At 34.8% G+C, this 57,671-nt stretch carries 50 protein-coding genes (2 of these 50 running past the window's edge); 24 read left to right on the top strand and 26 right to left on the bottom strand.

From position 1 onward, the window contains the following. Together OO013_RS12910 and OO013_RS12915 are read left to right on the top strand one after the other, a co-directional pair. Positions 1 to 988, top strand: partial view of a sensor histidine kinase gene (locus OO013_RS12910; RefSeq protein WP_266057264.1) — the 3' portion only. It extends 575 nt beyond the left edge of the window; 988 of the gene's 1,563 nt are visible here — the last part of the coding sequence; its start codon lies beyond the left edge, outside the window; its stop codon occupies positions 986 to 988. An 11-nt stretch (positions 989 to 999) separates the two neighbouring features. Continuing rightward, on the top strand, positions 1,000 to 2,049 hold the full coding sequence (locus OO013_RS12915) for a response regulator (RefSeq protein ID WP_266057265.1): 1,050 nt from the start codon (positions 1,000 to 1,002) through the stop codon (positions 2,047 to 2,049). Positions 2,050 to 2,081: 32 nt separating this feature from the next. On the opposite strand, the gene OO013_RS12920 is transcribed toward OO013_RS12915, so the two are convergent. From OO013_RS12920 to OO013_RS12950, 7 genes are all read right to left on the bottom strand, one after another. Then, complete coding sequence (locus OO013_RS12920) at positions 2,082 to 3,632, bottom strand: glycine--tRNA ligase (RefSeq protein ID WP_266057266.1); 1,551 nt, start codon at positions 3,630 to 3,632, stop codon at positions 2,082 to 2,084. A 101-nt stretch (positions 3,633 to 3,733) separates the two neighbouring features. Next, the gene (locus OO013_RS12925) at positions 3,734 to 6,154 is read right to left on the bottom strand and encodes a TonB-dependent receptor (protein ID WP_266057267.1); all 2,421 of its coding nucleotides are present in this window, start codon (positions 6,152 to 6,154) and stop codon (positions 3,734 to 3,736) included. Continuing rightward, positions 6,141 to 7,505, bottom strand: a complete 1,365-nt coding sequence (locus OO013_RS12930) for an HTTM domain-containing protein (protein ID WP_266057268.1) — start codon at positions 7,503 to 7,505, stop codon at positions 6,141 to 6,143. The genes OO013_RS12925 and OO013_RS12930 overlap by 14 nt, the downstream gene beginning before the upstream one ends. A gap of 5 nt (positions 7,506 to 7,510) precedes the next feature. Continuing rightward, entirely contained in the window at positions 7,511 to 8,626 is a 1,116-nt protein-coding gene (locus OO013_RS12935; protein WP_266057269.1) for an imelysin family protein, read from the bottom strand. Positions 8,627 to 8,636: 10 nt separating this feature from the next. Further along, positions 8,637 to 9,776 carry a DUF4856 domain-containing protein gene (locus OO013_RS12940; protein WP_266057270.1) on the bottom strand — a complete coding sequence of 380 codons (1,140 nt, stop codon included), beginning with the start codon at positions 9,774 to 9,776 and terminating at the stop codon, positions 8,637 to 8,639. A gap of 82 nt (positions 9,777 to 9,858) precedes the next feature. Further along, positions 9,859 to 11,787 carry a cation:proton antiporter domain-containing protein gene (locus tag OO013_RS12945; protein WP_266057271.1) on the bottom strand — a complete coding sequence of 643 codons (1,929 nt, stop codon included), beginning with the start codon at positions 11,785 to 11,787 and terminating at the stop codon, positions 9,859 to 9,861. A gap of 76 nt (positions 11,788 to 11,863) precedes the next feature. Further along, positions 11,864 to 12,334: an Lrp/AsnC family transcriptional regulator gene (locus OO013_RS12950; protein WP_266057273.1), complete on the bottom strand. Its 471-nt coding sequence runs from the start codon at positions 12,332 to 12,334 to the stop codon at positions 11,864 to 11,866. 132 nt (positions 12,335 to 12,466) lie between these two features. On the opposite strand from OO013_RS12950, the gene OO013_RS12955 reads away from it, so the two are divergent. After that, on the top strand, positions 12,467 to 13,735 hold the full coding sequence (locus tag OO013_RS12955) for a cystathionine gamma-synthase family protein (protein WP_266057275.1): 1,269 nt from the start codon (positions 12,467 to 12,469) through the stop codon (positions 13,733 to 13,735). Positions 13,736 to 13,805: 70 nt separating this feature from the next. Here OO013_RS12955 and OO013_RS12960 read toward each other — a convergent pair whose 3' ends face one another. The 6 genes from OO013_RS12960 to OO013_RS12985 all read right to left on the bottom strand — a co-directional run bounded on the left by OO013_RS12960 (position 13,806) and on the right by OO013_RS12985 (position 19,840). Beyond that, the gene (locus OO013_RS12960; RefSeq protein WP_266057277.1) at positions 13,806 to 14,879 is read right to left on the bottom strand and encodes an alanine racemase; all 1,074 of its coding nucleotides are present in this window, start codon (positions 14,877 to 14,879) and stop codon (positions 13,806 to 13,808) included. A 1-nt stretch (position 14,880) separates the two neighbouring features. Further along, a complete protein-coding gene (gene alr, locus OO013_RS12965) occupies positions 14,881 to 16,032 on the bottom strand; it encodes an alanine racemase (RefSeq protein ID WP_266057278.1) in 1,152 nt (383 codons plus the stop codon). Then, positions 16,010 to 17,167: a M20 metallopeptidase family protein gene (locus OO013_RS12970; protein ID WP_266057279.1), complete on the bottom strand. Its 1,158-nt coding sequence runs from the start codon at positions 17,165 to 17,167 to the stop codon at positions 16,010 to 16,012. The genes alr and OO013_RS12970 overlap by 23 nt, the downstream gene beginning before the upstream one ends. Beyond that, positions 17,164 to 17,604, bottom strand: a complete 441-nt coding sequence (locus OO013_RS12975) for a GNAT family N-acetyltransferase (RefSeq protein ID WP_266057281.1) — start codon at positions 17,602 to 17,604, stop codon at positions 17,164 to 17,166. The genes OO013_RS12970 and OO013_RS12975 overlap by 4 nt, the downstream gene beginning before the upstream one ends. A 13-nt stretch (positions 17,605 to 17,617) precedes the next feature. Next, positions 17,618 to 19,219: a sodium:solute symporter family protein gene (locus tag OO013_RS12980; protein WP_266057282.1), complete on the bottom strand. Its 1,602-nt coding sequence runs from the start codon at positions 19,217 to 19,219 to the stop codon at positions 17,618 to 17,620. 135 nt (positions 19,220 to 19,354) lie between these two features. Then, entirely contained in the window at positions 19,355 to 19,840 is a 486-nt protein-coding gene (locus tag OO013_RS12985; protein WP_266057283.1) for a MarR family winged helix-turn-helix transcriptional regulator, read from the bottom strand. Between the two features lie 194 nt (positions 19,841 to 20,034). On the opposite strand from OO013_RS12985, the gene OO013_RS12990 reads away from it, so the two are divergent. Further along, complete coding sequence (locus OO013_RS12990) at positions 20,035 to 20,421, top strand: response regulator (protein WP_266057284.1); 387 nt, start codon at positions 20,035 to 20,037, stop codon at positions 20,419 to 20,421. 7 nt (positions 20,422 to 20,428) lie between these two features. Here the strand turns inward: OO013_RS12990 and OO013_RS12995 are convergent, their stop codons facing one another. Continuing rightward, the gene (locus OO013_RS12995; RefSeq protein ID WP_266057285.1) at positions 20,429 to 21,991 is read right to left on the bottom strand and encodes a hypothetical protein; all 1,563 of its coding nucleotides are present in this window, start codon (positions 21,989 to 21,991) and stop codon (positions 20,429 to 20,431) included. 330 nt (positions 21,992 to 22,321) lie between these two features. On the opposite strand from OO013_RS12995, the gene gldJ reads away from it, so the two are divergent. Next, positions 22,322 to 23,518: a gliding motility lipoprotein GldJ gene (gldJ, locus tag OO013_RS13000; RefSeq protein ID WP_266057286.1), complete on the top strand. Its 1,197-nt coding sequence runs from the start codon at positions 22,322 to 22,324 to the stop codon at positions 23,516 to 23,518. A gap of 50 nt (positions 23,519 to 23,568) precedes the next feature. Here gldJ and OO013_RS13005 read toward each other — a convergent pair whose 3' ends face one another. Then, positions 23,569 to 24,255 (bottom strand): ComF family protein, encoded by a 687-nt coding sequence (locus OO013_RS13005; protein WP_266057287.1) that lies wholly within the window; start codon positions 24,253 to 24,255, stop codon positions 23,569 to 23,571. A gap of 72 nt (positions 24,256 to 24,327) precedes the next feature. Between OO013_RS13005 and OO013_RS13010 the strand changes: the two genes are divergently transcribed. Both OO013_RS13010 and OO013_RS13015 read left to right on the top strand, forming a co-directional pair. Further along, positions 24,328 to 24,687: a carboxymuconolactone decarboxylase family protein gene (locus tag OO013_RS13010; protein WP_266057289.1), complete on the top strand. Its 360-nt coding sequence runs from the start codon at positions 24,328 to 24,330 to the stop codon at positions 24,685 to 24,687. Continuing rightward, entirely contained in the window at positions 24,680 to 25,042 is a 363-nt protein-coding gene (locus OO013_RS13015) for a hypothetical protein (protein ID WP_266057477.1), read from the top strand. The genes OO013_RS13010 and OO013_RS13015 overlap by 8 nt, the downstream gene beginning before the upstream one ends. 174 nt (positions 25,043 to 25,216) lie before the next feature. On the opposite strand, the gene OO013_RS13020 is transcribed toward OO013_RS13015, so the two are convergent. Beyond that, a complete protein-coding gene (locus OO013_RS13020; RefSeq protein ID WP_266057291.1) occupies positions 25,217 to 25,396 on the bottom strand; it encodes a hypothetical protein in 180 nt (59 codons plus the stop codon). A gap of 304 nt (positions 25,397 to 25,700) precedes the next feature. On the opposite strand from OO013_RS13020, the gene OO013_RS13025 reads away from it, so the two are divergent. The 7 genes from OO013_RS13025 to OO013_RS20290 all read left to right on the top strand — a co-directional run bounded on the left by OO013_RS13025 (position 25,701) and on the right by OO013_RS20290 (position 35,937). After that, positions 25,701 to 28,376: a coiled-coil domain-containing protein gene (locus tag OO013_RS13025; RefSeq protein ID WP_266057292.1), complete on the top strand. Its 2,676-nt coding sequence runs from the start codon at positions 25,701 to 25,703 to the stop codon at positions 28,374 to 28,376. 2 nt (positions 28,377 to 28,378) lie between these two features. After that, the gene (locus tag OO013_RS13030) at positions 28,379 to 28,780 is read left to right on the top strand and encodes an ATP-binding protein (RefSeq protein ID WP_266057293.1); all 402 of its coding nucleotides are present in this window, start codon (positions 28,379 to 28,381) and stop codon (positions 28,778 to 28,780) included. Beyond that, positions 28,780 to 29,229 carry an rRNA maturation RNase YbeY gene (gene ybeY, locus OO013_RS13035; protein ID WP_266057294.1) on the top strand — a complete coding sequence of 150 codons (450 nt, stop codon included), beginning with the start codon at positions 28,780 to 28,782 and terminating at the stop codon, positions 29,227 to 29,229. The genes OO013_RS13030 and ybeY overlap by 1 nt, the downstream gene beginning before the upstream one ends. Before the next feature lie 95 nt (positions 29,230 to 29,324). Further along, entirely contained in the window at positions 29,325 to 31,190 is a 1,866-nt protein-coding gene (gene mnmG, locus OO013_RS13040; protein ID WP_266057295.1) for a tRNA uridine-5-carboxymethylaminomethyl(34) synthesis enzyme MnmG, read from the top strand. Then, a complete protein-coding gene (locus OO013_RS13045) occupies positions 31,190 to 32,077 on the top strand; it encodes a class I SAM-dependent methyltransferase (protein WP_266057296.1) in 888 nt (295 codons plus the stop codon). Before mnmG ends, OO013_RS13045 begins: the two co-directional genes overlap by 1 nt. Continuing rightward, a complete protein-coding gene (locus OO013_RS13050; protein ID WP_266057297.1) occupies positions 32,067 to 33,776 on the top strand; it encodes an Ig-like domain-containing domain in 1,710 nt (569 codons plus the stop codon). Before OO013_RS13045 ends, OO013_RS13050 begins: the two co-directional genes overlap by 11 nt. A 316-nt stretch (positions 33,777 to 34,092) precedes the next feature. Continuing rightward, the gene (locus OO013_RS20290; RefSeq protein ID WP_266057299.1) at positions 34,093 to 35,937 is read left to right on the top strand and encodes a tetratricopeptide repeat protein; all 1,845 of its coding nucleotides are present in this window, start codon (positions 34,093 to 34,095) and stop codon (positions 35,935 to 35,937) included. 52 nt (positions 35,938 to 35,989) lie between these two features. Here the strand turns inward: OO013_RS20290 and rho are convergent, their stop codons facing one another. After that, complete coding sequence (gene rho / locus OO013_RS13060) at positions 35,990 to 37,666, bottom strand: transcription termination factor Rho (protein WP_266057479.1); 1,677 nt, start codon at positions 37,664 to 37,666, stop codon at positions 35,990 to 35,992. A gap of 241 nt (positions 37,667 to 37,907) precedes the next feature. Between rho and serS the strand changes: the two genes are divergently transcribed. Further along, positions 37,908 to 39,179 carry a serine--tRNA ligase gene (gene serS, locus OO013_RS13065; protein WP_266057300.1) on the top strand — a complete coding sequence of 424 codons (1,272 nt, stop codon included), beginning with the start codon at positions 37,908 to 37,910 and terminating at the stop codon, positions 39,177 to 39,179. A gap of 8 nt (positions 39,180 to 39,187) precedes the next feature. Here serS and OO013_RS13070 read toward each other — a convergent pair whose 3' ends face one another. The 3 genes from OO013_RS13070 to OO013_RS13080 form a co-directional block, all read right to left on the bottom strand. Beyond that, the gene (locus OO013_RS13070; RefSeq protein WP_266057301.1) at positions 39,188 to 39,697 is read right to left on the bottom strand and encodes a hypothetical protein; all 510 of its coding nucleotides are present in this window, start codon (positions 39,695 to 39,697) and stop codon (positions 39,188 to 39,190) included. A 131-nt stretch (positions 39,698 to 39,828) separates the two neighbouring features. Further along, complete coding sequence (locus OO013_RS13075) at positions 39,829 to 42,258, bottom strand: zinc-dependent metalloprotease (protein ID WP_266057302.1); 2,430 nt, start codon at positions 42,256 to 42,258, stop codon at positions 39,829 to 39,831. A 6-nt stretch (positions 42,259 to 42,264) separates the two neighbouring features. Further along, on the bottom strand, positions 42,265 to 43,239 hold the full coding sequence (locus tag OO013_RS13080) for a hypothetical protein (protein WP_266057303.1): 975 nt from the start codon (positions 43,237 to 43,239) through the stop codon (positions 42,265 to 42,267). Between the two features lie 58 nt (positions 43,240 to 43,297). Here OO013_RS13080 and OO013_RS13085 point away from each other — a divergent pair, with 58 nt between their 5' ends. The 4 genes from OO013_RS13085 to OO013_RS13100 all read left to right on the top strand — a co-directional run bounded on the left by OO013_RS13085 (position 43,298) and on the right by OO013_RS13100 (position 47,886). Continuing rightward, positions 43,298 to 44,131 (top strand): patatin-like phospholipase domain-containing protein, encoded by an 834-nt coding sequence (locus tag OO013_RS13085; protein ID WP_266057304.1) that lies wholly within the window; start codon positions 43,298 to 43,300, stop codon positions 44,129 to 44,131. Positions 44,132 to 44,173: 42 nt separating this feature from the next. Further along, entirely contained in the window at positions 44,174 to 45,097 is a 924-nt protein-coding gene (locus tag OO013_RS13090; RefSeq protein WP_266057305.1) for a patatin-like phospholipase family protein, read from the top strand. After that, on the top strand, positions 45,075 to 45,683 hold the full coding sequence (locus OO013_RS13095; RefSeq protein ID WP_266057306.1) for a class I SAM-dependent methyltransferase: 609 nt from the start codon (positions 45,075 to 45,077) through the stop codon (positions 45,681 to 45,683). Before OO013_RS13090 ends, OO013_RS13095 begins: the two co-directional genes overlap by 23 nt. 112 nt (positions 45,684 to 45,795) lie before the next feature. Then, positions 45,796 to 47,886: a GAF domain-containing protein gene (locus OO013_RS13100; protein WP_266057308.1), complete on the top strand. Its 2,091-nt coding sequence runs from the start codon at positions 45,796 to 45,798 to the stop codon at positions 47,884 to 47,886. 3 nt (positions 47,887 to 47,889) lie between these two features. On the opposite strand, the gene OO013_RS13105 is transcribed toward OO013_RS13100, so the two are convergent. From OO013_RS13105 to prfA, 3 genes are read right to left on the bottom strand one after another with little or no spacing between them, the layout of a single operon-like run. Next, complete coding sequence (locus OO013_RS13105; protein ID WP_266057309.1) at positions 47,890 to 48,309, bottom strand: secondary thiamine-phosphate synthase enzyme YjbQ; 420 nt, start codon at positions 48,307 to 48,309, stop codon at positions 47,890 to 47,892. A 3-nt stretch (positions 48,310 to 48,312) separates the two neighbouring features. After that, positions 48,313 to 49,689, bottom strand: coding sequence for a choice-of-anchor Q domain-containing protein (locus OO013_RS13110; protein ID WP_266057310.1), 1,377 nt, complete (start codon positions 49,687 to 49,689; stop codon positions 48,313 to 48,315). Further along, positions 49,679 to 50,752, bottom strand: coding sequence for a peptide chain release factor 1 (prfA, locus tag OO013_RS13115; protein ID WP_266057312.1), 1,074 nt, complete (start codon positions 50,750 to 50,752; stop codon positions 49,679 to 49,681). The genes OO013_RS13110 and prfA overlap by 11 nt, the downstream gene beginning before the upstream one ends. Positions 50,753 to 50,897: 145 nt before the next feature. Here prfA and OO013_RS13120 point away from each other — a divergent pair, with 145 nt between their 5' ends. From OO013_RS13120 to OO013_RS13130, 3 genes are read left to right on the top strand one after another with little or no spacing between them, the layout of a single operon-like run. Beyond that, positions 50,898 to 51,398 carry a YfiR family protein gene (locus OO013_RS13120; protein WP_266057314.1) on the top strand — a complete coding sequence of 167 codons (501 nt, stop codon included), beginning with the start codon at positions 50,898 to 50,900 and terminating at the stop codon, positions 51,396 to 51,398. A gap of 38 nt (positions 51,399 to 51,436) precedes the next feature. Continuing rightward, a complete protein-coding gene (locus tag OO013_RS13125; RefSeq protein WP_266057315.1) occupies positions 51,437 to 53,335 on the top strand; it encodes a GAF domain-containing protein in 1,899 nt (632 codons plus the stop codon). 9 nt (positions 53,336 to 53,344) lie between these two features. Further along, positions 53,345 to 53,845, top strand: coding sequence for a hypothetical protein (locus OO013_RS13130; RefSeq protein ID WP_266057317.1), 501 nt, complete (start codon positions 53,345 to 53,347; stop codon positions 53,843 to 53,845). A 302-nt stretch (positions 53,846 to 54,147) separates the two neighbouring features. On the opposite strand, the gene OO013_RS13135 is transcribed toward OO013_RS13130, so the two are convergent. Continuing rightward, positions 54,148 to 55,554: a sodium-dependent transporter gene (locus tag OO013_RS13135; protein WP_266057319.1), complete on the bottom strand. Its 1,407-nt coding sequence runs from the start codon at positions 55,552 to 55,554 to the stop codon at positions 54,148 to 54,150. 29 nt (positions 55,555 to 55,583) lie between these two features. After that, the gene (locus tag OO013_RS13140) at positions 55,584 to 56,342 is read right to left on the bottom strand and encodes an SDR family NAD(P)-dependent oxidoreductase (protein WP_266057320.1); all 759 of its coding nucleotides are present in this window, start codon (positions 56,340 to 56,342) and stop codon (positions 55,584 to 55,586) included. A 161-nt stretch (positions 56,343 to 56,503) separates the two neighbouring features. Here OO013_RS13140 and OO013_RS13145 point away from each other — a divergent pair, with 161 nt between their 5' ends. Further along, positions 56,504 to 57,049 carry a hypothetical protein gene (locus OO013_RS13145; protein WP_266057321.1) on the top strand — a complete coding sequence of 182 codons (546 nt, stop codon included), beginning with the start codon at positions 56,504 to 56,506 and terminating at the stop codon, positions 57,047 to 57,049. A gap of 22 nt (positions 57,050 to 57,071) precedes the next feature. After that, a complete protein-coding gene (locus OO013_RS13150; protein WP_266057322.1) occupies positions 57,072 to 57,281 on the top strand; it encodes a hypothetical protein in 210 nt (69 codons plus the stop codon). 1 nt (position 57,282) lies between these two features. Here the strand turns inward: OO013_RS13150 and OO013_RS13155 are convergent, their stop codons facing one another. Then, a protein-coding gene (locus tag OO013_RS13155; RefSeq protein ID WP_266057323.1) for a YkgJ family cysteine cluster protein crosses the window boundary here: on the bottom strand, positions 57,283 to 57,671 show its 3' portion. The gene runs 70 nt beyond the window's last position; only the last 389 of its 459 coding nucleotides appear in the window; its start codon lies off the right edge, out of view — the gene reads right to left on this strand; it ends in the stop codon at positions 57,283 to 57,285.

A 57,671-nucleotide genomic window follows, 5' to 3' on the forward strand; every position in this document is an offset into this window, starting at 1 on the left:
TGAAGGCCAGGAGCTTCAATCCCGCGGAATAAATAGCAAAGATCTTATAGGAAAAAAATATGTACATTATCAACCTGGTTCGGAGTTAGAAGAAAAGTTAAAAAATGCTTTGATTGGGCAAAACAGCACCCATGAAATTAGAAGTGGAGATGAGTATTATATCACTTACATTGTGCCACTCTCTTCCGGACATGAAGGATCAATAGAGCGAATACTGATAGTAGAGAAAAATATCACACAGCAAAAAAACGCTGAAGAAAATATTCGCACATCCCTTAAAAAGGAACGCGAACTTAATGAATTGAAAAGCCGATTTGTCTCAATGGCTTCTCACGAATTCAGAACTCCGTTAAGTACTATTTTGAGCTCTGCCTCACTACTGGATAAATATTTTGACCTCGGCAATAAAGAAAAAAAAGAAAAGCACATTACGAAAATTAAATCATCAGTCAATAATCTGATTAATTTGCTCAATGACTTTCTTTCTCTTGACAAAATCGAAGAGGGCATAATTACCCCCAGCTTTCATCAGTTTAACCTTAAAAAATTAATTGAGGATATCCTGGATGAACTACAAGAATCTTTGAAACCTGGTCAGGAAATAAATTTCAAATATAAGATCGGTGAACACGTTATTTTAGATAAACAGTTAGTTAAGAATATTTTTATAAATTTAATTTCTAATGCGGTAAAATACTCGCCCGTAGATAAACCTATTCTCGTTTCAGTTTACAAAGAGCAAGATTTAATTATTTTTGAAGTATCCGATCAAGGCATCGGTATTCCCAAGGAAGATATGAAGCATTTATTCCAACGTTTTTTCAGAGCACATAATGCCAGTAATATCGAAGGTACCGGCCTTGGATTAAATATTGTAAAAAAATATGTGGAAATGATGGGTGGTAATATAAGTTGCGTTAGTGAAGAAGGATTTGGCACTACATTTAAAATCTTTCTTGAAGAAAAAGTTGTTGAAAAACCTGAGTAATTAATATTTCTATGAAAACAATCCTGGTAATTGAAGATAATGAAGGAGTAAGGGAAAATATTTCAGAAATTCTCGAACTATCTAATTATTATGTTAAACAGGCTCCAAATGGAATCGAAGGTGTTAAGATTGCGAAAAGCAGTAAGGTAGACCTGATCTTATGTGATATTATGATGCCTGAACTCGATGGTTATGGTGTTCTGCATATGTTGAATAAAGATCCCAAAACATCTGCAATTCCGTTTATTTTCCTTACCGCTAAAACTGAAAAAGGCGATATTCGAAAAGGAATGAATCTTGGAGCAGACGACTATCTTACAAAGCCATTCGACGATACTGAATTACTTGAAGCAGTAGAAATCCGCTTAAAAAAGGCTGAAGCCATAGGTAAAATTCAGGATGGAGGTAAACCAGGGATTGAAAAACTTCTTGAAAAGGCTGAACTAAGCGGAATGCTGAAGGATTTAAGTAGCAATTTCAAAACCAGGCATTATCGTAAAGGTGATCGGATTTTCACAGAAGGAGATCTGTTAAATTATTTATTCTTAATTCAATCTGGAAAAATAAAAACCACAATGATCAATGACGATGGTAAAGAATACATTGTGGACATTCATAATGAAGGAGACCTCCTTGGTATCGAAAGTATTATTGATAACATAGAAAGCAAAACAAGTGCTGAAGTCCTTGACGAGGCAGACATCTACCTGATTCCAAGAGCAGACTTTAATGAAATTTTAGCGTCAAATCGTGAATTGGCAAATAAATTCATTAAAGTTCTTTCACACAACATTATTGAGAAGGAAGAGAAACTATTAAAACTGGCTTATGATACCGTGAGAAAGCGTGTTGCAGATGCGTTAATAGTTTTCAAGGAGAAGAATGAAGATGCTGAATTACTTAAAGTTTCGAGGGAGGATATTGCAAATGCAGTAGGAACAAGTACAGAATCAGTGATAAGGACCTTGTCTGAATTTAAGAAAGACGGATATATCGAAATCGACAAAAAAGGGGTGATTAAGTTCTTACATCCTGAAAAAATAAAGGAAATAAGATTTTAAAAATAAAGCCGGCTAAACAGCCGGCTTTCATTTTATATAAGTTTTTTCAAAAGGGAATTTATTGACACTCTTTCATTAATCTCTTCTTGAATCTTATCAATTGGTATCCTTACCTGCTCTAGCGAATCCCTTTCTCTTATTGTCACCATATTATCTTCAAGGCTTTCATAGTCTACAGTAATACAATATGGAGTGCCAATGGCATCTTGTCTTCGGTATCTTTTGCCGATGGCATCTTTTACATCAATCTGAATATTATGATCTAATTTCAACAAGTTAGCTATTTCTCTGGCTTTTTCTGGCAGTCCATCCTTATTAACTAATGGCAAAACAGCTACTTTATAAGGTGCAAGAGGAGCCGGTATTTTCATTACAGTTCTCGAACTTCCATCTTCAAGAGTTTCCTCAGTATATGCGTGAGCTAAAACACTCAATACCATTCGGTCAAGTCCAATAGAAGTTTCAATCACATATGGAACATAACTTTCATTGTCTTTTGGATCAAAAAACTGCAGTTTCTTTCCAGAAAACTCTTCATGAGCTTTAAGGTCAAAATCTGTTCTTGAATGAATTCCTTCAAGCTCTTTAAAGCCCATAGGAAAATCAAATTCTATATCACTTGCAGCATTAGCATAATGAGCCAGTTTAATATGATCATGGAATCGATAATTTTCTTCACCCATTCCTAAAGCCAGGTGCCATTTCATTCTAAACTCTTTCCACTGACCGTAATATTTCATCTCCTCACCAGGCTTAACAAAATATTGCATCTCCATCTGCTCAAATTCCCTCATTCTGAAGATGAACTGACGGGCAATGATCTCATTTCTAAATGCTTTACCAATCTGTGCAATTCCAAAAGGTAGTTTTAAGCGTCCCGTTTTTTGGACATTTAAAAAATTGACAAATATTCCCTGCGCAGTTTCCGGTCTTAAATAAATTTTATTTGCCCCTTCTGATAATGAGCCTATCTCAGTATTAAACATCAGGTTAAACTGTCGTACATCAGTCCAGTTTTTACTTCCTGAAATAGGGCAAGCAATTCCAAGATCTTCTATTAATTTCTTCAGGTCGGCAAGATCTCCTTCAAGCCCATTTTTTAATCTGGCTTTTATCGTTTCAATCTCACCAAGATACCGCTGAACCCTTGGGTTAGTTTCCATGAACATTTTGCGATCGAAATCATCGAACCTCTTTGCAGCTTTAGTGACCTCTTTTTCTATTTTCCCCTCAATTTTGGCAATTTGATCCTCAACCAAAACATCGGCTCTATACCGTTTTTTAGAGTCTTTGTTGTCAATCAGCGGATCATTAAAAGCATCAACGTGCCCAGAAGCCTTCCAGGTTGTAGGATGCATAAAAATTGCTGAATCTATCCCAACAATATTCTCATGCAACTGAACCATTGATTTCCACCAATAACTCTTAATGTTATTTTTCAATTCTGAACCGAGCTGGCCATAATCATATACTGCACTAAGTCCATCATATATTTCACTTGACTGAAAAATAAATCCGTATTCTTTTGCATGAGAAGCAACCTTCTTAAGGAGTTCTCCTTTTTGATTGTTTTGATTTGCCATAGTCGCAAAGATAGAAAGGCAGAGTATTTTCTACTACCTATGTTAATAAAAAGTGGTCTTAATTTAATTTTTGATAATAAACCTTATAGATTTTTAAATCCTTATAGGGTCAGGCCTGCTGTTATCGACATATTAAAACCATCTGCAGGGATAATACCAGGCCCTGGATAGGCAACGGCTCTCCTTGTGAAATAATAATTATTGGTCAAATTATTAATCCCTAGTGTGAAATCCCATTTTTTGACTTTATAAGTGGTAGTGAAGTCTAATGTGTAATATGCAGGAATTTCTCCAACAACAGCCTCAGGTGTCTGGGTTGCGTTGGACGCATCTGAGTATTGTTGTCCGACATAGTTAAACTGAATGGTCGATTTTAAATTTCTATAGGCAAGATTAAACCCTCCTCTGAATATCATTTCAGGAACAAATTCTACTTGTTTTCCATCATATGTGTTGTTCTCCTGGCTTTGGTATCTTGCTCTAAGTAAAGTTAAATTAGAGAATAGACTTAACCCGTCATTAACAGAGGGCTCAGATCCAAGACTTAATAGTTTATATTCAAAATATGATTCAATACCAACGTGAATAGCATCTGCAATATTTGTTCTTTCACGATAAACCCTGAAGTTTTCTGTGTCGACTCGTTGTACGGATCCAATTTTGTCATTGTATGATAAAAAGAATGCCGTTACCTCTCCGGAAAACCTTTTATCTTTTGCATACCTGATTCCAAGGTCAAGATTATAGCCTGTTTCATCCTGCATATCAGGATCTATGCGAACACTGGGATTGTCAATTCTAAGATCACTAAATCTTACAGGTCGATAATTTTGAGCATAATTTGCATATAACTCTAAATTATCTTTGAATTTATAACTAAGGCCAAGTCCGGCAAGCCAGAGGCTGCGTTCATAAATTTTTTCTTCCTCCCTGATGATAGGTTCTAAAATATTTGTCGTAACATCCTTATAGGTTCCTTCAGAAATAGTACGAATATGCTCAAAGCGAAGACCTGGGGTTACACTAAACTTATCAGTAATATTCAATACATTTTCAGCAAAAAAGGAATAATTCTTTCCGGGATGGACAAAGTCTGAACTTAAGGAATCAGGGTTAACGAAATTAAAATCAGGTTCACTTGATTTACTAGCCTCTCCCTGTTGCTGGTAGGTAGTTCCTTTATAATAACGACCTCCGATTAGCAAAACTGATTTACTACCAAAGGCATTGTAGTGTTGAAGTATGCGAGCTTCTCCGCCTATGTTTTTAAACTCTCCATCTATTAGACTTCGTGGTTCATCAGGGTTATCAGGCCTGTCTATTCGTTGCAAATTTCCTAAAGCTTTCCTGGATGAAATCAAGCCGAATGACCGTATGTTCAGTTTGGTTTGAGGCCCAATTCTTGTTTCCAACTTCACAGAAAACAAATTCCAATTAACTTTAAACCAATTACGTTCTCTGTTAGATTGTTTTGGGTCATTTAAAAACTGTCTGTCGGTTACACCTCCTGGCTGTTGTGACAAATAACTCATATTGGTATAATCAACCTTCAATTGAGTATCAGAAGAAAACTTATACCCGAGAGTTATATATGTATTGCTACTTTCAAAATCTGAGTTGCATCGCCAGCAATCACCTACAGTGTACCTGTTATATACATAATAATTTAGTTTTTTGTCAAAAACAGTACCACCTACGCTATTAAAACTATTATAATAACCCAGAGTATTATATGTTTGCTGTGTTTTAAACTCAATTTCCTTATCATCAGGCCCATCTTTCATTACGAAATTTACTAGACCTCCAAATTGAGGACCATATTGTAATCCAGCAGCTCCGCGCACGATTTCTATCCGCTCAACACCTTGCAAAGCCGGAGAGTAATAAGTTTCAGGATACCCAAGAGCATCTGCCGCAATATCATATCCATTCTGTCTTGTATTAAAATTTGCAGTTCGATCCGGACTTAAGCCTCTTCCTCCAACACCGATCTGAAGACCCGCACAATCACTTTCCCAAATATTTATTCCTGTAATGCTTCTGAAAACCTGTCTTGCATTATTTGATGCTTTATCTGCAACTACATTTTCAAGAACTATTACTTCATTCTTTTTAGCCTCATAAATTCCAAAGTTATCTACCGCTTCAAGGCGTGTTAATGCTCTATCATTTTCTCTCTTTGCTGAAACCACGACTTCATCGAGAGATTCATCCAAGTTCTTAAGCTTTATTTTAAGTCCTTTCAGGTTCTTATCAATTACTAATTCCTTTTTAAAAGTTTTGTATCCGGGTAAAAAGGTAGCAAGGGTATATTTGCCTCCGGGAATATTTTCTAATTCAAATTTTCCTTGAACATTTGTACTTGTGCTAAATGAAGTATTTTCGAGAAATACCTGAACCGAAATTGCCTCAGTATTATCCTCTGCAAGAACCACCGTTCCGGTTATACTATATTTTTCCTGACTTTTAACAGTCAGAAAGCATATAAAAAAGAAAAAGAAAATTAAGTTAACTTTTTTCATCAACACGTTCATTATCAAATGGTAAAACCCATTGTTTAGGTTTCCAGCTGTCTTTTAACTCACTTAAATCGACCGTTGGGTCAATAAATAGTTTGGATCTCCGACCATTTAATGTTACATAAACATCGGCGGTAACACGCAGGTCGTTTTTATTATACCTTTCTTTATAAATATTTTTCAAATAATCAGCATATTGTATAATAAAGTCAGGTTGCGTTGCCATCATCTTTTCCTGGAAAGGGGTGAGAAATTCACTATTATTAACAACAGTATATTTCCCGGTCTCTTTATTATGAATATAAAAAGTGGCATAGCCAGCTTTTTCCATTAACATAACTCTCCAGGAAAACCGATATCCTTGTTCTGTCCAGAAAAGCTTCCCATCATATAAAGAATATCTAAAAGGAAAGACAATCTGAAATAAAAAATATACTGATAAAGCGAGGACAGAGATCTTAGGTAGCCTGGAATTATAAGTTTGCGAATCAATATTATCAAAACGTCTACCCAGAAAAATGATCTTATCATGATATTTAGCAGGAAAGAATATCAATGTAAGCATGATCATTATATATGGAAACATTCCAATTTGGAATAAAGCAGCAGTCGTAACATGAAATACTATTACCGCAAAATATGCAAACAAGCGTGTCCTTTTATAACTCAATGCAAAAGGAACAAAAAGATCATAAATGGCACCAAACCAACTAAATAAATATGCTGCGGAAGTATATTTTAAAAACTCTCCTAAAACGGGCAAATTAGATTTTGCAGGTAACCATATTTTTAAAGGCATAGCGTTGACTAGCCAGTCATAATTTAATTTAGCCACTCCAGCCATAAAATATACGATCCCTAATTGTAACTGGATTACTACAATAGGCCATCTGGAAATTTGATCTGTTTTGATTCCTGGCCAGATAAAAGTATCCATAGATAGATAACGGTTAGCCGGAAACCATATCATTAAAAAAGCCATTAGGCTAATAAAATAATAATGGTTTAAATAATATGTTGCATCTAATAGCTCGAAATAAGTAAACAGTATAAAGAAAGCAACTGCTGAAAACCGATAAAAAAGACCTAATGTTATTCCTACTGCTGATAATAATAATAGTGAATATAAGCTATATAACATTAGGGGAGAAGATGGTTCCTCAATCCAATAGAAACCAAAAAATTTAAAATGGAAATCAGGTGAAATATAAAACTCTTCAACCCAACCATTCATGTAAAACCTAATAATACTAAAAACCATTACTGCTCCAAACAAAACCCGGAAGGTAATGAGTGGAGCAATACTGGAAGGCTGTTCAAGCCAGCTTCTAATATTTTTAAGATGTTTAATCATAAAGCTTAATCGCCATCATTATCTGCATAGGATATACTAATTCCCATCACACTAGGCATATCACTTTTCATGAAAATTATCTGCTTTTGAAGCAACAGGTATAATTGATCGCATGCATTATAGTTAGTTTCAACTTTTGTCTTAAGCGGATCACCCACAATATGGGACTGATCAATCGCGGCCTGAAAATTCGTTGACATTACCTCTGCAAGATCATTACTTTCTATTACATCTGTTGCTCCTAATTCCTTTAAATAGTTACTCAGGGATAACTGGCCTTCAACACCGTCCTTAGTTCTACCCTCGAAAAGATATTTATAGGCTGTAATATTTTCAGTTAATAATTCTGTGGAGTAACCGGCGTAATACGCTTCCGTTCTGTCTGGTAAAAGCGCACCCTCACTTCTCTTACCTAATGGAATACCCAGTTTTTTATCCCGGGTAGTTGATTCCCAGTACTTATTGATTTCATTAATTAAAATAGACAATGATGAACCAGCGTCGGTACCAGCTCTTGACTCTGAAGCATATTGATCAATATAACTCGCCCAATTCTGAGTAGTTAAGCTAGCTTTTGATAAAATCAGACTTGAGATTGCTTTTAAATATTGACCTCTGGCAGGTGAGTTGATAAAGGAGTTAATAATCTCTTCATCAGAGAGCCCATTTCCATATAAAAGATAACCCATCGCTTTAAACCCTCTGGCGTTTGCTTGTGCCAGTGATTCCAATTGAAAGTTTTCATTGAGAATGTTTTGCTCAATATTTGACTCTATAATGAGATATTCATTAACTATTGAAAGCAACCCTTGATTCAACGAAGGACCGAAGTTGTACATCGCGCACCATTGCCAGCTCATTCTGGCATTTTTTAGATCCGCTCTTAATGTGTTTAAACCTTCAACTGTAGGGTTTCCTGTAAATGTGGTGACTGATTGGTCAAGCAAAGAGGTGGTAGAAGAAAAATTTTCAAATGATGGGACAATTATTTCTTCCGCGGTATAAAGATTTAACCCTTGTCTGTCATAATTATCCACAATATTTTCATCATTGCTGCAGGAAAAAACTCCCGCAGCAATGATGATATAAAAAAGTATGTTTACTCTTCGCAATAAACTCATAATAAAGATATTATAATTCGTCTTGTAATGGTTTTAAATCAGGATAGCTTTCAGTTAGTATAGACTTTGCAGCAGTTAGACCATCTGTGGTAACTGTCCAAAAGTCTCCATCCTGACCAAGATGAGTATTTAAAATTTGGTTTATTTGTTCGATAGTAATATAAGATTGAGGAACATATTTAAGTGCTTCAATAAACATGTAAGCTTCAGAAAGTGCATGGAATTTTTCACCAGTTGGAGCTGTTTGGTTTTGAAGAACACTATTAATATAATGTAATGCGGTTGCTGCAATTACAAATTCCAAATTGTTTACAATAACCTCTCTTTGGCTATTTCGAATTCCATAATTCTTAGCTACAATAGCTGCTCTACCTGTTCTGAAAGCTTCAGAAAGACTAGTTGCAACCGGAACATGCTCATGAACATCCTGAGTATATTTTGCCCAGAATCGATCTTCTTCTACAGTTAAAGGATTCATTGGATAATCTACTGGAGCTCCCCAATACCCGAAAGCTTCATCCCAGTGATGTTCCATGGCAGTATAATTTTTACCATCTACCAGGTTTTCGTTATCTACATTAAGTTTTGTATTACTCAAATAACCAGTTTGAGTATTTAACATTTGGTAAATAAACACGGATCCCATCAGTCCTTTTTCAATAAACTGAACATGTTCCCAGCCTTTTTCATTTACAACAATAGGTTTAGTATTATCTGCATTTCTGTAGAGAATACCAGATTTCCCTTCTGATGCCAAGGTTTTATTAACAGCAACATCGGCACTTATTGTAGCAAGATCCTGCATAATAGCAAGCATTTCTTGCTCTTCACCAATTGCAGTTTTGTTAAATAATTGCTTACCCGAAGTATTCAAGCTTTCATCCTGAAACGGGTTTTCAGTGTTTGAATACATATTGCTTAACTGGCTATAGCTTACTTCTTCAAAATTATGAGCCTTTGAAGCATATGCTTTTATTTCGGCAAGCATGTTGAGTCTAGCCGTTTGTCCACTGTACGATACAGATGACTGGCCATTTCTTTCAAAAGTATAGGTTGAGGGAACCTCTATGTTATTTACTGGCTCCACTGTGTCGTCGGAGCATCCAAAAATCACTGCAGCGAATGCAAGTGGTAAAAATAATCTTCTCATTAGCTATTAGTATTTTTATTTAGACTTTTTCTAAAGACAAGGCAAAACTACACCTTGTTTAGAATTAATCCAAATAAGAACACTAATCTTTTTCAAATCTTAAACTTACTTCTTCAAGACTGTCTTTGTCACCAACTAAAGTTACCAGATCGCCTTTTCTAAGACGTGTATAGCCATGGGAAATTATCAGATGTCCGCGTCTCTTAATAGATAAAACAATTACATCTGCAGGAATAGAAATATCCCTTAAAGCCATTCCATGAAGTTCATCACTAACTAGTTCGAGTTCTATGGTATCTTGATGCTCCTGCATACCTAATATCAGACTAGTTGCTTCCGGAGAACGAACATAGTGATCAAGCAGAGATAGAATAGCTGTTCCAGGCTCAATGATTTTAGCTCCCAATTCATGAAATTTATTGAAAAAATATCGATCATTTAGCTTTACTACGATTCTATCAATTCCAAATTTTTCATAGACCTCCTCACAAATTTGAAGGTTTTCTTCATCCGTTCTCATTAGAACAACAGATTCTACCTTTTCCATTCCTAAGGCATCAAAATATATTTTATTAAATTTTGGTACGATGACCTGATCAAAACCCTCTGTGATCCCATCTAGTGTTTCATTTTCAAGAGTAACTATTTTAGCATTCCACTTATTTTCTTTAAGTACCTGAGATAGACTAATAGCCTGCCTGTCATTTCCAAAAATCAATACATCACGAGATCCTTCAAATCCTTTCAACGCACCTTTAGTGTGAGCTTCTCCTGCTTTTTGTATATAATATTTATATAAAGGAGGGCCCACAAACTGATTAATTACTATCAATGCAATCATTGTTGTGGAAAATATTTGTTGCCATTCGCCAAAAACAACAAATGACTCTGTAGTCAACGACAGTGCAACTCCCGCTTGAGTAATGTATGGCATCCAACTTCTAAATGTAACAGGCCAACTAAAACGACTAAGGCGTCCCACTGATATCGAGCCGGCAAACAACGCAATTATCCTTATTACAAAAAGGCCTAATGCAATTGGCCATACTTGTAATAAAACATCAACCGATACTGATGCTCCGGTAAGGGTAAAAAATATCAAATAGATATATGGACCCAAATCATGAATTATCTTTGAAAAGGCTAATCTCTGCCTACTATAGTTTGTTACCTGAAAACTAGCAACGATACAAATCAATAAAGGCTCCAGATAAACTTCAATATGAAAGAAGTAATCAAATACATGTTTAACAAAATCGGTAAATCTAAAAATCCCGAATCCAAAAAATAAAATTAAGGCACCGCTAGCTTTAAAATCAAGATTAAACTTTAATACTTTATCGATTAAGACACCTAAAAAATACCCGATTGTGATCGTTACAATAAGGTTTGCACATAATAGGAGAACAAACCACCCGCTAAATTCCTGACCAAGCAATAAAGATTGAACTATGGAAAAGCAAACAGCAAAAACCATTATTACCAGCACATCCTTAATAACGATTACCCCCATGGAAATTCTGGTTAATGGTCCATGGGCTCTTAATTCATTAACCACTGCGATTGCAGCTTCGGGACTCCGGGTAATAAAAATTGTAGCCGCTAAAAGACTAACTCCAAATTTTATCTCAGAAGAAACTTCCGATAATACTTCCAAGTTATTTACAAGCCAGAAAATCAGCCCGAAAGAAACTAAAAAGGTCACTAAAATTTGACCTAATGTTTGCCAGAAAATAGCCTTCCCGGAAGTTCGAAGTTCTTTAATTTTTAATTCATTACCTGCAGCAAAAGCAATAAAGGCCAGACACAGATCAAATAAATATTCAAGCCTGATAATAGAATGGGATGGAATAAGATTAAATATAAAAGGCCCTGCGACTAAACCAGAAATTAACAGGCCTGTTATTCTAGGCAGACCTAACCGACTTTGAATAAATTCCGCTATTTTCCAGGCAGCAACTGCCACAATCGCAAAACCACCAAGAGCTACCCAAAAATTTAAATCAAACATATTGCCGGCCTAAAAATTTTATAAAAATGAAATCCCAGCCTAATATAAAAAGGGATTTGAATAAATTAAAATCGAATTAATCAGGAATATGAATAGGAACTGAAGTATCTGTTTTAATATCATCTAAAATAAACCAGCTATGTACCTGCGCTATGTTTTCCATAACGGCGAGCTTATTAACAACAAACCGTTGATAAGCATCCATATCATCTACACAAACCTTTAACAAATAATCCATCACCCCTGCCATATGATAACATTCCATTACTTCTTTTAATGGTAATACTTCCTTTTCAAATTGCTCGATCATTGGTCTTTGATGAGATGTAAGCGTTACTGAAGCAAAAGCCAGTATTTCCTTCCCGATTTTTTTCCTGTCAACCAACGCTACATACTTCTTGATATATTTTTGCTTTTCAAGATACTTTATTCTTTCATACACAGGAGTAATACTTAAACCCATTGAGCCTGCCAGTTCTTTCATGGTAAGTTTACCATTTTGCTGAAGAGCATTTAGTATCCGAAGGTCTGTCAGATCTAATTTCATAAGTCGATCATAAATATTTTTCTGAAGAACAATCTATTTATCTCTCAATAAAGAAAATTTTTCTGTTAAATGTAAAAAAAAATAAACCTTTTCTAAAGGTAGTGCATTTCTCCATAATTATTTTCATCATGCATGAAGAACAACCCAAATAAGAAATATATGAAGCCAGAAAGCTTAATGATGAGTTACGGTTATAAACCGGAATTATCTGAAGGAGCCTTAAAGTGTCCGATTTTTTTAACGTCTACATTTGTTTTTAAAAATGCTGAAGAGGGAAAAGCATTCTTTGAGGTAGCTTACGGATTAAGGGAAAAGAAAGAAAATGAGGAATTGGGATTGATCTACTCCCGTTTAAATAACCCGGACTTAGAAATTCTGGAAAACCGACTTACATTGTGGGATAATGCGGATGATGCAGCTGTTTTTGAAAGTGGTATGTCTGCGATCAGTACCTCAATGCTGACATTTTTAAATCCCGGAGATACTTTATTATACTCAAACCCTTTATATGGTGGGTCTCATCACTTTATAAACCATGTATTAACAAGATTCGGAATTAATATCATTGATTTTAATTCGACAGATTCCAAAACAGATATTCTAAACAAATTAGAAGAAAAGGGATTGAGTGATTCGGTTAAAATGATCTATGTGGAAACACCAGGTAATCCTACTAATTCGTTGATTGATATTAATATGTGTTCTGAGTTATCTAAAGAATTAAGTAGTGAAGAATCAAAAACTTTACTGGTAGTAGATAACACCTATCTAGGGCCTGTATGGCAAAACCCGTTAAATCTTGGAGCAGATTTGATTGTCTATTCCGCAACAAAATACATAGGTGGCCATAGTGATGTTATAGCCGGAGCAGTTTTGGGTAATAGTAAATTGATGGCTGAGATAAAAGGTATGAGAACATTCCTGGGTAATATGGCCGGCCCCTGGACAGGATGGTTATTAATGAGGAGTCTTGAAACTCTCAAAATGAGAATGGAAACTCAGGCAGTTAATGCAGCTAAGGTTGCTGAATTTTTAAATGCTCATCCAAAAGTTGAAAAGGTTTATTATCTCGGAAACCTATCTGCTGAAGAAAACCCCAAGGAATTTGAGATCTATAAAAACCAATGTAAAGGGCCAGGGGCGATGATCAGTTTTGATATAAAGGGAGGTGAAAAAGAAGCGTTCAAATTCCTGAATAATTTAAAACTAATAACTTTAGCTGTTTCCTTAGGTAGTACAGAAAGTTTAGCTGAGCACCCGTTCAGTATGACTCACGCTGATGTGTCGACTGAAATAAAAGAATCAGTATCGATTACAGAAAGACTTGTTAGATTAAGCATTGGTGTAGAAAACCCGGATGATATTATTTCAGATATCAAACAAGCATTGAATAGTATATAATACCCCTTCATCAATAAACAACAAAAGGCTGTCAAATGACAGCCTTTTTTATTTTATATCATTTTGTAAATCACTCTACAACTTTCTTTTCAATATAATTTGAATTTAAAATACTTAGCGCTCCCATATATTTTAAATCAAAAGCAACGAGGTCGCCAACTTTCATATCCCTATCTGTCTCTCCCAGATCAATAATTAGCATATCTGAACTGGCTCCCGAAATTGAAAGATCTCCATCTTCGGGAATTAAGTAGTCAGGATCGATATCTAGCAACCCGATATCAATAATTGCCCTGTAGCTGCTCTGACCATAATCTTCTTCTTTGATCTTAAATGTTTCGCCACTAGGATTTTCATCTAAAACTCCAATTGGAACTTTAGGCTTTTCAGTAATTTCAATAATTTCAGTATATAATTTGAAGACATCGTGCTTCATGCCTTCAACCTGTTCCCCTGTGAAAAGATTATTTCCGAAATATAAGATTTCCCCTACTCTAAAGTGATTTATACCTACAGGAACCTGATGTTTAAATAACAGAGGAACTACTACAGAAGTACCTCCGGTAACCCATGGAATTTTTACATTAAATTTGGTTTCAATCAACTGCTTATAAAGGCTAAGTTGAACCAGCTTATCTGTTGAAGGCATTACACCATATAAACAGTTAAGATTTGAACCAATCCCGGTCACTTTAATATTTGGCAATTTGAAAACCGAGGCATAAAAATCCATGAGCTCTTCACCCATCACACCTTCTCTAAGATCGCCAAGTTCGATCATTATTATTACCTTATGCTGCCTGTTTTGTTTTACAGCTTCTTCACTGAGCCACTTAATTGTTTCATATTCAGTGTTAAAACTGGCATCTGCATATTTTACGATTTTGGATATGCTCCTTTTGGCAGGGGGTTTAATGTATACAGTTTCAACTTCGGGATTTAAAGACTTAACCTTTTTTAGATTAGAAATCCGACTATCACATATCTCGGAAATGCCAAGATTTATGATCTCCTGTAAATACTTTTCATTTCCACATAACAATTTCGAAACAATTGCCCAATCAATATTATTCTCTCTAAACAGATTATTAAGAAATTGATAGTTATGCTGTAATTTTGATTTATTGAGTGTTAGATAAGCCATTTTATTTTATAAATCTGGGTATGTCTAGTGGTAAACGGGTGAGTAATTCGTAATTGAGCTGATCACTCAACTCTCCAAAAGAGGATACTGTAACTTCAAGGTCACCCTGATCACCTATTATTACAACCTCATCTCCAATGGAAACATTTTCAACTCCGGTAACGTCAATTTGAAGACAATTCATATTAACAATACCAACAACTGGTAATCTTTCTCCCCTTATTAGTACACGTCCGGTGTTACTTAAAGTTCTGCTAAATCCATTTGCATAACCAATTGGAACAATAGCAATTTTCATATCATGTCCTGCCAAATAGGTAGTTCCGTAACCAATATATTCACCGGTTTTAACCTTCTGAATACTCATAATATAGCTTTTCCAGTTAATCAGTCTCCAAAGTGGACTTTCCTTGATCGCTTTATTTTTCAGGTATTCAATGAAAATTTCTCTACTCGGCCAAAAACCATATTGTAAAATCCCAACTCTGACCATGTCAAAATGCATTGAGGGATATCTAATCATTGCCGCTGAACAGCAAGTATGGTATATCTCTGGTTTAACACCAGTTTCTTCACAATGTTTTTTGACATTTAGAAATATTCTGCATTGATCTTCTATCCGAACATAGTTTCCAATGCTTTCTGCCCCTGCAAAATGGGTACACAACGCTTTGAATTTAAGTGTATCTTTATTTTTCTCAAAAAAACTTAATACATTATCTATCTCCTCTGGAGTAAACCCGGTTCGATTCATTCCGGTTTCAAGCTCAACATGACAGAGAGCTTTTTTTCCAAGTTTTTGAGCGACATTCTTTGCTTTTTGTAATCTGATTTGTTCAAAAACAAAAAACTCTATCTCATTCTTAATCACCCATTCAAAATCATTTTCATTTACATCTCCCATTATCAGGAGAGTACAGTTTTCGTCTTTAATTACATCATAAACACGCCTCGCTTCATAAGAGCTATATACAGAAAAATGATCAACTCCGGCATTAAGCGCGATTTTTACGAACTCTTCAATGCCATGGCCATAAGCATTGCCTTTAACAACACTTGAAAACACAGTATGCTTACTTATCTGGCTTTTAATAAATTCCAGATTGTGTTTATAGGCCTCGGTATTAAGTTCAATGCAAGACGAATGGTTCATTCAACTGATTTTTTTGATCAACTAAATCCATGAACATTTCTATGGATGGACGTATTATTTCATCAGGGAAATCATAATCAGGATTATGTAGTGCAGAGACATCTTCTCCTGCTCCAATTCCAAACATGGCGCCACTAAATTTATCTGTAAAAAGTCCGAAATCTTCTCCCCACTTGAATGGCAGATCTATTTCTTCATATTTTAAACCGCATTTATCAGAAGCGTTTTTAATCGCATTGACTGCATGTTCATCATTAACATTAGCGAAAAATGATTCCGTCCAATCAATTTCATAATTAATTTTGCCATCGCAAACTTCTCTGACTATTTCCTTTACACTTTTTTTGAGCCCCGCCATTCTGGCGTTGAGTTTAGTCCTCAAAGTATAATGCAATTCTCCATAACCAGCACTTACCCCATAACTAGTATTACCTACATGAGCATACACCGGAGTCATTAGTTGAAAATCATTATTACTTAAATCTGGATTTTCCAACTCTGCGAATTGGCTGATTAATTTACTGATAAAGCCCATCGGATTGATTCCATGCTCAGGTTCAGCAGCATGTGCAGTAACTCCTTTTAGTTTTATTATAATGCTATCTGCAGCACAAGAAAAACTGCCTTGCTTGCAAAGTATTTTTCCTCTTTCTACGCCTGGAATATTATGTAAAGCATACACTACATCCGGATTTACTTCTTCAAACAAAGGATCATCTATCACTGCTCTTGCTCCATGGCCATTTTCTTCGGCTGGTTGGAACAGCAAGTGGACTTTCCCTTTTTTTATTCCAGTCTGATCAAGAAGCCTGGCTGTACCTAAAATAATTGTAGTATGGCCATCGTGCCCGCAAAGATGGGCTACACCTTCATTTACCGAGCTATATTCAAGATCAGATTCTTCCTGAATAGGTAAAGCGTCGATATCGCCTCGCAACATTATTTCCGGTCCGGGTTCATCTCCTTCGAAAGTAACGATGACTCCTGTTTTACCTATTGAAGAAACTTTACCACGCTCAATTAACTCGAGCCTTTTTAAAATCCATTTTTGAGTTTGCTTTTCATTATCTGAAAGTTCAGGATGCTTATGTAAAGTCCTCCTGAACTTCACAAGATCGTCAATCTTTACTTTCATATGTTTTTAAATCTCATTTCAAGATACTTATTGGTAAAACCGATCTTTTCATATAAAAATTTAGCAGGATTATTTGGCTCCACGTGTAGCGCTATATCTCCTTTTGAGACTTCAATTGCTTTTTGCATTAATTTTTTACCAAGTCCGGCTCCTCGTTTATCTCCATGAACAGCGATATATACAAGGATATTTTCTGGAATATATCCGCCCATTCCAGTTTCATTCAGAACTACGGCTCCAACAATTTTATCACCATCTGCTCCCACAACAATATTCCCGCCACGGTCAAATACATAATTTATTGCTTTGAGTATATCAGACTTATCGTCTCCAAACTCATCAAGGTGTTCTGCTAAAAATGTAGCAATAGCATCATTAGTAAATATGCTATCTTCACCTGTCTTACTATTAATTACTGTTAATGTTGTTTCTGCCATTTTAAAAGCTGTTTTATTTTAATTTTGGATATATTAAAGATAATACAATAAACACGAATGCTGAAGCGGTAATTCCAAATACATTTGGATCCAGATTATATGGAAGTTTAAAGTACACATCCAGATAGTCAACGTGAATGATCTGCGATGAGTTTATTGAACTGATGATTTTACCAGGACTTAATGATTGAGTTGATATACCTGACAAATCAACCCGGCTTGATAATTCATTCAACCTGGCAGCAACTTCCGGACCTGTTAATGTCGTTGGTAGAGTGATTTTATTCGCCTGCAATAATGCTGTTACTAATCCACCGGTAATCATACCCCAAAAGGCTCCGGTCGGACTACTTTTTTTCCAGAAAAGTGCACCCATGATTGGAACAAATAATCCTGAAACCATAAATGCATAACTGTATAACATCAGGCTCAAAACATTCTCCATTACGCTTGCAATGAGAATTGCTAATACGCCTACCATTAAAGTTACAACCTGGGATAACCGTAAAACTGATTTTTCTGAATCAAATTTATTTGTAAATTTTTGAATAAAATCTGATACAATATTTCCTGAGGATGCCATTAGGCAACTATCAGCTGTTGAAAGAATTGCAGAAAAATAGGCTGACATCATTAAACCTAAAAGACCAACCGGTAATATCGTTCTCAATAACATTGGTAGTCCTTGTTCCGGATCTGTCTGAGCTATATTTTCAGCTCCAAGATAATCGAACATTCCCTGGTCAGCAGCAACACGGGCAAAAAGACCAAGAGCAACTCCCATAAACGCCATGACCGGCCATTCAAAAAGCCCTGCAATGTACCAGGCTTTTTTAGCTGTTTTTACATCTTTACAAGCATAAATACGCTGGTATAAAGTCATTCCAACAAACCAGATAGGAATAATTGTCACTACCCAGTACACAATATCCTGCCAGCTAATATTTGCTAAAGAAAGCATTTCAGGTTTAACTGTTGCCTGAATTCCTTCCAATCCACCGATTGCGTAATAAGAAAGGGGAATTCCGATAAAAATAAGTCCGGACAATAAAATTATCCACTGAATTGTATCGGTATAAATAACTGCTTTTATTCCTCCCATTACTGTATATACCACAGCTATTGATCCCATTATTATTAAAGCAGTAGACAAGTTTAGTTCCTGAAAAGTTCCTGAAGCCAATTTTGCACCTGCTAAAATCTGAGAACTTGTAAACCCCGCATAACCAATCGCAGAAATGATGGCTGCGGTAATGGCTACTTTCTTATCAAAAAAATACTCATAGACCTGCGGCATTGTGTGAAATTTACTGAAAGCGGTATTTCCCCGAACTACCGGAATTAGAAAAACAGCTGCTAGCCAGGCTCCTAGTAATCCGGTGAAAAGCATCCAGCTTCCGGATATTCCCATGGTAAAACCTAGTCCGCCAAGGCCGATTGAAAAACCGCCTCCTACATCAGTTGCAACGACACTTAATCCGATATGCCAACTCGACATTCCTCGTCCACCCACATAGTAATCGTCAAGTCCTTCATTTTTTCTTAAAAAGAAGAAACCCACACCTAACATTGCAATCATGTAAATGGCAAAAATGGCCAGGTCTATTATATTCATAAAGAGATTTGATTTCTACTGAACTTTCTTTTTGAGTTAGTGCTAATAAAAATGGTTATGATGACCTTTTATTAAAAATAGTTTCAGGTGAAACAAAATTAATATGAAATTTTCCGTTGTGCCACCAAAAATGTTTTATTCCTTAGAATTTGATATAATCTCACCGGTAGTCAATAAAGGAGAAGCATCAATTTTACCTGCATCCATCAAATTAACCAATGTATTAATAGAAGATTTGATTTGATTGATTTCTGAATCATCTAGCTTTTCAAGACTGGTCTCCAGCTTTTCCTGCATCAGGGGTGGAATTTTATCAAACGAATCCTGGCCGGCTTTAGTCAAAGCAATTAAGCTACTTCGTTTATCTTCGATACGAGGCAATCTTGCTACATAACCTTTTGACTCCAACCGCTTTATAATTCCTGTAACAGTACTGGCATTTAAATTTAAATGCGCTTTAATATCTTTTTGAGTAGCCATTCCTTTATCAGACTGCTTCAGAAATTTTAAAGTGAGTAATTGCGGTATACTAAGGCCATACATCTTTTGAATTCTTTTACTTTCAATGTTTATGGCTCTTATTATCCTTCTCAAATCAATAAGAATGTCAGTGTACTCCATTTTGTTCCTGCAGAAAATATTTACTCAAAGATAAATAAATATTTGAATGAATTTTAGCGATAAACCGGGTGTATCTTTTTCATTTGTACCATAAATTCAAATTAAGAAGCTTAAACTGTTGACAATAAGATAATTGTTACCTATTTTCGACACATTCCAATATTTTTTAACCATTTAGCCGCTAAATATAAAGAATGAGTCCAAGAGAAATCAGTAAAGTTTTTATTATCGACGATGAGCCCATTTGCAACAAGTTGTGTAAAAACATGCTTTCATATCACTACCCTCATTTTAGTGTAAATGAATATACTGATCCGGATGAGGCATTGAGAGATTTAGAAAAGGGAGAAGACCCGGACTTGATCATTCTTGACATCCAAATGAAAAACATGTCAGGCTGGCAATTTCTTGACCGGTATAATTCAAGCGAAAAAAAAGGGAAGGTGTTAATAGTGAGCAGTTCGCCGGATTTTAATGATTTTAAGAAAGCAAAAGATTATGAGAGAGTGTACAAGTATATAGTTAAACCACTTGACACACTCAAGGTTGCAAACTTACTGGAACCAGCTAAAATTTTATGATAGCGAATTAATCTTCATCAAAGCTGTCTGCCTGAAATCCATTAAATTTCTTTTTTAGTTTATTTTCTGTGATCTTATGATTTACAGTATATGATGGATCCAGCTCTAGTCTAACTAATCTTTTATCAGCTAAAACAAGCATTAATTTCTGGTAATCATTTTGAAACTCCTGTGTTCTACGAGCTTCTTTAAAAGCATACTTTCTGGCAAAAGCGTCAGCTTTGGTAATTACTTCAATCTTTAATTCTGCAGCTATATTTCTTTTTTCCATAAGATCCTGTGCAGAACGGCCAATAACTTCAGTTGCTTCTAATGTATTTATTGTTACTACAGTGGTACCGCCCACACCGGAAACCATTTTACTAGCATCTCCTTCCAGAAAAATAGGAGAAAGGCCTGTTGTCGCACCTAAAGTGGCATTTAAAATAGATCTATTCTTTTTGCCTTTTCTTGCCCTCTTGTAATTTTTTTCTAATTCCTTTTCCTTGTCTTCGAGCTGCTCACTCAAAATATATACCTCACTTAATACATTTATATATTGTTCGTAGAAAATCTTATCTTTTTTAGCCAGGTTTTCAGCATGCTTTACCAAGATGGTGACTTCCTTCTGATCTTTTTTCCCACTTTTATCCATCGCAAAAAATGTCAACTTCGCACTATCTACTTTTTCTTCTTCAGAAACAAAATCATAATCCGGAGTCCAGATCATTTCATATTGTGATTGGGTATTCTTTCTCAGAGCCGAATCATCAATTTCGGCCTTATCACTCACAAAATAAAAACCACTTATATCATCATCACCATTCGGATCTGATAAGAAAAACTTAATGTTTACCGTTGAGTTTTCATATACTTCTATAATGTCAGTTTGAGGAACCATGCTGATCTGAGGTGGAAGATCAATCTGAGTTGTTTCAATAATCAGCTTTCCTTCAGACCTTGCTTTATATGGTTGGTCTTCTACAAAAAATTGTAATTCATATGGTGTTCTGCGCAATTTATTAAATTGATAACGCGATGGTTTCCAGGTGACCTCTCCGGATTGAGAAACTTTTAGCCCTTGAGGGAGCCTGGCAGGATCGGCAAAAAACACAACAGGATCACCATCAGGATCTGAAAATGCCTGCTTATCTATTTGATATTTATTTTCTATCCCATATTGAACATAAAATTTATTAATTGTAGAGGTTCGCGGTTTCCTGTTTTTATGTTTTACGCGAAACCACAAAGTTTTTTCGGACAGAACCTCTTCACCTTTTCGAACAAAGACTATCGATTGAAAATCAGTCAGAGAATCTAATCTGTTCACAATAGAAAAATCGGGAGCTATATATAAGGTGTCATTTTGGATATGAGTAAATCTTTTAGCTGTTCCTCGTAAACCTATCTCAACAGAATCAGAAGAAACAGAAGTGTTTACGGGTAAAATAAGAGTATCTCCTTCGTCAATAGTATAGGTACTTTGAGGAAATGATAATAAATTTTCATTCTTATTTTGTGCAAATACTACAAGTGTTTGAAAAACAAACCATGCTAGTAAAAAGACTTTCTTTCCAAAAAAATTATTCATACTTTTAAAAATCCAAATACGCTTATTCTAAAATTAAGAAGGTTAAAGATAAATGTAATACCACTATTTATGTACGCAATCATAAATATTATCTTACATTTGACGGATAATATTGAAGGGTTTTTTCCTTTCATAGTTTTTTTTTACTAATTATGCGTAATAAACAGGCAATTAAACAGTTTTACTTATTGAAGATTAATCTCTTTCATTAAAACTGTAAAAATGTTGCATTTATCTAGCATTGATTACATAAGCGTTAACGGTAATCTTTGAATAGATATTTAAATATTAATATATTAGCATTCATTTTTTTCAAAATAGCATAGCACAATGAAAAAACTTTCAAGAACTGCAAAACGCTTATCACTTTTTTTATGTGTAGCAGCAGTGATGGGTTCCTGTAAAATGAAGACGCAGCCAAATGCGCAAAACCCGGGACCCGTCAGTACAACAACCGGCTTAGAATATAATGCTGATGAAGGCTTTCAGGTCAGCGAATACCGCGACCAGCCTGTGGGACCAAACCTTGTGTTTATCGAGGGAGGAAGAACTGTACTCGGATCTTTCGAGGAAGATATCATGAACAGTCGTGATAACGTCGAAAGAACTGTTACAGTAGCCAGTTTCTATATGGATGAGACTGAAGTGGCTAACATTCACTGGTTAGAATATCTTCATGCCATTAAAAGAGACTCAACTCCTGAGTTTTATCAATCAGCTCTTCCAGACACTACAGTTTGGAGAAAAGAATTAGCATTCAATGATAGTTATGTAGATCATTATCTACGATATCCTGGTTTCAGATATTATCCTGTTGTAGGAGTTAGCTGGATTCAGGCAACAGATTTCTGTAAATGGAGAACAGCAGTAGTTAATCAGAGATTAAGTGAAGAATCTGGAATTGAAGTAGATGCTAATTCAGGTGGTAGAATTCCTCTGGAAAGTGGTGTGGTTGTTCCGGATTACAGACTACCTACAGAAGCGGAGTGGGAATATGCAGCTTATGCATTAATCGGTACTCAATGGTTGGACGAAATTCAGACACACTCAAGAATTTATCCTTGGGATGGTCATGCATTGAGAAATCCATATGGAAAAGAAATGGGTTACTTCCTTGCTAACTTTAGAAGAGGTCGTGGTGACTACGCTGGTATTGCCGGTAAGTTAAACGATGGTGCAATGATCACAGCATATGTTTATGACAACCCACCAAATGATTACGGCCTTTATAACATGGCAGGTAATGTAAACGAATGGGTACAGGATGTTTACCGTCCTCTTTCATTCGAAGATGTTGATGACCTTAACCCATTCCGTAGAGGAGGTTTCCTTGACGAAGAAGATGGTTACGATACAGAAAATTTTAACTCTCTAATCAGTAACAGAACTAGAGTTTACAAGGGAGGTTCATGGAAAGATGTTGCTTACTGGATGTCTCCAGGTACAAGAAGATACTTAGAAGAAGATTCAGCGACATCAACAGTTGGATTCCGTTGTGCTATGATTAGAGCAGGATCTAATTACTAGTAAATAAAATTTTGAAAAAGAAAACCCTGGCTAAAAAGTCAGGGTTTTTTTTATTTGGTGATAGCTAAAGAGATTACCCCTATATGAAGTTCTTTTCTAAAATTTTGAGGAATGCATTCATATATAGCCTCCAGAGTCGCACCAGTAGTTACCACATCATCTACTAAAATAATCTTTCCCGGCACTTCTTTCTGATCATCAAAAATATATGTTTCCGAAGTGTTTATCCATCTGTCCCATCTGGATTTACTCGTTTGACTTTCCATATTGAAACTTCTGTATATCAGGTTATTATTTATCTTACAACCTAATGCTCTAGATAATCCCTTTGCAAATTCTTCACTTTGATTAAATCCTCGCATAGCCTTTTTCTTAGCATGAATCGGTACTGGAATCAGAGTGTAATCATCAAGTTCAGGATGTTTTTCCAATAATAACTCTCCGTATCTAATACCCATATCAACTATTAATTGCTTATTTCCTTTATATTTAATTTCATCCAGAAGGACGCTGGTCTGATTACCTTTTCGATAAATTAAATAAGCAAGAGCAAAATCAACAGGAAAACGAATACTCAACCGATATTTTAATTCATTTTGTAAGAAATTGTGAAAATCTGTAACCGGGAGTGAGGAAAGACAGTTAAAACATAATCCCTGATTTTCCTTTTTTAATAAAAGATTACCACAAGAATGGCAATATTCAGGGAAAAAGAGTGAAATAAAATCTGAAAGCATCGAATATTGTTTTGGTTGTGTTTTCAATTTCGGTTTCAAAATTTAGCTTTGCATTCTTATAAATAAAAATATATGAATAATTCAGTTACAGAATTTAACGAGTACCGCGCTAGAATGAACGATGAAATTCTTGGCGCAAATAATAAAATATTAAAAAGAATCTTTAACCTGGACACAAATGCATTTCAGGAAGGAGCCCTTGATAAAAGAACCAAAGAAATTGTAGGATTAGCCTGCAGCATGGTATTAAGATGTGATGACTGTGTTAAATATCATTTAACTAAATGCTATGAGTTAAAACTTAGTGATGACCAGGTTTACGAAGTATTCTCTGTAGCTAATTTAATAGGCGGAACAATTGTTATTCCTCACTTACGCAGAGCCGTTGAGTTTTGGAATGAATTAAAACAAAGCGAAAATAATGATCTATAAAAAAGATCTTGACCTCGAAAGGTCATGGCAATCTCTACTTAATAAGCTGGAAGAGTCAGTAGGCAAAAAGCCTGCTGATCTTAACAGCGTATTATTTTTAATCGGTGTTCAGGAATTAGGCTATGGTCCGAAAAGATACTCTAAGGAACAAAAACAAGATTTAATGCATATTGCAATTTGTAAAGTATTAAGTCTTTCCGGATATTATGAATTAGAAGGAATTGATGAAGATGGGTGGCCTCATTGGAAACCCATAAAAAAACTACCTCATTTTGACTTGCTCGATCAGGAAAAACTGTTAAAACTTAATATTATCGATTACTTTAATACTGAAATGAATTTTAATATTAAGTAAGAATTAAACGGAAGCTCCTTTTTATCCGTTTAAAATATATTGCTTAGTTTATGTATTGAATTAAAATAATAGTATAGATAGTATATCAAAAAATATCGCCAAGTATAAGAAACGATTTTATACGCGTAAGCTGGTAAAGAATAGCATTATTGGCTTAACTTCTTTTTTAGGAATCTACCTTGTCGTTTCAACCCTGGAATATTTTTCGTATTTCTCAGGGTCAATAAGATTTATTTTATTTTTAATTCTATCTGTCGCCTTTATTTCATTTTTAATAGCAGGGCTTGTCATTCCATTTATTCGGTTTTTAAGATCTGATAAATTACTCTCGGATGAAAATGCTGCGATCTTCATTGGAAAACATTTTCCCGAAATAAATGACAGGTTAATTAATACACTGCAATTAAAATCCATCTCTTCTACCGACCAATCATTAATTCAAGCAGAAATTTCTAAAAGAATCAAAGAGCTTGATAAGTTTAATTTTTCAGATGCAGTAAATTTTAGCAAATTAAATAAATACCTTAAGTACATTGTTCCTCCTTTGGGTCTAGTGCTTCTCCTGTTTTTTTTCTACCCCTCATTTATAACTCAAAGTACAGAGAGACTTATCAATTTTGATAAGCACTATGTAAAACCAGCACCTTTTAATTTTGATTTGCTTACAAGTTCGCTTACCTATAAAAGAGGAGATAAGGCAATTATTTCTGTAGAACTACTCGGAGAAAAAATTCCTGACAATTGTTTCTTGGTAACACCAACCAGAACATATTCATTAAATAAAACAGAAAATAATACTTACTCATTAACAATAGAGCAAATTCAAAGAGGTTTTGATTTTTACTTTGAGGCAGCAGGTTATCAATCTCAAACATATAATTTAATAGTTGTCGATAAACCTATGATAACCTCATTAGGAATCCAGGCGGATTATCCGACCTACACAGGATTAAAGGATGAGAGTTTCAGTAATACAAATAATATAATTGTTCCAGAGGGAACCAAACTTTTATTTAAATGGCAAACGCAATTTGCTGACCAGGCAGTCATAAATGATGACACCAATAGAATTAACAAAAGTTTAGGCAAAAATATTAGCAAAATAACTTATAATAAACGCGCTATTTTCGCTCAGAATTTATCGCTTTCACTCATAGGTAAGGATGGGCAAAAAGAAATAGCCTCAAATATTGAATTATCGGTCATAAAAGATAAGTATCCTGCCATCGAACATCAAACGCAACTTGATAGTGTACTTTATTCTTATGTTATTATTGGAGGGAAATTAACTGATGACTACGGCTTAACTAGGTTGAAGCTTTTTTTTAGAAATAATCCAGAAAAGAAATACAGTAGCATAAACATTCCCATACCAAAACAAAACAACGCAGGTTTTTATTACCAGTGGAATATTGATTCCTTATTAAACTCTTCTGACTACGGCGTAGAGTACTACTTAACTGTTTGGGATAATGATGCGGTTAACGGAAGTAAAGCTACCCGCACATCAAAACAAAAGCTAAACCTTCCAAGCTCAAAAGAAATTAAAGCAGAGCTAGCTCAAAGAAAAGCGGAGACTGAATCAGGTATTCAAAAGCAAATTGAACAAGCACAAGAATTAAACAAACAGCTTAATGATGTTAACCAAAAGCTTAAAACAAAGAAAGAGCTGGAGTATAACGATAAGCAGGAAATAAAAGAGATTCTGAAACAACAAGAAGAGCTTAGAAAAGAGCTTCAAAAGATGAAAGAATCGTATAACGAATTAAATGAACAACAGAAAAGATTTAAAAAATTAGATGAAAATCTAAAAAATAAAAGTGAAATGCTACAGAAGCTCATGAATGACCTTTTGGATGATGAAACCAAAAAGTTATATGAAGAGCTTCAAAAAATGCTAGAAGAACAGTCCAATTTAAATGAAATTCAGGAACAACTGGAAAATATACAATTCAACGAGAAAGAATTGGAGCAAAATCTTGATAGAGCATTAAAATTATTTAAACAGTTACAATTTGATCTTAAACTAAAAGAAAACATTGATCAGTTAGATCAATTACAGAATGAACAACAAGAGCTATCGGAACAGAATGAGGGAAAAGAGGAGCTCGACCAACAAGAAAAAATAAAAGAAGAGTTTGATGATCTAAAAAACTCGATGGAAGAGCTCGAGGAGATCAATAATGAATTATCAAACCCCAAAAACCTGGAAAATACTAAGCAGGAACAAGAAAGCATTGAAGAAAATCTCCAAAAAAGTTTAGAAGAAATCCAGAAGAATTCAAATCCTTCAAAAGTCAATGATCAACAGAAAAAGACTAATGAAGAGATGAAAAAGATGAGGCAATCACTTTCTGGTATGCAACAAAGCATGGAAATGGAATCAATGAATGAGAATCTTGATGATTTAAGATTTCTTCTCGAAAATTTAATTAAGATAAGTAAAGATCAGGAAGAACTTTTTCAGTCTCTATCAAAACTAGACAATAGTGATCCTCGTTATAAATCACTGTCTAACAAGCAACTAGAAATAAAAAATGATTCAAAAATTATTGAAGATAGTTTGCGAAGTCTGGCATCGAGAGTTTTTGTGATTGAAGCAACTGTAACCAGAGAATTAGCTTCAATGAATAAACAAATAGATAAAGCTGTATCTCTTTTAAAAGAAAAGAAAGTTAAAGAAGCAGTAGCAGACCAACAATTTGCAATGATGCATATGAATAATCTTGCGTTGCTATTAGATGATGTAATGCAGCAAATGCAGCAGGCTATGGCTAATGCTATGGGCATGCCAAATAGTAAAGATGGAAAGCAACAGGGAATGCCTGGTTTAAAACAGCTACAACAACAATTGAGTGAAAAAATAGAGCAATTAAAGAAAAGTGGTAAAACAGGAAGGCAACTTTCTGAAGAACTTGCTCGTTATGCAGCAGAACAGGAGCGGATAAGAAGAATGATGGAAGAAATGAAGGAAGAGCTGAATAATGAGGACGGTGGTTCAGGTATCGGAGGAGATATAATAAAGAAGATGGAGGAAAATGAAGAAGACCTGGTTAACAAGAACATCACTGAAAAAACTATCGAACGTCAAAAAGAAATCATGACCCGTATGCTTGAATTTGAAAAAGCAATGAAAGAAAGGGAAATGGATGATGAACGAAAAGGAGAGACAGCTAAGGAGGATTACCAGAAAATTCCACCTTCATTTAAAAAATATATAAGGGAGATGGAGAAAGAAATAGAATTATTAAAGACAGTTCCATTAAATTTGAACCCTTATTATAAAAGAGAAGTAAATAAGTACATTAACAAAATACAAAAAACGACAAACTAACAATGAAATCTATTAAGATTGATTTTCCCTCCATTACGGAAAACATTCGCATCGTAGAAAGTTTTATAGACAATGCGAAGGAAAAATATCAATTGACAGATGAAGTTTACGGTAATATAATGGTAGCTGTAACCGAGTCTGTAAACAATGCGATCCAACATGGCAATAAGAATGTGATGGATAAAAGTGTATATTTATCACTAATATTTACCGAAGGGTCAATTCAATTTGAAATAGAAGATGAGGGTGATGGTTTCGACTACGAAACACTACCTGATCCAACGGCTCCTGAAAATATTGATAAGCCAGGTGGACGTGGTATCTTTTTAATGAAGCACCTCAGTGATGAAGTTGCTTTTGAAGATGAAGGAAAACGAGTGATATTAACTTTCTACCTGAACTAATGAACAACGCTGTCTTTTTTCACTGCGAGGACATCTCTTTTGATCTTAAATCTGAGCATCAAGTTATAGAGTGGATCAATCAGATGGCAGAATTTTACGATGTAAAAATCAATGATATCAATTATATATTTTGCTCAGACAAATATTTATTAGATATCAACAAGGAATATTTAAATCATGATTATCTGACTGACATTATCACTTTTGACAATAGAGAATCTGAAAACGATGGAATAGAAAGTGATATCTTTATTAGCATTGATCGAGTAAAAGACAACGCTGATTCTTTGGGTTTGTCGTTCAACGAAGAAATCAGAAGAGTTATAATACATGGATTTTTGCACCTGGTAGGTTTTAAAGATAAAACAGATGAGGAATCAGATAACATGAGATTAGCTGAAGACAATGCATTAAATAAATACAACAAGATGTTCCACGTGGAACAATAAATGTAAAAATCAATTAGAAGAAAAATTATTATAACTGTTCCACGTGAAACACTTTTCAAACTGTTCCACGTGGAACTATTTAATTATAGAACTATATGTTTCAAGAGTACGATGTAATTGTAGTTGGCGGAGGTCATGCAGGATGTGAGGCGGCCTATTGTGCTGCTAAAATGGGATCTAAAGTTTTATTAGCCACCATGAATATGAATACCATAGCACAAATGTCTTGCAATCCGGCAATGGGTGGCGTGGCCAAAGGACAAATAGTACGGGAGATTGATGCGTTGGGCGGAATGTCTGGGATTGTATCGGATAAATCTATGATTCAATTCCGTATGCTTAATATGTCAAAAGGTCCTGCAATGTGGTCGCCAAGAACTCAAAATGATCGAATGCGCTTTGCTGAAGAATGGCGGTTGGCTTTAGAACGAAACCCTAATGTAGACTTCTGGCAGGAAATGGTTACAGGTCTTGTTGTAAAAAACAATAAAGTTACTGGTATCCAAACATCATTAGGATTAGAAATAGGAGCAAAAGCTGTTGTCTTAACAAATGGCACCTTTTTAAATGGTCTTATTCATATAGGAGAAAAACAGTTTGGCGGTGGCAGAGCTGGAGAGCGATCAGCAAAAGGAATAACAGAACAACTGGTTTCATTGGGGTTTGAGTCTGGAAGAATGAAAACAGGTACGCCACCAAGAGTAGATGGAAGATCGCTAGATTATAGCAAAATGACAGAGCAGGAAGGAGATGTGAATCCTGGCAAGTTTTCCTTTAGTGACGAAACCAAGCCTCTTACGCAGCAAAGATCTTGTTACATAACCTATACTAGTGAGGAAGTTCATGATACTTTAAGAAAAGGATTTGACCGATCTCCTATGTTCAATGGAAGGATTCAGGGATTGGGTCCAAGATATTGCCCTTCCATAGAGGATAAAATAAATAGATTTGCTGAAAGAAATCGCCATCAAATCTTTGTTGAACCGGAGGGTTGGGACACTGTTGAGGTTTATGTAAACGGCTTTAGTACTTCTCTCCCTGAGGATATACAATACGAAGCATTAAAAAAGATTGAAGGATTTGAGAATGTGAAAATGTTCAGGCCTGGTTATGCTATTGAGTATGACTTCTTTCAACCTACTCAACTTAAAAATACACTTGAAACAAAAGGAGTAGATAATTTATATTTCGCTGGCCAGATTAATGGAACAACAGGTTATGAAGAAGCAGCATGTCAGGGACTAATGGCTGGGATAAATGCTCATAATAAAATCAATGATAAAGAGCCATTCATCCTCTCCAGAGATGAAGCATACATTGGTGTGTTAATAGATGATCTTATTAACAAAGGGACAGAAGAACCATACAGAATGTTTACCTCCAGAGCTGAATTTAGGATTCTGCTACGCCAGGATAATGCAGATCTTCGTTTGACAGATATAGGTTATAACCTTGGTCTTGCTGATGAAAAAAGGGTAGAGGAAGTGAATAAAAAAAGAACAGATCTTAAGCATTTACTTAATGACCTGAATCAAAAGAAGGTTACTCCTAAAGAAGTCAATGAAGTATTAACTGACATGAATTCTGCAAGCCTTAAGGAAAAGCAGAGCTTAAGCCAGTTAATTAAAAGGCCGGAATTGTCAATAAAAAAGGTAAAAGAGTTAACCCCTGTAACTAATGAATATCTTGATAAGTATAATGATATTATTCTTGAACAAGCAGAAATTCAAATCAAATACGATCATTATATAAACAAAGAAAAACAAATGGCGGAGAAGATGAAGAATATAGAAACGCATCGTATCCCTTCAGCATTTGATTATGATAAATTATCTGCACTCTCGGCCGAAGGAAGGGAGAAACTAAAAAAAATATCTCCGGAAACAATTGGCCAGGCTTCAAGGATTAGCGGAGTTAGCCCTTCTGATATTTCAATATTAATGGTTTATTTAGGTAAATAATGAATAGGATAAAAATAAAAGATTGCCCCATCTGTGGGCATTCTTCTTTTATAGAGGTTTTTAAATGCAAAGATAATACTGTAAGTGGAGAACTTTTTCAGCTAGTGGATTGTGCCAATTGCAAGTTTAGATTTACTAATCCAAGACCAGCTGATGAACACTTATCTGATTATTATAAAAGTGATACCTACATTTCTCATTCTGATACCAATGAGGGATTAACAAATAAAATCTATAAAAGAGTAAGAGATTTTAATCTTAAAATCAAATATAAATTAGTTAAAAAATTCTTAAATATTTCTGATCCAATTCTTCTGGATGTGGGAGCAGGAACAGGATACTTTGTTAATTTCTGCAATAAAAATGGTATGCAAGCAGATGGTTTTGAACCCGATGCAGATGCAAGAAAAGTAGCGAAAAACACCCATGGTTTTTCCTTAATTGATAATTGGGAAAAGATAAACAAGAAGTATGATGTTATCACTATGTGGCACGTCTTAGAACATGTTCCTGATCTCAAAATTCAATTGGAAAAATTGAAACAAATTTTAAAACCTCAAGGTGTACTAATCATCGCTGTACCCAATAGAGAAAGCCTGGATGAAAAACATTATAAAAGTGATTGGGCAGCATATGATGTACCAAGACATCTATACCATTTTAGAAAAAGTGATTTGATCAGATTAGCTTCTGATTTCAATATGAAATTCTTAGATGATAAACCAATGTGGTTTGATGCACCTTACGTTTCTATACTCAGTGAAAAACACAAAGAATCAAATTTAGCTACAGTAAAAGGAACTATCTTTGGTACTATATCCAATGTAGCATCGATATTTACAAACCAGCAATCAAGTAAAATATATATTTTTAGAAATGAGAAATAAATACTTTTTAATATTCATCTTCATCCTCATCATTTCTTTATTTGGAAATTCATGTGCTAACCAGGTTCCACCAACTGGGGGACCGCAAGATACTATACCTCCGGAACTAATTAGTATTTATCCAGAAGACCAGTCGACTAATGTAAATCCAAACGAAATTATATTAGAATTTAATGAGGACATAAAAGCAAATAAGATAAAAGAAGAACTTATCATAAGTCCAAGAATTGAAGATTATACTTATAGTGTTAAGAGAAATAGATTAACAATAACCATTAACGATGAACTTGATTCAAACACGACTTACACCTTCAACTTTAGAGAAGCAGTTGGTGATCTGACTGAAGATAACAGTCCGGAGAATTTATTCCTCGCCTTCAGTACAGGATCCTATATCGATTCGCTTTCAATAGAAGGTAAAATAAAAGATCTGTTTACAGGTGAACCTTCCAAACAAGTTATTGTTGGATTATATATTCCGAACGATACGGCGGATTTCAGGGAAGTTAAACCCAGATATGTAATCGAATCAAATGATTCAGGTTTATATAAATTCACAAATATCAAAAACGGAAAATATTTACTTAGAGCTATAAAAGATCAAAATCGAAATCTTTTGTTAGAATCAAATTCAGAATCATTTGCTTTTATACCTGACACATTAGACCTAGATTCTTCATTGGATCAAGTGAATATGGATATGATAAAAATCAATATCCAGGATATAAAATTAAATAATGCAAGACCCGATGGATTAAACTTTACAGCTAATTATAATAAAGGTATAAGTATAGAAAAAATAGAAAGTCTCAATGATAAGCAAGTACCACCTTTCAGTTTATCTCCAAATTATAAGAAAGTAATATTTTATCCTGACACCACGATGATAGATAGTATCCACACAATAATTACTGTCTCAGATTCGATTGATAATATAGCGAGCGATACGATATGGATAAAACATCGACCTTCACGAAGAGGAAGTGAAGAATTTACTATAGATATTAATTCTGATAGAAAATTAGTATTACGAAATACTATATACTCAGAAATAATATCTAATAAACCAATAAAGAATATAATAAATGATAGTATTAAACTTTATCTAGATACTGTCCTTATAGATAAAAGTAAATATCAGATAAATACATCCCTTATTAATGAGTACAACACAGTTGCTGCTACTACAATTCTATTTAATGATACCTCTTTTATATATGATATAATTAAATATGATACTTTAAATAAAATAAACAGAAACAAAGTTTTTTTAAATTATAGTAACGGTACTTTTACATCAATAAGGAATGATTCGTCTCAGAAATTAAATCAACCATTTTTATTTCCAAACAGAGACAAATATGCAATTCTATCAGGAGCTATCGAAAATCTATCATCGGGTGCGATTATTCAACTACAAAAAAATAAGAATATAGCGTATGAAAAATATGTAACCGAAGATAATCCGGAATACAGGTTTGAATTTGTAGAGCCAGGTAAATACACGATGAGAATAATTGTAGATAAAAATAATAACAGACGACATGATATTGGAAATATCTTGAAAGGAATACTTCCTGAACCAATAATAAATAATGTGAAGGAATACAACTTAAGAGAAAAATGGGAATATAATGGTGAGAATTTTAATATGGATATCCTGTTGAAAACTAACTCACCAAATGTGGATAAAGGTTAATAACCTGGCTACCCTTTCAACATCCACAATAAAATAAAAGTTATCCCTAAAAACGAATACTCAATCCACAGACAAATGTTGGAAAGAGTTATAGACAAATAGGTTCTAAACAATATCAACATTAGTGGATAACTTTTATACATTATACATTCTGAGAAATAAACATAGAAATAAATAAAACAGAGAAGTGGATAAGTATGTAGAGAAAAAATGAGTAAATTAATAGGAGGTAGTTTTCCACAAATCCACAGTATAATAGTTTTTAATAATCTTTTTTTAAATAATATATATTAATATATATAGGGGAGTTGAATTTGTGAATAAGTTAAAAAACGTCATATTCTATTCAGTTTTATTATTCTTTATACAGATAATAATAATTGCTCAAGACCGCGACCGAATTGCGCTTGCCGATTCATATTATAAAGAAGGATCTGTTGATAAAGCTTTGACGATTTACAGAGATCTTTCCGGATCTCGACTCAACACTACACTTATCCACAAAAACTATTTTGATCTTTTATTAAATAAAGCACTTTATGATGAGGCACAAGTACATTTGGATAAGCTGATCAAAACCAATCCTGATAATATTTTTTTTCAAATTGATCAGGGCATTCTATATAAATACATGAATAAAGATAGAAAGCTGCAAGATCATATGGATATGTTGGTAAATCGAATTGCCTATAATCCTTCTCAAGTTCAGATGGCTGCACATTATATGGTCAGAAATGATTTATCTGACTATGCTGTAAAATCATATTTAAAAACCAGGGATGTAACCGGCAAGCCTGATATGTATGCAATTGACCTAGCCAACATATACCGAATTTTGAATAGAAAAGATGAAATGGTAAATGAGTTTCTACTTTTCGCAGAACAAAATCCTCAGAATATATCCTACATTAAACGAGTTTTCCAGGTATATCTTACTGAAGATGATTTTCCTAGTTTGAAACAATTGTTGATCGACAGGATTCAGAAAGATCCGAACAATTATTTATATAATGATCTGCTGGTTTGGGTTCATATCCAGATGAATGATTTCTTTGGTGCTTATATTCAGGCCAGAGCTTTTGATAAGAGGAGAGGAGCCAAAGGACAAATAGTATTAAATCTTGGAAATACTGCAAGGGCGAATAAGCAATATGAGATAGCTGAGAAGAGCTATCAGTATGTAATGGAGCAATACCCTGATAAGGACCATTCGAACTACGTGATAGCCAAGAAAAGCCTTATAGAGGTAAAGCAGGAAATAGTCATTAACACCTATCCTATAGATAGTGTTAGAATCAAAGATCTGATCATAGCATATTCTGAATTAAAAGAGGAGATCGGAATTAATAATTATGTACTGGAGGGGTTAAAAAATAAAGCATATTTACAGGCTTTTTATATGGGTAATGTAGATGAAGCAGTTGAAACATTAAAGTTTGTGATCAATTATCCCGGAGTAAAAAAAGAGCTTAGGGACGAGGCCAAATTAGATCTTGGAGATATTTATCTTCTAAAAAAAGAACCCTGGGAAGCAACCTTACTATATGGACAAGTAGATAAAGCAAATAAAGAAAGTGATATAGGATATCGGGCAAAATTACGGAATGCTAAACTATGGTACTATAGTGGAGATTTTAATTTAGCAAAATCTCAACTCGATGTATTAAAAGAAGCCACCTCAAGAATAATATCCAACGATGCAATGGAATTGAGTTTGTTAATTCAGGATAACCTGGCTTATGATACATCTTCAGTAGCATTACAACGTTTTGCAAAAGCAGATCTTTATATATTTCGGGGGCAGTTAGACAGCGCTGAAAATATTTATACTGAGATAATAAAAGAATATCCTGAGGATCCAATCATAGACGAAGCTCATTATCAACTGGGAAGAATTTATAAAATAACTAACAGATACGAAAAAGCGATTGAAGAATTTAATCTCGTTATTGAAAATTATGCCTATGATATAAAGGGTGATAATGCTCTTTACGAAAAAGGTATCCTGCTTGAAGAAAGAATAGGAAACGCTGAAGAGGCAATTACGATATATCTTGAGTTTTTAAAAAAATATCCGGCGAGTGTATACTCGACAGATGTCCGAAGGAGATTACGAATCTTAAGAGAAGGAGATCAGAAGTCAGATTCAGGATCTATTTAAAATAAAGAAGGCCAGTCAGCGACTGGCCTTCTTATATATATTTTATAAGTAATTATCCATTCATGGAAAGAAGAAATTCTTCATTACTTATTGTTCCTCTCATTTTACTTAAAAGGAAATCTATTGCCTCATTAGAATTCATGTCAGACATGTATTTTCTGAGAATCCAGATTCGCTGTAATTCTTCTCTGTCTATTAATAGATCTTCTTTACGAGTTCCCGATGCCATAACATCAACAGCAGGATAAACGCGCTTATTAGATAATTTTCTATCAAGCTGAAGTTCCATGTTACCAGTACCTTTGAATTCTTCAAAGATTACTTCGTCCATTTTAGAACCCGTATCAATAAGTGCAGTTGCTATTATAGTTAAACTACCACCATTTTCTACATTACGCGCTGCTCCAAAAAATCTCTTAGGTTTATGAAGAGCGTTAGCATCAACACCACCTGATAATATTTTTCCTGAGCTAGGAACAACAGTATTATATGCTCGTGCAAGTCTGGTAATTGAATCCAACAGAATCACAACGTCATGACCTGACTCAACAAGTCTTTTAGCTTTTTCCAGCACCATGCTCGAAACCTTAACGTGGCGTTCTGCCTGCTCATCAAATGTTGAAGAAATTACTTCACCATTAACGCTTCGCGCCATATCGGTTACTTCTTCAGGACGCTCATCAATAAGCAAGATCATTAAATAGCATTCCGGATGATTTTCAGCAATTGCATTGGCAATTTGTTTTAGCAGAACAGTTTTACCAGTTTTCGGCTGAGCAACGATCATTCCACGTTGTCCTTTACCGATTGGGGCAAACATATCCAAAATTCTAACACTGTAGTTATCCGGGCGAGTGCTTAGTTTAAGTCTTTCTTCTGGAAATAGCGGAGTTAGATATTCAAATGGAATTCTATCCCTGATTTCTTCAGTAGTCTTTCCATTAACAGTTTCAACTCTCAAAAGAGCAAAATACTTTTCACCTTCTTTCGGAGGCCTGATCTGACCACGAACAGTATCTCCTGTTTTAAGGCCAAAAAGTTTAATTTGAGATGGAGAAACATAAATATCATCCGGGCTAGCCAGATAATTATAATCAGATGATCTTAAAAATCCGTAACCATCCTGCATGATTTCGAGAACGCCTTCATTGATGATAACGCCTTCAAATTCTTTCACGCTGAATGCTTCAGAACCATTTGATTTTTGATTACTTCTTCGTCCCTGGTTTTTGCTATCTCTACTATCTCTGCTATCTCCTTTATCTCTATCTCTACCTTTGGAACTAATATCTTTATTATAAGATTCTCTAGATGAACTTTTAGAGTCGGAATGCTTTTTTGAACCGCTTTCAGAAGATTTTTTCTTTTCATCATCAAACTTTGTGATGCTTTCGTCTACTTTCATGTCAAAATCTTCCAGGGTTTCATCAGCAGATTTTTCGCCGGAACTTTCTTTTTTGTTACTCGTTGCTACGGGTTGCTTAGTTACGTTTGCTCTTTTAATACGCGTTCTCGGTCTTTTGCTAGGTTTTTCCTGATCTTTGGATGGGCTACTGTCTTCAGATTTGTCTTTCTTCGAAGCTTTTGAAGGATTTACAGCTTGCTCATCAAGAATGGCGTAGATAAGATCTTTTTTGTTTAACTTTTTAAAACCCTTAATCTCGAGTTTTTCTGCAATTTCCTTCAATTCTGAAAGAAGTTTCAATTGCAATTCTTCAATGTTGTACATATACATTAATAAAACAGGAGTGTTTAAGATGATTATTTAAAAATAACCAATAGGTAAATTTGATTTATTGAAATTTAGATGTGATACTGGGCGACAGATCTGCCCCCCGTGTATTGCAATATTATACTAAGCTCTTGGCTTTAACAAATTATTTTAAGTTTAATTTAATAAAATTAAATCTGTTTTCCTACGATATGAAAAATGGTTTAATTTTAGGCGGAAATTTAAATACGAATTAAAAATGTTAGAAATACAACGGGTACAACAAAATAAATCTGATGCAATTGCCGGATTGAAAAAAAGAGGAATCAGTAATGCAGAGGAATTACTTGACAGAGTTATTACCCTGGATCAAAAGCGAAAAGATACTCAGACTAAACTTGATAGTATTTTAAGTGAGTCTAAAACTTTGGCCAAAGATATTGGTCGTTTAATGAAAGAAGGTAAAAAAGATGAAGCTAATGCTATAAAAGAAAAAACTTCTGTTTTAAAAGAGGAAAGTAAAAAACTAGCTGAAGATCAAAAAAATATTGAGAATGAATTGATCAAAGCGCTATATGATATCCCAAATGTACCTCATGATAGTGTGCCCGCCGGAACCAATGAAGAAGATAATGAGGAAGTAAGAAGTTGGGGAACTATTCCGGAACTTCATGAAAATAATAAACCACACTGGGACCTAATTAAAGATTATGACATTATTGATTTTGACCTGGGTGTAAAGATAACCGGTGCAGGATTTCCAGTATATAAAGGAAAAGGGTCAAGATTACTTAGAGCAATGGTCAATTTTTTCCTGGATGAAGCGGCAGAAGCAGGTTATATCGAAGTGCAACCTCCGTTGGTTATCAATGAAGCGAGTGGTATTGGAACTGGTCAGCTTCCTGATAAAGAAGGACAGATGTACCACATTACCGAAGATGATCTCTATTTAATTCCAACCGCCGAGGTACCGATTACCAATATGTACAGAGATGTGATTGTAAAACCAGCAGACCTTCCTATAAAAAATGTAGGTTATACTCCTTGTTTCAGACGTGAAGCCGGATCCTGGGGAGCACATGTTAGAGGATTAAACAGGTTGCACCAATTTGATAAAGTTGAAATAGTTCAGATAACCAAACCAGAAGATTCATATTCGACTCTAGAAAAAATGTGTGAACATGTTGAAGGATTATTGAAAAAACTGGAACTTCCTTATAGAGTCTTAAGGTTATGTGGCGGGGATTTAGGTTTTACCTCGGCTCTAACTTATGATATGGAAGTATATAGCGCTGCACAAAAAAGGTGGTTAGAGGTAAGTTCAGTTAGTAATTTCGAAACCTATCAGGCCAACAGGTTGAAATTGAGGTATAAAAATGAAAATAATAAAACTCAACTACTTCATACATTAAACGGAAGTGCGCTTGCGCTACCGAGAATTCTTGCCGCAGTTATAGAAAACAACCAGGATGAAAAAGGTATAAAAATACCCGATGTTCTGCAAAAGTACACCGGGTTTGACAGGATCTGATCCTGATATTATTTTAAAGAAGACATCGAGCTGATCAGGTTTTTAACCTGGTTTTTGCTCGATTTATATGTTTTATATAAATACCTCTGAGTCTTTTTAAATTTTATTGCATTCAGAATCGATCGTGAAAGATTTTCACCTGTAATATTTTGATCAAGAAGGTAATCCTGAATGTTAAATGAATAAAATTCCTTGTAGTTATCATGCTTGATCAAAGTCACAGCTATGTTTTCTGTGTCTTTGTTTTTTTGGAGATCTTCTAGCATTTGCTCTATCTCCACTTTATCCAGATTTTCATCATCGATAACAATGCATTTGGGTTTTAAACTCAGAGCCTTTTGTAAGGATTCTTTAAGATCAAATGCTGTATCAAAATTAAATGATATTGATCTTATTTTTTTTAAAAACTGAATTAGTTGACTTAAATAGCCCGGATTGTTTCCTACAAATAATACTCTTAGATCTTTTCCGTCAAGTATAGAATTGTAATCGTTTAAAGTTAAGGTTTTGGTTTTCATATTCTTATAATTTGTATTCCTAAAACGATCAGGGGGCATATATGGTTCTTATATCTAATCTGTTTTCGACGAATAAAAGAACCCTCATATTAAATATAATTATTTCAACATAATTTTTCAGTTTTTAAATGTTAATTTTCCTTAAGTGCGATATTAATTATCCTTTGTAATGCACTACTATAATCAGCAAATTCTCCTCGAGAAACCTGACGGTTAATTACTGTAAGATCATCCTTCAATCTATTTAATGCTGCTGTAGCGGCTACTTTAATGTTTAAATGTGTACTGTCGTTTTCTGAATCAATAAATTTTGCAAGTGTATTGATGTATTGCATTTGTAATGCCTGTCTGAAATTATCTGGCTTGTTTCTGGAACTAAATTCTTCGAATAAACTTTCTTCAAGATCAACAAAAAACTCATTAACACTATACTGATCATCTCCATGTTTTGACTCTAAGTCAATCATTCGTTTAAGTCGATCCTCGTTCATTAAACCTTTTAATACACTTAATTGAGCAGATGAAATTCTTTCAATATTATCATGATCATCTATTTTTTCCAGAACATTTTTGTTTAGGAGCCATTTTGGTGTTTTGAATCCATTCTCATAAACAAAATTCAATGTGTTTTTTTGTCGGGCCTTGGTTATTGGAACAAACATAGGTCCTTCCTGACCAAAAACTTTCGGCTGTCTGAAAACTCCTCCGACATTATTAGCGGAGTGAAAAAGATATCTTCTCCATTGTCCGATAACCTGGTTATATAATTCTTCAAGTTGCGAATAGTCCTCACCTTCTTCGAAAGTCCATTCATTTAATTTAGGGACGATTTTTTTAAGATTGGCAATACCATAATTTCCTGCTTTAACCGGGTCGTTTCCTAAATCTTCAGTTTGTGAAGTAGGATCAATAATATTTCTTTGTTGAGGACCATAACGATAAATAAGTGAATCGCCCTGATCTAAAAGCCAGTCATTTAGTATCTCATTTTGAGTTTTCTGGTCTGCATCAGGAAAATATCGATAAGCCCATTCGATTGAGTGAAAATCATATGGACCGATTTTAGGCAAAAAAGAAACTCCTTTATCTTCTGGTTGAGCGATATAATTAAATCTTGCATAATCCATAATTGATGGAGCAGTGCCCATTTTTGCTGTAAACTCTGCTGATCGTAACGAATCTACCGGATAGGCATAACTGGATCCCATATTATGTGGCAAACCCAATGTGTGACCAACTTCATGTGCAGAAACAAATCTGATTAGTTTCCCCATAACATCATCTTCAAACTTTACTTTACGTGCTTCCGGGTTTGCTGCAGCAGTTTGAATGAAGTACCAATTTCTTAGGAGGTTCATTACGTTGTGGTACCAGATAATATCTGACTCAAGAATTTCTCCGGTACGAGGATCATGAACATGAGGGCCCATAGCATTTTGAATAGGATTACTTACGTATCTTATTACTGAATATCTCACATCTTCAGGGCTCCAGTAAGGGTCTTCTTCTTTACTAGGAGGATCTTTAGCAATAATTGCATTTTTAAACCCGGCTTTTTCAAAAGCGATTTGCCAGTCCTCAACACCCATTTTAATGTATTTTCTCCATTTTTCAGGAGTAGCAGGATCTATATAATATACTATTGGTTTTACTGGTTCGCTTAATTCTCCATTTTTATAAGCCTCTATATCTTTGGGGACTAATTTCCATCTAGTTATGAATCTTTTAGCTTCAGCTTTTTGTTCATCAAGACCATAATCGTATTGTCTAACACTAAAAAACCCTACACGTTGATCATAATCTCTTTTTTGCATTGGAATTTCCGGCAGTTCGATAAAACTCTGATTCATTTCCAGAGATAGTGACTGACTAAGAGTATTATCCGGAAGTTTATTTCCTTCATAAGTTAAAACATGACGGATCTCTACATTTTCAGGAAAACTTTTTATTCGTTTAACGAAACTTCTTGACCCATCTAACTTCTTAATCCCAAACTCTTTTCTTTGATCATCATCAAGAGGTCCTATAAGATTAATATCCTCGGTAAATAGTGAAGTGGCATCAAAAACATAGCCGCTATCTGAGCTTATTGTTTTAATTTCAAATGATTTAATAATCGGTTCAAAATTGTTATTTCTTACTGATTCATAAATTGGATATTCATTGTCAGCGACTGAGTTATATGATACAGAGCGTAACAAAATATTGTTATTTTGTTTTTCCCACCTGATCACTTGCTGGGGCCTTGACCGCATACCAGCACCTCCGAAATTAAAATTTTGAATTGTACCGGATATTCTGCTTACCACAAGAATTTCTTTATCCAGCAAATTTTCATCTATTTCGAAAAAGATTTTTCCGTCCTTTTTCTCATATACTTTAAAAAGGCCTTGATGCACACTATCTTCAGCAGTGATTATTTCAGAAAAGGGTTTTAAACCATTATCGGATTGTTCAGTTTTATCTTTATCCTTTTTCTTTTTTTTTCTTTTCTGGCCATATGTATCAAAATCTGCTATTATCAGAACCAGCAGAAAACCAGCAAAAAATAAGTTTTTCATTATTGCTTATTGATTAGTTATACCTTTTAAATGATTTTTCAGGGCTTGTTGCCATGTTTCAGCTCCATCCCATTCAGGGCCCAGATGTATATCACCATCTGACAATTGTCGGATATAATATTTAAACATCACATTATCAGGGATGTTTTCATATTTATAACCCAAGATCTTTTTAAGATCGTGTTCACTTCCATATGATGGAATTAAAATAAACTTAAATCCTTTTCTCGCAAGAACATCTTCCTCTGTACCCGGTTCTGTAAGTTCATATTCAAAAGGATATAATTCCATTATTTGCTCAAGTTCTTCATTAGCCCTCTCTATGGCATTTTGTTCTTCCGGATCTTCAGAAATATAGTGAAATTTTGGTACTGCCAGCTTAAAGCTTTGAAGATTAATGTTATAGTTGTCGAATCTTTTGGCTTCGAAAGGGTTGGTATAGTTATAGAATAATGGTTCATCAGGAATCAAAAGGTTTTTTCTTTTTTCATCCTGTCGAATAACTTTCCTGGCTAATTTTGATGATAATCCTTTTATTGATGGATCTGTTTCTGTGTAAGTTTTTAAGGGCAGATTTCCAAATAAAAGCTTATCAAGCGGAATTAATCTGAAATTCCATAAATTTTTATCGAAATATATCCAGGCTATATATCCTATTTCACGGAGTTCATAGTATTTCTTAAAATTCTTAAAAAAATCTTTTGTACCTAGCACTGTAGAAAAACGATAATAGGCTGATAAGTCGACTCCAGCTTCTTTAAGAGGCTTATGGAACTGGGCAGCAATTTTAAACCATGACTCATCAGAATTTCTATCATCTATTAAAACAATCAGCTGTTCGGATCTGAGATCGTCCGGAAAAGGTAAAGAGTTGGTCTCTTTTTGTATGCGTGTAATATTTGCCTGGTTAAAGCTATACTGAGCACACACCGGGGCACTTAAAATGGTGTAAATTAGCAATGAAAGATAAGATATACGCATATTCAATTTTTTGAACTTTTATTATTAACCGAATTTTTCATTCAGCTATTGTAAAATTATGAAAAGATTTCGATTACACATTTTTTTGTTTTTTCTAGTAAGTAATCTCGGTTTTTCCCAAGATATAGAAAAAGAAGTATTTGATTACTATACCAAAGTATCAAACCCGGTTGTTATTAATAGACCAAGCGGATCTCATGGTATAGTGGTTTTGCATAATATCCTCAGCGAAGCTGTTAATGAAAAGCTTGAAGAACTAGACGGCAAAACTTCACAACAGTATGATATTAGTGCGAACGATCATACTTATCGTGGTCAAAATATTTTTGGAGCAGCTGATGGCAAGTCTAAAGATATTGTTTTGATTACTGTACCTGTTGATCAGAAATATCAAGAAGTTTATGATAACTCTTTATCCATTGCAATTGTAAAAGGTTTAATGAAAGAGCTTTCAGAAGATAAAAGTAAATTTACTTATATATTTCTTTTTGCAGACGGAAGTATGTACAATGATTCTGGATACGAGTATTTTTTAAAGAATGGTGACCTGGATTTTGAAAGAGTAAAGTTTCATATCGCCATTAAAGCAGCAACCATTGATCCGACAATAAAAAATCACATTTTAGCTACATATAATCATCCTGGTATCGAACCTTATCTTCCTGGTTCGGCTATGACTTTACTGTTCGATGGATCTTCTATCGTTAATGAAATAACTGGAAAACCACTTCCTAATTTCCAGGTTTATCCAATGCTTCAAAGCAGATCTGAAGAAGGGGTAAAAAACATGATTGGTATTGCTTATCCTTTAATAAAGAATATCATTGATGAAATCGATGGAGAGAAAAAAGCATTAGAGGTAGATGAAAGTATGTTAGCATCTTCTAATTAATAAGTTTTTCATTAAATTGTTGGCAAACTTAAATTATTAAGAATGTCAACCAAAAAAGTCGGATTAGTTTTATCAAGTGGAGGCGCCCGAGGTATTGCACACATTGGTGTAATAGAAGCTATAGAAGAAGCCGGAATGGAAATCACCGGAATTTCAGGCAGTAGTATCGGTGCATTAATCGGCGCATATTATTCAAGCGGACATTTAAAAACTTATAAAGACTGGGTATGCTCTCTTGATAGAGTTTCAGTTTTACGTTTGATGGATATAACCCTCAATTCAAGAGGATTTATGCGCGGAGAAAAAGTATTCCGTGAACTTGAAAAATTTATTCCCGACGTGGAAATTGAAAATCTCAGAATTCCCGTTTCAATCACAGCGGTTGATTTTCATGGTGCAAAAACGAAAGTTTTTTCTACAGGAAGTATGATTGATGCCTTGAGGGCAACTGTAGCAATTCCAACTGTGTTAACTCCTTATCAAATTGGTGAAATTGAATATATTGACGGGGGTGTGCTTAATCCTCTTCCGATCGATTGCCTTCCACCAGGCGATTACGACTTAATTGTAGCTGTAGACATTAATTCCAGAGTTACTTACCATCCGCCCAAAGGATTTATATCTAACCCACAAGAAGAGAGTAAAACATTAATGATCTTTCAGAAAGCTGTTGCAAAGTGGTATAATAATGCTACAGGAGGTGATGGGGCTTCTAAAGAATCTAAAAAGCCAGCAAAGAAGTTGGGAATGCTTGACTTGATGAAGGAAAGCATAGATTTAATGCAAAACCGGATCACTGAATTAACTATAGATCAATATCCTGTTGATATTTTAATAGAAGTTTCAAAGAAAGCCGGCTCTACTTTCGACTTCCACAGAGCAGATGAATTTATTGCACATGGCAAGGAACTTATGTCTGAAAAGCTGGAAGAATATATGAAAAATGAAGGTCAACTATATGAATGAGGAAATAAGCTCATTCGGTAATACAGACATCTACTTGCTGGATCAAATATTGAAAGGCAGATTTAAAAAAAGCAATAAAATTTTAGATGTCGGTTGCGGTGAAGGACGAAACCTCACCTGGTTCTTAAGAAATGCCTTTGATGTGTACGGAATAGATGCTAATCCATCAGCAATTCAAATGCTCCGTTTTTATTCTGCTTCTCAAAATGAGAAATACAAAGATGAAAAGGAGCGGTTTATAATTGGCTCTGCAGGAGATCTCCCATTTGCGCCAAATCAATTCGATGTTATAATACATAGTGCAGTTGCTCATTTTTCAGAAAATAAAAGCCAGTTCATAAATTGGTGGGAGGAAGCGCTGAGAGTATTAAAACCAAATGGAATTTTTTTTATGAGAACTGCAGTAAGATGTTTTGTTAAGGAGAGCGATGACAATGTGCCTTTTACTTTTATCCCAGATTATAGCCTCATTGAATTATTAGTGTCAAATCATGAGCTATTAGAACCTCTCAAAATCGTAGAAGTACCATCAAAAAAACGAGAAATGGCGACAATAATTTTTAAAAAAGTATCATCTATCGCTTAGTTGTAATATATTCATCGATATTGATTAAAGAGATTATTCTTTTTAATCTACTTTTATGCATTATTTTTAAGAGGTAAGAATTTTTTAGTTAACGGATCCTACTTTTAATCAGATGATACGATTCAATTCTCTCAGGACAAGACTTATTGCCAGTTTTTTACTTGCATTCATTTTTAGTTTATTGATTTTTATTTTTCTGGTATGGGGAGATTTCGCTGCCAGGAAAAACATTCAAAATGGAATCGTAGCTACAGAAGAAATAAACGCAAGTTTGTCTGCGATTAAAAACAGTGTTAATGAAGCAATTCCGTTAGTCGTTTTAAACAGGACAATAACTTCCAATTCTAAAAGAAATGAGCAGGAAATACTTAAGCAGGCTAAAAACCACATTACTGCAATAGACTCAATGTGGAAGCAACTTCCTTCTGAAGCGCAGGTATACAAAACCTCATTCATTAATATAAAGAATGATTTAAATCAGATCAGCACAAATATTGGCTTATTAGGAAAAGCTATTGATAATGAAGAAAAAGTTGAGAATAGAATCGCTCAATTAACTTTTGAGACAGACTCAATTACTGGGCTAATTTCTAAGGAAGAAGTTAATCTTCAGCTAGATCAATTATCTTCAAGTATCTCCTCTAATCCTGCATGGTCAGAATACTACCTGGAGAATATTGTAGAAAAGCAAAATAAATTAAATGAAGAGCTTGAGGAAGTAGCTAAAGGACTACATGAAATTCGAATTGAAAAAACGGAAGAAACACTATCTACTTTGAATAGAAGATTTTACATCGGTATCTTTCTTACATTCTTATTTGCAATTTTAGTTTCAGTTTTGACTTTCATAGTACAAAGGAACATAAATGAAATCATTGCCAGGATAAATAAGCGTGTTAGCGAATTAAGCAAGGGTAATTTGCCAAAAACCCGCGCATCGAGATTGAAAGAAACTGCCGAAATTCATGATTCTATAAATAAGCTTACCGAAAATCTTAAGTCTGTTAAATCTTTTGCATTAGAGGTGGGCCAGGGACATTTTGATAATTCTATTACGGTTTTTGAAGAAGGTAGCGAACTGGGAGATTCTTTAGCAGAAATGAGAGATAGTCTAAAGGTAGTTTCTGATGATGCGGAAAAGAGAAATTGGGCGAACCGAGGATATGCAGAATTTGGTGACATTCTCAGAAAGCACTCTGATGACATCAAACTACTCGGACAGGAATTGATCACTTCCCTTGTAAAATATCTGGATATAAATCAAGGAGGAATATTTATTGTAAATGGGATAGAAGATCAGAATGAAGAGATTACCATTAATCTCGCAGGAGCATACGCATTTGACAGACAAAAATTCCTTCAGCAAGAATTAATTCCAGGAGAAGGGTTAGTGGGCCAATGTTATTTGGAAGGAAAATCAATCTATCTCAAGGATATTCCACAAAATTATGCAACGATTAAATCAGGACTTGGAGGAGCTACACCATCTGCCTTATACATAGTTCCGTTAAAAGTAAACGATGTTGTTTATGGAATAATCGAATTGGCTTCATTTAATGAGTTCGAAAAGCACGAAATGGAATTCATTGAAAATCTTTCTGAAAACATAGCATCAGCAATTTCATCTGTAAAGATTAATCAAAACACTAAAAAGCTTCTTGCCGAATCACAGGAAATGACTGAACAAATGCGATCTCAGGAAGAAGAGATGAGACAAAATATGGAAGAACTTCAAGCTACTCAGGAAGAGATGATGAGGGGTTCCCAGGAAATTCAGAAAAAAGAAACCAGGTATAAAAGCACGTTCAATAGCATAGAAGAAGGAATCATTTTATTAGACACAGAGTATAGTGTTTTAATGGTTAATAAAGCTGCGAAAATGGAGTTTCCTTTTACCATCGACGAAGGAATTAACTTTCTCAATTGCCTGCCCCCATCATTAGATAAGGCTCAATGGAAAAATTATTTTGACCATGCGTTTAAAGGTCAAAAACAAAGTTTTGATAATAGTATAATAGATGGAAACCCTGACACTAATCATGAATTAAAAATATATCCAATCGAAGTTGAAGGAGTTGTAGATTCGATCGCAATATATTCCAGGATTCAGGATAATACTGAAATGAAGTTGAACGGAAAAGAACCGAGCCAGGAAGATATAGAAAAGCTTAAAAATATTTATAAAGGACTGAAAGGGAAATAAAAATTATTCCCCTATAACGGTAATTACTAATTTTCGCGAGCCTCCATGGTTTCTGTGTTCAGCCAGGTAAACCCCCTGCCATGTTCCGAGGTTTAGTTTTCTATTTGTAAAAGGAACATTCACTGACGACCCGAATAATCCGGCCTTAATATGAGCCGGCATGTCATCGGGGCCTTCATAATTATGAATGAAATAGGGTTCGTTTTCAGGAACAGCCCTGTTTATATAGCTTTCAAAATCTACTCTTACATCCGGATCTGCTGATTCGTTAATTAATAATGATGCAGAAGTGTGTTTGATAAAAATTGTGCAAATACCTATGTCGAATGGGCAGTCAGTCAAAACCTTATTTATTTCTTTAGTGAGAACATGGAACCCTCTTGATTTTGGTTCAATAGCTATTTCTTGTTGATATACACCCATAATTTACTTTATAAATTCATATGCTCCGGCATCAGGATTGTTGTCTCTGGAATTTCCAAGAATATCATTAGAAATGCCTGTCGTAGTTCCGAAATCTATTGCGGGACTTTCACCATCCAGATTTAGATTAAAATCTCCAGCATCAATAAAAAGAGGGTCTGTATTAAATAAATTATCACCACTAAAATATTGTTCATTTATATCTATCAGACCAAAAACCGTAGAGGTAAGAACAATATTATTAGATTCCGGGATTAGTTCCTGAATAATAATACTGTAATTAAAAGGAGACCAGACAATCGAGTTTCTTATTTCCAGGTCTAAAGCACTTGAAAGAACATTTCCATTTGATAATTCAAGGTAATCTGAAAATCCGATAACCGGGTTACTGGTAGAAAGCAATCCGGAACCAGTATTAATAGATGAATGAACAATTGAAATTTTTCCTCCTGCAAGAGCTGTTATTCCCTGTTCACCTGCTTCACTGATAACAACATTTTCCAGATTAAAATCAGTTGTAAACGAAAGAATACCATGAGAAAGAGAATTTAAAATCTCAGTATTTTTAATTGTAAGATCTGTAGTTGATTCATCCGGATCGCCTAAACGAAGACCGAAAGAAGCATTTTTTATTACAACATGATCCAAAACTGATTCAAGGCTATTTTCAAGGAGATAAATTCCATCCCACTGACCGGGAACATTTTCATAGACACCATCCTGGCGACTTTGAATAAAATAAATCTTTTGGTCCGTTGTACCTATCGCACGTAAACTTCCTTTTATTAGTAATCTGGCATTATTACCCATAAAGAATTTTACATTCTCTTCCACTGTTAAGGTTACCAGGCTATCGATATAAGCATTGTTCTTTAAAAAGATACGGCTACCCGAGGGTATAACGGTGTCTTGTCTGAAGATAAAATCATCAATTAAATTAACATCCTGACTATAACCTTCTATAACTACAGGGTTTGCATACAGAGATTCAATAATAATTTCTTCGTAAACAGGAACAGGATCTGTATTTTCCTGATTTGTATAAAAAGCTTCTATGAGGATCTCAAGACTATCTCCTCCGAGCATCTCAATGTTTGAAAACGCTTTTCCTTTATTTCCTTTAACATTTAAAGTGTAGGGAGAATTTTCTCCTCTTTTCAATCTGATAGAGGAGATTAAAATGTTGTTTCCTGTAGGGTTGATAATTTTATATCGTACTGCAGGAGATGGAGAATTAGTTAAAAGAGTATCAAAAAAAACGGTATCCTGTGAAAAAATTAACGGTTTGTTTAAAGGCTCAAAAGGAGAGTCTTCTTTAATACAGGAAAAAAGTACAGGAAAAAGCAATAAATAAAATAAGAACAGAGAATTATTCTTCATTACCATCCTGCATTTTTTCGGCGTTTTCTGCGATCCTGAGTTCCTCGATAAAATTACCTATTTCACCATCCATAACCGTTGGTAAATTATGAACACTCATATTGATTCTATGGTCGGTAACTCTTCCCTGAGGATAATTATAGGTTCTGATTTTGTCACTACGGTCTCCACTACCTACCATGGATTTTCGCATTCCCCCAACTTCATCATTGTGCTTTTTTAATTCAATTTCGTAAAGACGGCTTCTCAATACACCTAGTGCCTTTTCAAAGTTTTTTATCTGAGATTTCTGATCCTGACAAGTAACCACTAAACCAGTAGGATTATGGGTTAAACGTACCGCCGAATAAGTGGTGTTTACAGACTGACCACCCGGGCCTGATGAACAGAAAGTATCCTTTCGAATATCATTCATATCAAGATCAACTTCTACATCATCCATTTCCGGAAGTACAGCAACTGAAGCTGCCGAAGTATGAACCCTGCCTTGAGTTTCTGTTGCTGGAACCCGTTGAACCCTGTGAACCCCGGATTCAAATTTTAGTTTTCCATAAACATCGTCTCCCGAAACAGTACTTACTATTTCCTTATAACCTCCGGCTGAGCCTTCAGTCAAGTCGAGTACACGTAAGGTCCAACCTTCTTTTTCAGCAAATCGCTGATACATTCTAAATAAATCACCTGCAAATATTGCAGCCTCATCTCCACCTGTGCCTGCTCTTATTTCAAGGATAGCATCTTTACTGTCATTAGGGTCTTTAGGAATAAGCAGTTTCTTTAACTCATCCTCAAGCTCTTCTTTTTTTGGAGACAAGTCATCAATCTCCGATTTTGCCATTTCCCTGAAGTCAGGATCTTTTTCATTTTGGAGGACATTTTTAGCCTCTTTTAAGTTGGCATTGATCAGGCAATACTCATCATACACCTTCACAACTTTCTCAAGATCCTTGTATTCTTTATTTAATGAAGTGAATTTCTTTATATCTGAGGCAATATCAGGCTGAATCAATAACTGCCCAACCTCTTCAAATCTTTCCTTTATTGCATCAAGTTTATCGATCATAAATTACTATTTTAACGACCAAAGTTAATAATAAAACGAATTTATCCTCTTAAATTAATTGTATTCCTTATTTTTACTGATTGTCAGAATACATATGTGAAGTTAATTATTTTTTTTGGTATAATATTTTTATAATTTGTGGGCTATGAAAAAAATCATTTTTTTAATCTGTTTTCTTACAGCAGTACACCTTTCTGCTCAAGATTATAAGTTTCATGCTACTTTTATATATAATTTTACAAAATATATCCAATGGCCCCCTTCCTATAATCAGGGAGACTTTGTGATAGGTGTAGTTGGTGACTGTGAGTTGATCGATTATTTGAACACGCTCGCTCAAACCAGGAAAGCCGGTAACCAGAGTTTTAAAATTATAAAGTACAATAGCCCGGGAGAAATAAACAATCCACCACATATTGTATTTATACCTAAGACTCAAAGTTCAAAACTACCGATAGTGCTTGGTAAAGTTGCTTCAGGATCTACACTGGTTATTACAGAAGAAGCCGGACTAGGAAAACAGGGTAGTGGAATAAATTTTGTATTTGAAGGAGGGAAACCAAGATTTGAGTTAAATCTTGATGCAACTAATGCTGCCCGCCTGAAGGTTTCCAGTGAATTACAAAGACTGGCGACCGTTATTTGATTTTTTTTAAGTAGCTAAAATTTAAATCAGCTCACATTATGAAAAATAAACGGATTGGTCTAAGGCTAAAAGTCTTGGGTGGATTTTTAATTCTCATTTTACTTTTTACAATAAATGCCGTTTTTACGGTTTTAACTGTAAATGAGAATGATAATACCTTGGATCGTCTGGCTAATATTGTCAGACCCTCTTCCGAAGCTCTCGCTGAATTCGATGATCTTGCTTTGAGAACAAAAATGTATACCACTAACTGGGTATATCTTCAAACGAATACAGCCGATAAGAAAAAGCTTGAATTAATTCACGATTATGAATACAGGGAAATCAAGGAAAAACTTGAGGACCTTGATGACAACTGGGCTCCACAGGATACTGCAAAGCTAGATACAGTTTTTCAAACTTTCGAGCAGGTTCTTCAGATAAGCAAGCAAGACATTATGTCTCAGCTGCAAAAATTCACCGATTATGATGATGCAGCTTTAAAATTTACTGCTGAAACAGCTTTAGAAAGCCTTATTCCGTTAACAGATTCCTTACAAAATCAAATAACTGAATTAAGGAAAAGAAAAGAAGCTGAGACTCAAGCAGCCGATGCTGAACTTAGCTCTTCTCTTGAGCAGTTGAAATCTTCGTCTATTATCGTAGCGATTGTATTGATTATTATAGGTATAGCATCGAGTTTGATAGTTGCAAACTCGATTACGAAACCTGTAAATCATCTAAAAACCGTTATTTCCAAACTTGGTAAGGGAGAGATTCCTGAAACAAATACCATGAACCTTTCTAACGATGAGATTGGTGATATGGCTCTCGCTGTTGAAAAGCTTGCAGAAGGGTTGAAGGAAACATCATATTTCGCAGAAAAGATTGGTGATGGTAATTATGATGCTAAGTTTAAACCACTAAGTGATAACGATACTCTCGGAAATGCTCTGATAGAAATGCGCGATAATTTGAATCGTGTTGCACAAGAAGATAAAAAGCGTAGTTGGGCAACAGAAGGACAGGCAATGTTTGGCGAGATACTTCGTACAAATAATGATAACCTGAAAAACCTTAGTGAAGAGATAATTACCAATCTTGTCAAATACCTCAAAGCTAATCAGGGAGGGCTATTTATAATTAATGATACTGAGGAAGAACCTTATCTCGAATTAATGGCTTGTTATGCCTGGGATAAGAAAAAGTATCTTGAACAAAAAGTGTATAAAGGAGATGGCCTGACAGGTCAGGCCTGGCTTGAAAAAGACAAGGTGTTTATTACTGATGTTCCGGATGAATATATAAGCATTACTTCAGGTCTTGGTGATGCAAACCCGAATAGCATTCTTATCGTTCCATTGAAAATCAATGAAGAAGTTTATGGTGTTGTAGAAATTGCCAGCTTTAATGTTTTTGATGAGTACGAAATAGAATTCGTTGAAAAAATTGCAGAAAGCATCGCTTCATCGATCAGTAGTGTGAAAGTAAATGAAAGAACTCAAATACTTCTCGAAGAGTCTCAGGAGTTGACCGAACAAATGAGATCTCAGGAAGAAGAAATGAGACAGAACATGGAGGAACTTCAGGCTACTCAGGAGGAAATGGAACGTAGCCAGCGAGAAAGAGAAACTAAGGAAAACATTATTAACAATTCCTTAGTGACAATAGAACTTGATAGTTCTTTTAAGTTCAGCACCGTAAACAGATTATTTACAGAAACTCTAGGTTATAGTGATACTGAATTAAGAAATAAAGCGTTTCTCAGCCTGGTAGAAAACACTGCGGTTTATGAGCAAATGGTTTCTGATGTAAAACAAGGCATAACCTGGAGAGGAAATATTCAGTTAAGTAATAAGAATGGAAAAGCGCTTTCCTTTATGGTCATTGCCGGTCAGGTTAAAGATCCAATCAGTGGAGAGCAAAAGTATACAATCTATTCCGTTGAAATAAAATAATCCATATTCATGAAATCATCAGGTGTAGTTTCTGTTTTGATTACCATGGCAACAATGTTATCATGCCAGGTTAATGAAGATGAAAAGAATAAATTATCTGAGGTTCATGACCAAATGGAAAAAAACGAGTTGATAAAGATCTCCCGGGAGGACATCTATACCAAAGCACAGGAGCAATCAATAAAGATTGGGAGTGCCTTGAAAAATGCTGATCAAAACTTTTCAGTAGACTCCCTGGAAGAATTATATAATGCTCAAATAACTTTTATTCCTTTCGAAAACATGACTGAATTCATTTCAGATTCAAATAATACAAAGAAAGAAATCGAAGTAATTGAAGCATATCTTTATCAATTAAATAATAATGGAGAGTTAGAAGACAATGTTCAGTATATTAATAATGATACAGAGTTAACTTATGACTTTCCTGTTAACAATGACTCCATCAAAGGTGTATGGCATGCCAAGGTTAAAAGGAAGGAGATCATATTAAACGAAATAAAAAAATAGAATTAGATTTTAGTTTATGAACCGCCTGAAATAGATTGACGGCTTTTGATTATAAAACTATAGACCGAAGGAGTTCATCTTCTTCGGTTTTTTCATATAAAGATTGGGGTCATCTCACCCTTTTTACCTGGGAAACAACCACAAGTAATTAATCATCATGGGGTAGGCTTTTTCTTTATTCAAAACACGAGACTTGATAAGTCTACTTTTATCGATTCATTTAGACACCCGACATTAAAAATAAAAAAGGAGGAGTTAAATAATAACTCCTCCTTTTTTATAGGTTTAGACTTAATTAGGTATCAATTTGTGAAATATTCTATTAAGTTAATTCCGAAATATACATCAGAAATTGTGAGTAGGAAAATCACACTTAACACAATAGGACACAGGTAGCAAACACAAAATGAAATGTATTTACTGAGGAATGAACCTCTGAATTTACCAGGAAAGCCTTCTTCGATTTCTGCCATAAGATTTTCCTTTTTCCATACATATGCTGCAAAAAGAGTAATTAACAATCCACCAAGAGGAAGGAATGTATTTGAACTCATATTTTCAATAAAGGTCATAAAGTCTATCGTGGTTCCCGAAGGATAAGTAATAAACTTATTTAAAGCAGGAACTGAACCCTGGCTTAACATTGATGGAATTCCAAGAAGAAAAATAAATCCAGCAATAATCCATACAGCCTTTGTTCTTTTCAACTTTAATTCATCTACACAAAAAGAAACAGGCACCTCTAATAACGAAACTGTTGAAGTTAATGCGGCAAAACTTAATAATAAGAAGAATACACTTCCTACGATAATTCCCAGTGTTGGACCAAACGATTCAAATACTCCAGGTAGGGTAATGAATATTAATCCCGGACCTCCGTCTACTCCTTCCATAGTTCCTCCGGTAATATATGCCACAAATGGGAACATCATTAAACCGGCAATGAATGCAATTCCGACATCCGTCATTGTAATAAAGGCGGCAGAACTAACAATGTTGTCTTTTTTACCTACGTAACTACCGTAAGTAATGAGCGCGCCCATACCTAGGGAAAGAGAAAAGAATGCCTGACCAAGAGCATTAAGAGCCACTTCAAGAGTGATCTCGCTGAAGTCAGGAATTAAGTAGAATGAAACCCCTTTCATTGCATTCTCTAAAGTAAATGAATAAGCAACCAGAGATAATATTAATATCACTAAAACCGGCATCAGAATTTTTGAAGCTCTTTCAATACCACCAGAGATACCTTTAGAGACAATAAAAGCTGTTGCAAACATAAAAAGTGCACTCCATATGGATATTAAAACGGCGTTATTGGTGAAGATCCCAAATTGTTCTCCAATAGCGAAATTACCCTGAACCATTTCTATGAAATATCCCAAAGCCCAACCGGCAACAACATTATAGAATGAAAGAATAAAAACGCCACTTAAAATCCCTAGAAAACCGACAATCGCCCAGTTTTTGAATCCCAGGCTCTTAAAAGCGCCAACAGGGTTTAATTGAGTTTTTCTACCAATTGCTATTTCAGTTAGCATCACCGGGAAGCATAGAACAAAGCAAAAGATCAAATACATGATCAAAAAGGCTGCTCCACCACCTTCACCAACTTCGAAAGGAAACTTCCAAATGTTTCCCAGACCAACAGCAGAACCTGCTGCTGCTAAAATGAATCCTATCTTACTCGAGAATCCGCTTCTTGTTGCCATTATTTTTATTAGGTTTTAGGTTGTTTTCTTTAATGTACATAACTACCGGCATTCACATCTATCGATGTTCCGGTCAGGTGATCGGCCTTTCCACTTAAAAGGAAAACAATTGTCGGAGATATGTCTCCGGGCTCGGTCAGGTTTTTTAATGCAATATCATCCAGTGCATAATTTTCACCATATTGATCAATGAAATCCTGAGCCATATCAGTTCTGGTAAACCCGGGAGCAATCTCGAATGCTTTAATGTCATCCTTACCATAAGCTCTGGCAATTGTTTTTGTCAAAGAAACTAAAGCTCCTTTTGATGCTCCGTAAGCAAGGTAATCCGGGGTATCTCCGCGGTATGCTGCTCTGGAAGTGATATTAACAATTCTTCCTCCTGCCGCATTACAAAAAGTTTCAACTGCTAATTTGCATAGATAGGCAGTTGCCCGGGTATTAATTGCAAATGTCTTGTCCCAGTCTGATAACCATTGATTATGGTCATCACTTTTTAAATCTGATGAAAATGCAACGCCGGCATTATTTACTAAACCGGTAAGAGGGTTGATTTCGTTAGCCTTATTCCAGGCTAATTTGATCTCTTCAGGATTAAGTAGATCGATTTTCAGGTAATTAAGAGTAGAAGGATAATCGCTTTTTAACTTTTCAAGTTCGTCTGATAATTTTGTACTAACTGTAGAAACCCGTGCGCCGGAATTCAACAGATCTTTAACAATTGCCAGACCGATTCCCCTGCTTCCTCCTGTAACAAAAATGTGCTGATCTTCTAAATTAAGGTGCATATTTGCCTGAAAAAAAAATTACAATCTGTAAAGTGTTAAAATTTTTAATCTTATTCAAAGAATATTAGTATGAATTTTGCTGTTATCACTTTAGTTAATTTATTCTCTGGGGAATTTTAAAATTAATAGTAAATTCCCTGTTCAATTAATTTTACTAAGCTATGAGAAAAACTCAATTATTACTTGCGCTTATTTTTTTGTTATCAGCTTACGAAGGATTTTCACAGAAAAAATTCCCACAACTTAGTGGAAAAACCGTTGCTGATGAAAACGTAACGATTCCTTCTGATACAAAAGGAAAATTCACACTTGTAGGTCTTGCTTACAGCCAGAAAGCAGAAGATGATTTGAATACGTGGTTTCAGCCGGTGTATGACAGATTTGTTGCTGATGCAGGAGCGGGCTTATTCTCTGATTTTATGTATGACATTAATGTTTATTTTGTACCAATGTTTACTGGCGTAAAATCAGCTAGTGCCGGGGCTGCAATGAATAAGGCAGAAAAAGAACTTGATCCGGAACTTCATCCTCATGTGTTGTTTTACAAGGGGTCGCTAAAAGAATATGAAGATTCGTTAAAACTTAAAAACAAGAAGAAGCCATATGTATTTGTCTTGGATAAAAACGGCCGAATTGTTTATGAAACATCCGGACCGTGTACTTCGTCTAAGCTACAAGAAATAGAAAACATCGTTAGTGCGGATTGATATGGCAAAAAGTGAACTACATATGAGCTTCAATGCTCTAAGAGTCGGAAATCATTATAAAGTAAAAAATTTCGGAGAGGAATATATTTTTGAAGTTACCGAAAGAGTAGGGGAGCAGAATTACAAATGTAAAGATGTGGTTTCACTGGAAACATTCGAGTTTGAGGAAATCATTCGATATGGAAAAGGAAAAGATTTTGATATCGATGAATACAAACCGTATTTGAAATAAGTTATTGGGGTCCTGAATACAGGGCCTCTATTTTTTTTACCACCTCTTCAACAGCTGGACATACTGCTGTGTTTTTTAAAGTCAGGTTAAGGATTTGATGCTGTCTTTTTCGGTCTGTATGAGGATATTCTTTACAGGCTGTAGGCCGACTTTCATAAACTATACATTTATTATCGTAACCTAAAAAAGGACAAGGGGCTTCATTCAGAACGTAATCACCTTCACTGTCCTTATAGAGGTAGGTGTCAATAAATTCGCCGCGCTTCATTTTTAAAGTTTTGGAAAGACGATTTATATCGGCATCATAAAATATCGGACTTGTAGTTTTACAACAATTTGCACATTCAAGACAATCGATCGTTTCGAAAGCTTCATCATGAAATTGCTTGA

It is taken from the genome of Mangrovivirga halotolerans, from assembly GCF_026241165.1.
GTDB classification, from domain to species: Bacteria; Bacteroidota; Bacteroidia; order Cytophagales; family Cyclobacteriaceae; genus Mangrovivirga; species Mangrovivirga halotolerans.

Excerpts from the sequence above, each read along its gene's own strand:
- OO013_RS12915 (WP_266057265.1), top strand. The coding sequence starts at position 1,000 with ATGAAAACAATCCTGGTAATTGAAGATAATGAAGGAGTAAGGGAAAAT.
- OO013_RS12920 (WP_266057266.1), bottom strand. The coding sequence starts at position 3,632 with ATGGCAAATCAAAACAATCAAAAAGGAGAACTCCTTAAGAAGGTTGCT.
- OO013_RS12925 (WP_266057267.1), bottom strand. The coding sequence starts at position 6,154 with ATGAAAAAAGTTAACTTAATTTTCTTTTTCTTTTTTATATGCTTTCTG.
- OO013_RS12930 (WP_266057268.1), bottom strand. The coding sequence starts at position 7,505 with ATGATTAAACATCTTAAAAATATTAGAAGCTGGCTTGAACAGCCTTCC.
- OO013_RS12935 (WP_266057269.1), bottom strand. The coding sequence starts at position 8,626 with ATGAGTTTATTGCGAAGAGTAAACATACTTTTTTATATCATCATTGCT.
- OO013_RS12940 (WP_266057270.1), bottom strand. The coding sequence starts at position 9,776 with ATGAGAAGATTATTTTTACCACTTGCATTCGCTGCAGTGATTTTTGGA.
- OO013_RS12945 (WP_266057271.1), bottom strand. The coding sequence starts at position 11,787 with ATGTTTGATTTAAATTTTTGGGTAGCTCTTGGTGGTTTTGCGATTGTG.
- OO013_RS12950 (WP_266057273.1), bottom strand. The coding sequence starts at position 12,334 with ATGAAATTAGATCTGACAGACCTTCGGATACTAAATGCTCTTCAGCAA.
- OO013_RS12955 (WP_266057275.1), top strand. The coding sequence starts at position 12,467 with ATGAAGAACAACCCAAATAAGAAATATATGAAGCCAGAAAGCTTAATG.
- OO013_RS12960 (WP_266057277.1), bottom strand. The coding sequence starts at position 14,879 with ATGGCTTATCTAACACTCAATAAATCAAAATTACAGCATAACTATCAA.
- alr (WP_266057278.1), bottom strand. The coding sequence starts at position 16,032 with ATGAACCATTCGTCTTGCATTGAACTTAATACCGAGGCCTATAAACAC.
- OO013_RS12970 (WP_266057279.1), bottom strand. The coding sequence starts at position 17,167 with ATGAAAGTAAAGATTGACGATCTTGTGAAGTTCAGGAGGACTTTACAT.
- OO013_RS12975 (WP_266057281.1), bottom strand. The coding sequence starts at position 17,604 with ATGGCAGAAACAACATTAACAGTAATTAATAGTAAGACAGGTGAAGAT.
- OO013_RS12980 (WP_266057282.1), bottom strand. The coding sequence starts at position 19,219 with ATGAATATAATAGACCTGGCCATTTTTGCCATTTACATGATTGCAATG.
- OO013_RS12985 (WP_266057283.1), bottom strand. The coding sequence starts at position 19,840 with ATGGAGTACACTGACATTCTTATTGATTTGAGAAGGATAATAAGAGCC.
- OO013_RS12990 (WP_266057284.1), top strand. The coding sequence starts at position 20,035 with ATGAGTCCAAGAGAAATCAGTAAAGTTTTTATTATCGACGATGAGCCC.
- OO013_RS12995 (WP_266057285.1), bottom strand. The coding sequence starts at position 21,991 with ATGAATAATTTTTTTGGAAAGAAAGTCTTTTTACTAGCATGGTTTGTT.
- gldJ (WP_266057286.1), top strand. The coding sequence starts at position 22,322 with ATGAAAAAACTTTCAAGAACTGCAAAACGCTTATCACTTTTTTTATGT.
- OO013_RS13005 (WP_266057287.1), bottom strand. The coding sequence starts at position 24,255 with ATGCTTTCAGATTTTATTTCACTCTTTTTCCCTGAATATTGCCATTCT.
- OO013_RS13010 (WP_266057289.1), top strand. The coding sequence starts at position 24,328 with ATGAATAATTCAGTTACAGAATTTAACGAGTACCGCGCTAGAATGAAC.
- OO013_RS13020 (WP_266057291.1), bottom strand. The coding sequence starts at position 25,396 with ATGAAGATCGCAGCATTTTCATCCGAGAGTAATTTATCAGATCTTAAA.
- OO013_RS13030 (WP_266057293.1), top strand. The coding sequence starts at position 28,379 with ATGAAATCTATTAAGATTGATTTTCCCTCCATTACGGAAAACATTCGC.
- ybeY (WP_266057294.1), top strand. The coding sequence starts at position 28,780 with ATGAACAACGCTGTCTTTTTTCACTGCGAGGACATCTCTTTTGATCTT.
- mnmG (WP_266057295.1), top strand. The coding sequence starts at position 29,325 with ATGTTTCAAGAGTACGATGTAATTGTAGTTGGCGGAGGTCATGCAGGA.
- OO013_RS13045 (WP_266057296.1), top strand. The coding sequence starts at position 31,190 with ATGAATAGGATAAAAATAAAAGATTGCCCCATCTGTGGGCATTCTTCT.
- OO013_RS13050 (WP_266057297.1), top strand. The coding sequence starts at position 32,067 with ATGAGAAATAAATACTTTTTAATATTCATCTTCATCCTCATCATTTCT.
- rho (WP_266057479.1), bottom strand. The coding sequence starts at position 37,666 with ATGTACAACATTGAAGAATTGCAATTGAAACTTCTTTCAGAATTGAAG.
- serS (WP_266057300.1), top strand. The coding sequence starts at position 37,908 with ATGTTAGAAATACAACGGGTACAACAAAATAAATCTGATGCAATTGCC.
- OO013_RS13070 (WP_266057301.1), bottom strand. The coding sequence starts at position 39,697 with ATGAAAACCAAAACCTTAACTTTAAACGATTACAATTCTATACTTGAC.
- OO013_RS13075 (WP_266057302.1), bottom strand. The coding sequence starts at position 42,258 with ATGAAAAACTTATTTTTTGCTGGTTTTCTGCTGGTTCTGATAATAGCA.
- OO013_RS13080 (WP_266057303.1), bottom strand. The coding sequence starts at position 43,239 with ATGCGTATATCTTATCTTTCATTGCTAATTTACACCATTTTAAGTGCC.
- OO013_RS13085 (WP_266057304.1), top strand. The coding sequence starts at position 43,298 with ATGAAAAGATTTCGATTACACATTTTTTTGTTTTTTCTAGTAAGTAAT.
- OO013_RS13090 (WP_266057305.1), top strand. The coding sequence starts at position 44,174 with ATGTCAACCAAAAAAGTCGGATTAGTTTTATCAAGTGGAGGCGCCCGA.
- OO013_RS13095 (WP_266057306.1), top strand. The coding sequence starts at position 45,075 with ATGAAGGTCAACTATATGAATGAGGAAATAAGCTCATTCGGTAATACA.
- OO013_RS13100 (WP_266057308.1), top strand. The coding sequence starts at position 45,796 with ATGATACGATTCAATTCTCTCAGGACAAGACTTATTGCCAGTTTTTTA.
- OO013_RS13105 (WP_266057309.1), bottom strand. The coding sequence starts at position 48,309 with ATGGGTGTATATCAACAAGAAATAGCTATTGAACCAAAATCAAGAGGG.
- OO013_RS13110 (WP_266057310.1), bottom strand. The coding sequence starts at position 49,689 with ATGAAGAATAATTCTCTGTTCTTATTTTATTTATTGCTTTTTCCTGTA.
- prfA (WP_266057312.1), bottom strand. The coding sequence starts at position 50,752 with ATGATCGATAAACTTGATGCAATAAAGGAAAGATTTGAAGAGGTTGGG.
- OO013_RS13120 (WP_266057314.1), top strand. The coding sequence starts at position 50,898 with ATGAAAAAAATCATTTTTTTAATCTGTTTTCTTACAGCAGTACACCTT.
- OO013_RS13125 (WP_266057315.1), top strand. The coding sequence starts at position 51,437 with ATGAAAAATAAACGGATTGGTCTAAGGCTAAAAGTCTTGGGTGGATTT.
- OO013_RS13130 (WP_266057317.1), top strand. The coding sequence starts at position 53,345 with ATGAAATCATCAGGTGTAGTTTCTGTTTTGATTACCATGGCAACAATG.
- OO013_RS13135 (WP_266057319.1), bottom strand. The coding sequence starts at position 55,554 with ATGGCAACAAGAAGCGGATTCTCGAGTAAGATAGGATTCATTTTAGCA.
- OO013_RS13140 (WP_266057320.1), bottom strand. The coding sequence starts at position 56,342 with ATGCACCTTAATTTAGAAGATCAGCACATTTTTGTTACAGGAGGAAGC.
- OO013_RS13145 (WP_266057321.1), top strand. The coding sequence starts at position 56,504 with ATGAGAAAAACTCAATTATTACTTGCGCTTATTTTTTTGTTATCAGCT.
- OO013_RS13150 (WP_266057322.1), top strand. The coding sequence starts at position 57,072 with ATGAGCTTCAATGCTCTAAGAGTCGGAAATCATTATAAAGTAAAAAAT.